Annotated in this window: 50 protein-coding genes, 2 tRNA genes and 2 pseudogenes (2 of these 54 only partly in view); 10 read left to right on the plus strand and 44 right to left on the minus strand. The window is 69.0% G+C overall.

The window, feature by feature from the left end:
• Together I8J32_RS15850 and I8J32_RS15855 are read left to right on the plus strand one after the other, a co-directional pair.
• Positions 1-1298: the 3' portion of a M14 family metallopeptidase gene (locus tag I8J32_RS15850; RefSeq protein WP_200613425.1), read on the plus strand. Its footprint begins 499 nt before the window's first position; only the last 1298 of its 1797 coding nucleotides appear in the window; its start codon lies off the left edge, out of view; its stop codon occupies positions 1296-1298.
• A gap of 131 nt (positions 1299-1429) precedes the next feature.
• Positions 1430-2161 carry an MliC family protein gene (locus I8J32_RS15855; RefSeq protein WP_200613426.1) on the plus strand — a complete coding sequence of 244 codons (732 nt, stop codon included), beginning with the start codon at positions 1430-1432 and terminating at the stop codon, positions 2159-2161.
• An 81-nt stretch (positions 2162-2242) separates the two neighbouring features.
• Here I8J32_RS15855 and I8J32_RS15860 read toward each other — a convergent pair whose 3' ends face one another.
• The gene (locus I8J32_RS15860) at positions 2243-2848 is read right to left on the minus strand and encodes a YdeI/OmpD-associated family protein (RefSeq protein WP_207526676.1); all 606 of its coding nucleotides are present in this window, start codon (positions 2846-2848) and stop codon (positions 2243-2245) included.
• A gap of 73 nt (positions 2849-2921) precedes the next feature.
• On the opposite strand from I8J32_RS15860, the gene I8J32_RS15865 reads away from it, so the two are divergent.
• On the plus strand, positions 2922-3167 hold the full coding sequence (locus I8J32_RS15865; protein WP_200613430.1) for a hypothetical protein: 246 nt from the start codon (positions 2922-2924) through the stop codon (positions 3165-3167).
• 54 nt (positions 3168-3221) lie between these two features.
• On the opposite strand, the gene thpR is transcribed toward I8J32_RS15865, so the two are convergent.
• Complete coding sequence (thpR, locus tag I8J32_RS15870; RefSeq protein ID WP_200613432.1) at positions 3222-3803, minus strand: RNA 2',3'-cyclic phosphodiesterase; 582 nt, start codon at positions 3801-3803, stop codon at positions 3222-3224.
• 82 nt (positions 3804-3885) lie between these two features.
• Between thpR and I8J32_RS15875 the strand changes: the two genes are divergently transcribed.
• Positions 3886-4737: an SDR family oxidoreductase gene (locus tag I8J32_RS15875; protein ID WP_200613435.1), complete on the plus strand. Its 852-nt coding sequence runs from the start codon at positions 3886-3888 to the stop codon at positions 4735-4737.
• Between the two features lie 501 nt (positions 4738-5238).
• On the opposite strand, the gene I8J32_RS15880 is transcribed toward I8J32_RS15875, so the two are convergent.
• The 5 genes from I8J32_RS15880 to I8J32_RS15900 form a co-directional block, all read right to left on the minus strand.
• The gene (locus I8J32_RS15880) at positions 5239-5784 is read right to left on the minus strand and encodes an SRPBCC family protein (protein ID WP_200613438.1); all 546 of its coding nucleotides are present in this window, start codon (positions 5782-5784) and stop codon (positions 5239-5241) included.
• A 108-nt stretch (positions 5785-5892) separates the two neighbouring features.
• Positions 5893-6498 carry an alpha-ketoglutarate-dependent dioxygenase AlkB gene (locus I8J32_RS15885; protein WP_200613442.1) on the minus strand — a complete coding sequence of 202 codons (606 nt, stop codon included), beginning with the start codon at positions 6496-6498 and terminating at the stop codon, positions 5893-5895.
• 334 nt (positions 6499-6832) lie between these two features.
• Positions 6833-8710 (minus strand): ATP-binding cassette domain-containing protein, encoded by a 1878-nt coding sequence (locus I8J32_RS15890; RefSeq protein ID WP_200613445.1) that lies wholly within the window; start codon positions 8708-8710, stop codon positions 6833-6835.
• A 299-nt stretch (positions 8711-9009) separates the two neighbouring features.
• The gene (locus I8J32_RS15895) at positions 9010-10569 is read right to left on the minus strand and encodes a protein adenylyltransferase SelO (RefSeq protein ID WP_200613448.1); all 1560 of its coding nucleotides are present in this window, start codon (positions 10567-10569) and stop codon (positions 9010-9012) included.
• 93 nt (positions 10570-10662) lie between these two features.
• A complete protein-coding gene (locus I8J32_RS15900; RefSeq protein WP_200613451.1) occupies positions 10663-11124 on the minus strand; it encodes a hypothetical protein in 462 nt (153 codons plus the stop codon).
• Positions 11125-11228: 104 nt separating this feature from the next.
• Here I8J32_RS15900 and I8J32_RS18170 point away from each other — a divergent pair, with 104 nt between their 5' ends.
• Positions 11229-13319 carry a DEAD/DEAH box helicase gene (locus tag I8J32_RS18170; protein ID WP_407060975.1) on the plus strand — a complete coding sequence of 697 codons (2091 nt, stop codon included), beginning with the start codon at positions 11229-11231 and terminating at the stop codon, positions 13317-13319.
• 135 nt (positions 13320-13454) lie between these two features.
• On the opposite strand, the gene I8J32_RS15915 is transcribed toward I8J32_RS18170, so the two are convergent.
• Positions 13455-13607, minus strand: a complete 153-nt coding sequence (locus tag I8J32_RS15915; RefSeq protein ID WP_200613454.1) for a hypothetical protein — start codon at positions 13605-13607, stop codon at positions 13455-13457.
• Between the two features lie 68 nt (positions 13608-13675).
• A complete protein-coding gene (locus I8J32_RS15920) occupies positions 13676-14449 on the minus strand; it encodes a dimethylarginine dimethylaminohydrolase family protein (RefSeq protein ID WP_200613456.1) in 774 nt (257 codons plus the stop codon).
• Positions 14450-15196: 747 nt separating this feature from the next.
• On the opposite strand from I8J32_RS15920, the gene I8J32_RS15925 reads away from it, so the two are divergent.
• A complete protein-coding gene (locus I8J32_RS15925; protein ID WP_200613459.1) occupies positions 15197-16438 on the plus strand; it encodes a TIGR03862 family flavoprotein in 1242 nt (413 codons plus the stop codon).
• Between the two features lie 72 nt (positions 16439-16510).
• Here the strand turns inward: I8J32_RS15925 and I8J32_RS15930 are convergent, their stop codons facing one another.
• From I8J32_RS15930 to I8J32_RS15955, 6 genes are all read right to left on the minus strand, one after another.
• Positions 16511-17347: a class I SAM-dependent methyltransferase gene (locus tag I8J32_RS15930; RefSeq protein WP_207526677.1), complete on the minus strand. Its 837-nt coding sequence runs from the start codon at positions 17345-17347 to the stop codon at positions 16511-16513.
• A gap of 382 nt (positions 17348-17729) precedes the next feature.
• Positions 17730-18464: a sulfurtransferase gene (locus I8J32_RS15935; protein WP_200613465.1), complete on the minus strand. Its 735-nt coding sequence runs from the start codon at positions 18462-18464 to the stop codon at positions 17730-17732.
• Positions 18465-19122: 658 nt separating this feature from the next.
• Complete coding sequence (locus I8J32_RS15940; protein WP_207526678.1) at positions 19123-20412, minus strand: RNA polymerase sigma factor; 1290 nt, start codon at positions 20410-20412, stop codon at positions 19123-19125.
• Positions 20413-20568: 156 nt separating this feature from the next.
• On the minus strand, positions 20569-20976 hold the full coding sequence (locus tag I8J32_RS15945) for a VOC family protein (RefSeq protein ID WP_200613470.1): 408 nt from the start codon (positions 20974-20976) through the stop codon (positions 20569-20571).
• A gap of 35 nt (positions 20977-21011) precedes the next feature.
• The gene (locus tag I8J32_RS15950) at positions 21012-21431 is read right to left on the minus strand and encodes a YciI family protein (RefSeq protein ID WP_200613473.1); all 420 of its coding nucleotides are present in this window, start codon (positions 21429-21431) and stop codon (positions 21012-21014) included.
• A gap of 191 nt (positions 21432-21622) precedes the next feature.
• Positions 21623-21991 (minus strand): DUF1428 domain-containing protein, encoded by a 369-nt coding sequence (locus tag I8J32_RS15955; RefSeq protein ID WP_207526679.1) that lies wholly within the window; start codon positions 21989-21991, stop codon positions 21623-21625.
• 375 nt (positions 21992-22366) lie between these two features.
• Here I8J32_RS15955 and I8J32_RS15960 point away from each other — a divergent pair, with 375 nt between their 5' ends.
• On the plus strand, positions 22367-22531 hold the full coding sequence (locus I8J32_RS15960) for a hypothetical protein (RefSeq protein WP_407061039.1): 165 nt from the start codon (positions 22367-22369) through the stop codon (positions 22529-22531).
• A 133-nt stretch (positions 22532-22664) separates the two neighbouring features.
• On the opposite strand, the gene I8J32_RS15965 is transcribed toward I8J32_RS15960, so the two are convergent.
• Positions 22665-23879, minus strand: coding sequence for a GGDEF domain-containing protein (locus tag I8J32_RS15965; RefSeq protein ID WP_200613481.1), 1215 nt, complete (start codon positions 23877-23879; stop codon positions 22665-22667).
• Between the two features lie 150 nt (positions 23880-24029).
• On the opposite strand from I8J32_RS15965, the gene I8J32_RS15970 reads away from it, so the two are divergent.
• Complete coding sequence (locus I8J32_RS15970) at positions 24030-25046, plus strand: sensor domain-containing diguanylate cyclase (RefSeq protein WP_200613484.1); 1017 nt, start codon at positions 24030-24032, stop codon at positions 25044-25046.
• A gap of 119 nt (positions 25047-25165) precedes the next feature.
• Here the strand turns inward: I8J32_RS15970 and I8J32_RS15975 are convergent, their stop codons facing one another.
• Together I8J32_RS15975 and I8J32_RS15980 are read right to left on the minus strand one after the other, a co-directional pair.
• Positions 25166-26467: a DEAD/DEAH box helicase gene (locus I8J32_RS15975; RefSeq protein ID WP_200613487.1), complete on the minus strand. Its 1302-nt coding sequence runs from the start codon at positions 26465-26467 to the stop codon at positions 25166-25168.
• A 546-nt stretch (positions 26468-27013) separates the two neighbouring features.
• Positions 27014-27349, minus strand: a complete 336-nt coding sequence (locus I8J32_RS15980; protein WP_200613491.1) for a zinc ribbon domain-containing protein YjdM — start codon at positions 27347-27349, stop codon at positions 27014-27016.
• Between the two features lie 118 nt (positions 27350-27467).
• Here I8J32_RS15980 and I8J32_RS15985 point away from each other — a divergent pair, with 118 nt between their 5' ends.
• The gene (locus I8J32_RS15985; RefSeq protein ID WP_200613494.1) at positions 27468-28499 is read left to right on the plus strand and encodes a GlxA family transcriptional regulator; all 1032 of its coding nucleotides are present in this window, start codon (positions 27468-27470) and stop codon (positions 28497-28499) included.
• A 36-nt stretch (positions 28500-28535) separates the two neighbouring features.
• On the opposite strand, the gene I8J32_RS15990 is transcribed toward I8J32_RS15985, so the two are convergent.
• The 22 genes and pseudogenes from I8J32_RS15990 to I8J32_RS17730 form a co-directional block, all read right to left on the minus strand.
• Positions 28536-31811 (minus strand): OprD family outer membrane porin, encoded by a 3276-nt coding sequence (locus tag I8J32_RS15990; RefSeq protein ID WP_207526680.1) that lies wholly within the window; start codon positions 31809-31811, stop codon positions 28536-28538.
• A gap of 33 nt (positions 31812-31844) precedes the next feature.
• Entirely contained in the window at positions 31845-34616 is a 2772-nt protein-coding gene (locus tag I8J32_RS15995) for an aminotransferase class I/II-fold pyridoxal phosphate-dependent enzyme (RefSeq protein ID WP_200613502.1), read from the minus strand.
• Positions 34617-35412: 796 nt separating this feature from the next.
• Positions 35413-35486: transfer RNA gene (locus I8J32_RS16000), tRNA-Cys, on the minus strand.
• 133 nt (positions 35487-35619) lie between these two features.
• Positions 35620-35695 (minus strand) — tRNA-Gly (locus tag I8J32_RS16005).
• Positions 35696-35731: 36 nt separating this feature from the next.
• Positions 35732-36325, minus strand: a complete 594-nt coding sequence (gene pgsA / locus I8J32_RS16010; protein ID WP_200613504.1) for a CDP-diacylglycerol--glycerol-3-phosphate 3-phosphatidyltransferase — start codon at positions 36323-36325, stop codon at positions 35732-35734.
• Between the two features lie 14 nt (positions 36326-36339).
• A complete protein-coding gene (gene uvrC / locus I8J32_RS16015) occupies positions 36340-38166 on the minus strand; it encodes an excinuclease ABC subunit UvrC (protein ID WP_207526681.1) in 1827 nt (608 codons plus the stop codon).
• A gap of 180 nt (positions 38167-38346) precedes the next feature.
• On the minus strand, positions 38347-39120 hold the full coding sequence (kdsB, locus tag I8J32_RS16020; protein WP_200613508.1) for a 3-deoxy-manno-octulosonate cytidylyltransferase: 774 nt from the start codon (positions 39118-39120) through the stop codon (positions 38347-38349).
• A 148-nt stretch (positions 39121-39268) separates the two neighbouring features.
• On the minus strand, positions 39269-40276 hold the full coding sequence (lpxK, locus tag I8J32_RS16025; protein WP_200613510.1) for a tetraacyldisaccharide 4'-kinase: 1008 nt from the start codon (positions 40274-40276) through the stop codon (positions 39269-39271).
• The gene (msbA, locus tag I8J32_RS16030) at positions 40273-42018 is read right to left on the minus strand and encodes a lipid A export permease/ATP-binding protein MsbA (RefSeq protein WP_245156360.1); all 1746 of its coding nucleotides are present in this window, start codon (positions 42016-42018) and stop codon (positions 40273-40275) included. Before msbA ends, lpxK begins: the two co-directional genes overlap by 4 nt.
• The gene (locus I8J32_RS16035; RefSeq protein WP_200613513.1) at positions 42015-42452 is read right to left on the minus strand and encodes an ExbD/TolR family protein; all 438 of its coding nucleotides are present in this window, start codon (positions 42450-42452) and stop codon (positions 42015-42017) included. Before I8J32_RS16035 ends, msbA begins: the two co-directional genes overlap by 4 nt.
• A gap of 17 nt (positions 42453-42469) precedes the next feature.
• Positions 42470-43132 carry a MotA/TolQ/ExbB proton channel family protein gene (locus I8J32_RS16040; RefSeq protein WP_200613515.1) on the minus strand — a complete coding sequence of 221 codons (663 nt, stop codon included), beginning with the start codon at positions 43130-43132 and terminating at the stop codon, positions 42470-42472.
• Between the two features lie 100 nt (positions 43133-43232).
• The gene (locus tag I8J32_RS16045; protein WP_407060976.1) at positions 43233-45638 is read right to left on the minus strand and encodes a DNA internalization-related competence protein ComEC/Rec2; all 2406 of its coding nucleotides are present in this window, start codon (positions 45636-45638) and stop codon (positions 43233-43235) included.
• Positions 45639-45644: 6 nt separating this feature from the next.
• A pseudogene (gene lolD / locus I8J32_RS16050) lies at positions 45645-46341 on the minus strand (lipoprotein-releasing ABC transporter ATP-binding protein LolD).
• On the minus strand, positions 46334-47578 hold the full coding sequence (locus I8J32_RS16055) for a lipoprotein-releasing ABC transporter permease subunit (protein WP_200613519.1): 1245 nt from the start codon (positions 47576-47578) through the stop codon (positions 46334-46336). Before I8J32_RS16055 ends, lolD begins: the two are co-directional and overlap by 8 nt.
• A gap of 24 nt (positions 47579-47602) precedes the next feature.
• On the minus strand, positions 47603-47980 hold the full coding sequence (locus I8J32_RS16060) for a hypothetical protein (protein WP_407060977.1): 378 nt from the start codon (positions 47978-47980) through the stop codon (positions 47603-47605).
• Positions 47981-48005: 25 nt separating this feature from the next.
• Positions 48006-48203: an FAD assembly factor SdhE gene (locus I8J32_RS16065; protein ID WP_200614433.1), complete on the minus strand. Its 198-nt coding sequence runs from the start codon at positions 48201-48203 to the stop codon at positions 48006-48008.
• 53 nt (positions 48204-48256) lie between these two features.
• Positions 48257-48676, minus strand: a complete 420-nt coding sequence (locus I8J32_RS16070; protein WP_200613521.1) for an MAPEG family protein — start codon at positions 48674-48676, stop codon at positions 48257-48259.
• 127 nt (positions 48677-48803) lie between these two features.
• Entirely contained in the window at positions 48804-49589 is a 786-nt protein-coding gene (locus tag I8J32_RS16075; RefSeq protein WP_200613523.1) for a succinate dehydrogenase iron-sulfur subunit, read from the minus strand.
• Between the two features lie 15 nt (positions 49590-49604).
• Positions 49605-51359 (minus strand): succinate dehydrogenase flavoprotein subunit, encoded by a 1755-nt coding sequence (sdhA, locus tag I8J32_RS16080; RefSeq protein WP_245156534.1) that lies wholly within the window; start codon positions 51357-51359, stop codon positions 49605-49607.
• Positions 51360-51402: 43 nt separating this feature from the next.
• Complete coding sequence (sdhD, locus tag I8J32_RS16085; RefSeq protein ID WP_200613527.1) at positions 51403-51798, minus strand: succinate dehydrogenase, hydrophobic membrane anchor protein; 396 nt, start codon at positions 51796-51798, stop codon at positions 51403-51405.
• A complete protein-coding gene (gene sdhC / locus I8J32_RS16090) occupies positions 51795-52202 on the minus strand; it encodes a succinate dehydrogenase, cytochrome b556 subunit (protein ID WP_200613529.1) in 408 nt (135 codons plus the stop codon). The genes sdhD and sdhC overlap by 4 nt, the downstream gene beginning before the upstream one ends.
• Before the next feature lie 72 nt (positions 52203-52274).
• A pseudogene (locus I8J32_RS17730) lies at positions 52275-52322 on the minus strand (DUF1674 domain-containing protein); the annotation flags it as partial.
• Between the two features lie 188 nt (positions 52323-52510).
• Here I8J32_RS17730 and ygfZ point away from each other — a divergent pair.
• The gene (ygfZ, locus tag I8J32_RS16100) at positions 52511-53380 is read left to right on the plus strand and encodes a CAF17-like 4Fe-4S cluster assembly/insertion protein YgfZ (protein ID WP_200613532.1); all 870 of its coding nucleotides are present in this window, start codon (positions 52511-52513) and stop codon (positions 53378-53380) included.
• 37 nt (positions 53381-53417) lie between these two features.
• Here the strand turns inward: ygfZ and I8J32_RS16105 are convergent, their stop codons facing one another.
• From I8J32_RS16105 to I8J32_RS16120, 4 genes are all read right to left on the minus strand, one after another.
• Positions 53418-55688, minus strand: coding sequence for a thiamine pyrophosphate-dependent enzyme (locus I8J32_RS16105; protein ID WP_200613535.1), 2271 nt, complete (start codon positions 55686-55688; stop codon positions 53418-53420).
• Between the two features lie 36 nt (positions 55689-55724).
• A complete protein-coding gene (locus I8J32_RS16110) occupies positions 55725-56390 on the minus strand; it encodes a glutathione S-transferase family protein (RefSeq protein ID WP_245156535.1) in 666 nt (221 codons plus the stop codon).
• Entirely contained in the window at positions 56390-56944 is a 555-nt protein-coding gene (locus tag I8J32_RS16115) for a GNAT family N-acetyltransferase (protein ID WP_245156361.1), read from the minus strand. Before I8J32_RS16115 ends, I8J32_RS16110 begins: the two co-directional genes overlap by 1 nt.
• A 164-nt stretch (positions 56945-57108) precedes the next feature.
• A protein-coding gene (locus I8J32_RS16120; RefSeq protein ID WP_200613541.1) for an acyl-CoA dehydrogenase family protein crosses the window boundary here: on the minus strand, positions 57109-57201 show its final stretch. 1071 nt of this gene lie beyond the right edge of the window; the window shows 93 of its 1164 coding nt (coding positions 1072-1164); its start codon lies off the right edge, out of view; it ends in the stop codon at positions 57109-57111.

Raw genomic sequence — 57201 nt, forward strand, 5'->3', positions numbered from 1 at the left:
ACCAGCGCGGGCCGCGGGAAATGGGCTGGCGCACCACCGCGCAGAACTACAACCTCAACCGCGACTACGTGAAAGCCGATACGCCGGAAATGCAGGCGATGCTGCGCCTGGTCGGGCAGTGGGATCCGCTGGCCATGATGGATCTGCACGTGACCGACGGCGCGAAGTTCGAGCACGACGTCTCGATCATGGTCGAACCGCTGGACGGCGGCGATGCGGGCCTGCGCAAGGTCGGCCTGGCCTGGCGCGAGGGCGTGCTCGAGCGCCTGCGCAAGCTGGGATCGCTGCCCCTGCCCTTCTACCCCTCGTTCGTGGAAAACGACAACCCCGCCTCGGGCTTCGAGCACGGCGTCGCGCAGCCGCGCTTCTCGCAGAGCTACTTCGCCATGCGCAACCGGCTGGGCATGCTGGTGGAAACGCACTCGTGGAAGGATTACCCCACCCGCGTGCGCATCACCCGCAACACCGTGCTGGCCGCGCTGGAACTGGTGGCCGGCAACGGCCCGGCGTGGCGCCGCGAAGTGCAGGCGGCCGACGCGCGCGCGGCGGCGTTGGGCGGCCAACCCGTCGCGCTGTCGTGGAAGGCCACGCCCAAGGCCCGCACCATCGCCTTCCGCGGCTACGCCTACACGCGCACGCCATCCGACGTGTCCGGCGCGCTGATGACCCGCTATGACGAAAGCCGCCCGCAGGTCTGGAACATTCCCCTGCGCGACGAGATCGTCGACAACCTGGTGGTGACCGCCCCGCGCGCGGGCTACGTGGTCCCCGCCGCCCACGCGCCATGGGTAGGCGCCAAGCTGCAGCAGCACGGCATCGGTTTCCGCCGCGTGGACTTCGCCACGCCCGTCGTGGCCGCGCAGGAATTCCGCGCGGACAAGGTCGAGTTCGCAGCGCGCTCGTTCGAGGGCCGGCAGACCGCCACGGTCACCGGCGCCTGGAGCGCGCTGCCGCTGGACATCGAGGCCGGGGCCCTGTTCGTCCCGATCGACCAGCCGCTGGCACGGCTGGTGATGACCCTGCTGGAGCCGCAGGCCGAGGATTCCCTCGTCGCCTGGGGGAGCTTCAACACCGCCTTCGAACGCAAGGAGTACATGGAGGACTACGTTGCCGAGGAGGTCGCGCGCGAGCTGCTGAAGGACCCCGCCGTGCGTGCGCGCTTCGAGCAGCGCCTCCGGGACGACGCCGCGTTCGCGAAGGATCCGGCCTTGCGCCTGGAGTTCTTCGCGCGGCTGCATCCGTCCTGGGACCGCGCGTACAACCGCTATCCGGTCCTGCGCGTGGACGAGGCGCCGTGACGCGCGGCCACGCTCCGGCGCATCGACTGGCGACCTGCGCCCCGGCGGACCGCTGGCCGGCGGTGTAGCCTTTGCGCGCGCCCGACCCTGCGTGCCCGACCCCGCGCGCCCCTGACCTGGATCTCCTGCCCGTGAATGCCACCCGCCTGCTGCCCGTCGCCCTGGTGCTGTCCCTGCTGGCCTGCAAACCCGCCGGTCCCGGCGACGCCGCGCAACCGTCCGCCACGCCGGGCGCGCCCACCGCGGGCACGCCGTCTTCCGCGGAGCCGGCGCAGGCGCGCCTGCCGGCACCGCCGATCGAGCATTGGCAGTGCGGCGACCAGCGCATTGCCACGCGCTTCGAGGGCGCGGCGCTGGACGCGATGAGCCTGATGTTCTCCGGGCGGCGGCTGCCCTTGCGCGCGGCCACGGCCACCGAGGGCGCCCGCTTCGCCGACGCGGCCGGCAACGAGTTCTGGAGCCGCCCGGGCAAGGTCACGCTGACCCTGGCCGGAAAACCGGCGACCTCCTGCACCAAGACCGACACCGCCTCGCCCTGGGTCGACGCCACCGTGCGCGGCATGGCCTGGCGGGTGGCCGGCAGCGAGCCGGGCTGGTTCGCCGAGGTGAGCGACAGCGACACCCCTGCGATCAAGGCCACGGTCGACAACGGCAACCGCAGCTACGCCGTCGCGCGCGCCCAGCGCCTCCCCGCCGACGAGATCACCTGGAGCGGCGCGGCCGACAACGGCGCCGCGCTCACCCTGATGATCGAGCGTTCCTCCTGCACCGATCCGATGAGCGGCGAGGAGTTCGAGGCCACCGGCACGCTCACTGTCTCCGGCCAGACCTGGCGCGGCTGCGCGGCCTCGCTGAAGGACTGACCGGGCCGGGACTTCCGCGAAGGCAGGCTGCCGTGGTGACGGCACGCCGCGCGGCTCGGCGCGCTGCAGCTCACCGGGGTTTCAGCTGCCGGGCGCGCGCTCGTACTTCCAGTGGCGTCGCTTGCCCTGCGCCAGCCATTCCACCGACTGGGCCAGCCGGCGCTGCCGCGTCGCCGACTGCCTGGCCTCGATGATCCATTCGACGTAATCGCGCCGGGCACTGGGCGGGAATGCATCGAAATGCATCCGGGCCTGCGCATTGCCGGCCAGCGCCGACGCCAGGTCGGCGGGGACGGTCAACGGGGCCCGTGCGCTCTTGGGGCGGCCGGGCACGCCCGCGTCCACCCGCGCCATCGCCTGCCGCAGCAGGGTGGCGAACTCGCGCTTGCCGGGCAGGTCACGGACGCTCGTGAGCCGTCCGAACTGTCCCATGCCCTCGCGTTTGGCCGCCCCCGCGCCCGTTGCCGGTCCGGCGCGCCACAGGGCGACGCTGGCGTGCTGCCTGAAGGCCGCCGTCGAACACAGGATCTTCCCGCGGTACAGGAAGCTGGGCATGCCCCACTTGAGCGCCTCGCTGCACTCCGGGCAGGCCCAGTGGGCCCGTTCGCGCACGTATTCGAGGATTGGTCGGGCAAATTCCGCCGCTTGTCCGATGTAATCGTCCACACGCGGGTCGCGCGCACCCATGCGGGTTCCCCCAAGGCCGGTTGGCCCTATTCTGCACCCCGGTTGCGTATTCCTTGGGGGGAAGGGCTCAATCATGGTCGACCGCGAACGCCGGCAGGACAAACCTGCCCTCCTGGTGTCGTTGCGCGCACAGCTCAACGACGACCAGCTGATGACACTGCGAGACCTGGAACGCTTCGGCTGGGAACTGAAGTTCGTGCGGCGGCCACCCTTCCAGGACTCGATCCCGGTGGTGTTCGACGGCGACCGCCGGACCTTCGCCGTGCTGCGGCCCGACGGCACGCTCGACGACGAGCATCCGGACCTGGTCATCCGGTAGGAATTCCAGGCAACCCACGCGGCGGGCCCGGCCCGTCGCACGGCGTCGCTCGCCTCACGCCAGCGGCCAGGCCCGCAGCGGCTCGTAAGGCTGCCCACTACCCAGCCGGCTGCGCGCGAGCACGAGTTCCGGCACGCGCCAGGTGATCGGCGGGAACGAGCGGCCGGGCCAAGGCTCGCGCACGTCGCGCAGCACGGTGACGTGGGGCGCATACGAGGGGGCGGCATCGCGCGGCACGCCGTGGGCGTCCAGCGCCTGCCCCAGCGCCCGCCAGAGCGCGGTGAGTTCCTCGGGCACCTGGCTGCATCCCAGCCAGCCGACCCGGCTGCGGGCGAACGCGCCGGTGGTGTCCAGCTGCAGCTCGAAGGCCCGGACTCCGGTCCCGTCCGCCGCCCGCTCAGCCGCCGCGAAGATGGCGGGCATCGGCGCCGGCGCGGCCTCGTCGAACCGCCCCAGGAACTGCACGGTCAGGTGATAGCGGCGCGGGTCGGTCCAGCGTCCGCGCACCGGCGCCGCCGCGCGCAGGCGGGCAACCTGCCCGGCCATCGCATCGCGCACGGGCGCGGGCGGAAACAGGCCGAAGAACAGGTGGCAGGCCGCGGAAGCGGGAGGCAGGTCGCGCGCGCCGGTGGGCATGCCGCGAGTGTAAGGCGCGGCTTCATGCAGTGGCGACGATGCCGGCGCGAGGATTCACGCGCATCCCGCGACCGGAGGCACCATGGCCAAAGCGAAGAAGTCCCCCGTCAAGGGCATCACCACGCCCGGCAAGCAGCAGTCGATGCGGCCGCAGCCCGACACCATCCGCGACGGCTACCGCGGCAGCGGCAAGCTCGAAGGCAAGGTGGCGCTGGTCACCGGCGGCGACAGTGGCATCGGCCGCGCGGTGGCCGTCCATTTCGCCCGCGAGGGCGCCGACGTCGCCGTCCTGTACCTGTGCGAGGACGCCGATGCGGAAACCACGAAGGCGATGGTCGAGGCCGAAGGCCGCCGCTGCCTGCTCATCCGCGGCGACGCCCGCAGGGAAGCGTTGTGCCGGCGCGCCGTGGAGGCCACGGTGAAAAAACTGGGCGCGCTGGACGTACTGGTCAACAACCTCGCCGACCACGTGCAGCGCGAACGCCTGGAGGACATCAGCGCCGACCAGCTGCGCCTGACCTTCGAGAACAACGTCTATCCGTTCTTCCACATCACCCGGCACGCGCTGGAACACCTGCGCGAAGGCGGCGTCATCATCAACACCGGTTCGGTCACGTCCTTCCGCGGCAGCAAGCACCTCATCGACTACGCCTCCACCAAGGGCGCGATCGAAACCTTCACCTATTCGCTGGCCAGCAATCTCGCCGAGCGCGGCATCCGCGTGAACGGCGTGGCGCCAGGGCCGATCTGGACCCCGTTGATCACGTCCAGCAAGTCGAAGAAGGAACAGAAGGAATTCGGCCGCGACACGCCGATGAAGCGGCCCGGCCAACCCAGCGAAGTGGCGCCGGCGTTCGTATACCTGGCGTGCGAGGACAGCAGCTACGTGACGGGGCAGTTCCTGCACGTCAATGGCGGGGGGTTCATGGGTTGAGGCGTGCCCCCTTCCCCGCTGCGATCAGCCCCTTCCCCCGCTTGGCGGGGGAAGGTTGGGATGGGGGCCGACGATCGCCGCGACCTCAACCCACGCCGCACACCCCGCCTCTCAAAATCAAAATGCAACAGAGTGGACAAGCCAGTTCCAATGCTTGACCAGCTTCGCTGTTGAAAAGCGCCTCGCCTGACGGCGGGTTACTTTCTTTGCTCGCACACGCACGAAGTGCGAACGGCGAAGCCGGCCCCGAAGGGGTGAGCGCCAAAGGCGCTCATCAAGAAGGTAACCAAAGAAAGTGCGAGTAGGTTCACTTCTAACCGGCCGCATCGTTGACGCGGGGATTTTCCGACGCGCCATCCATGGCGCTACGGAAAACGTCCGGCATCCATGCCGGCCGCCCTCCGGGTCTACGGTTGGCAAGACGTGCCGGCTTGCGTGAAAGCAAAGACCACGTGTTGGGGGCCGACGATCGCGTCGATTTCGCACCCTGCCCCCAAACCGTCACTCCTTCTCCGCGCGACTCCGCAGCAGCCCCACCAACCCACCCAGCTGCTGCCCCTGCACCTGATCCACCACCGGGGCGAACTTGCCGATGTCGTCCGGCGTGTACCCGCCGGCGCGATACCACAGGGTGATCTTCGTGCCGCCCTCGACCGGCGCGAGGCGGAACTCGAGCGCGCCGTCCAGCCCCATGCCCTGCAGCGGTCCCAGTCCGCCGAGCATGCGCAGCGTCCGGCCGGGATCGACGAAGGCCACGGTCATGTGCTGCGCCTGCTGGGCGCCGTTGCGCTCGCAGAAGCAGCCGCCGGCGCGTGCCTCGATGGACAGGTGGCTCGCGGCGCCCCACCAGGTGTGATCCCGCGGCCACCAGCGGCCGACGTCGTTGACCAGTGCGCGCCAGGCGGTGTCGGCGTCGACCGGCACCACCTGTTCGTTCTCCACGGTGAAGCCGGTCGGCGTGGCGTCTTTCACCACGGCGTGGGCTGCCGACGGCAGCAGAAGGCAGGACACGGCGGCCGCGAAGCCGGCCAGCAGGACGTGGCGCATGGGATTGCCCCGTGAGCAAGGAAGGACCGGTCGGATTAAGGCCCGCCATCGCGACCGCTGGCAAGGGCGGATGCTGGCGAAGTTGCTCTGGCAAGCTGGCGCCACGCCTCAGGGCATCGGCTCGGCATCGGGACGCACGCGGAAGGCCAGGCTGATCCGCGGACCGACCTCCTCGCGGGTCTTCGGGACGCCGTGGTCGTAATGCTTCTGCGAGTCGTAGCTCATCACCAGCAGGCTGCCCGGCTCCAGGTCGATCGGCATCGCCCGCCGGGGCGGCTGCTTGGCGCGGATGATCATCCGCCGCGTCGATCCCACCGACAGCAGCGCGATCGGGTGCGGTGGGACCAGGATGCGCAGCTTGTCGTTGTGCGGGGCGACGCTGTCCTGGCCGTCGCGATAGTGATTCAGCCCGACGGCGTTGAACGGCACGCCGGTGTGCGCGCGCACCACCGCGGCCGCGCGGGCCAGCACTTCGGGCAGCTCCGGGCTCGACAGGCGGTAGGAGGCGACCAGCCGCGGCACCTCGACGATGCGGTCGTACATCGGCCGGCTGTAGGACTGCCAGGCGACGCCGTCGCGAAGGCGTTCGAACCAGGCCTGCGCGGTGGCGCCATCGATCAGCGCGGGGGTGTAGACGATGCCGCCCTGCGCGTCCTGCGCGAGCACGCGCGGGCCGGTATCGAACAGCGAGGGTTGGCGGACGGATGCGGCCATCCTTTGAAGGATGGGGGCGGGATGTCGCAGGGCACGAGACGTGGGCGGTGGGTGGGGTGAATGGTTCAGTGGTGGCCCCCGCGCCGCGATCGGCGGCCCCCATCCCAACCTTCCCCCGCGCAGCGGGGGAAGGGGCTGATACGTCGCGATCGTCTGCCCCCATCCCAACCTTCCCCCGCTGAGCGGGGGAAGGGGCCGATACGTCGCGATCGTCTGCCCCCATCCCAACCGTCCCGGCCAGCAGGCACAGCCTGCTGGCGTTCGATGACGCGCGGACCCGTGGTCCGCAAGCGCGTCCTCTCAACCCCCGCAAGCGGGGGAAGGGGCCAACACCTCAGCCGTCCAGCTCCGCCCAGCGGGCGTAGGCCAGATCAAGCTGCGCCTGGGCTTCGGCCAATGCGGTGTTGTGGGCCGTGATCGCGGCGCTGTCGCGCTGGTAGAAGGCCGGGTCGTTCATCTGCGCGGTCATCGACGCGACCTGCTCTTCCAGCGAATCGATCCGAGCCGGCAGGGTTTCCAGTTCGCGGGCGTCCTTGTAGCTGAGCTTGCGCTTGGCCGGGGCCGGGACCGCCGCGACAGGGGGGGCGGCCGCGGGTGCGGACTTCACCAGTCCGGTCGCGGTGGCGGTACCCGCGGGGCGCTGCCGCAGCCAGTCGCTGTAGCCGCCGACGTATTCGCCCACGGTGCCGTCGCCTTCCATCACCAGCGTGGAGGTCACCACGTTGTCGAGGAAGTCGCGGTCGTGGCTGACCAGCAGCAGCGTGCCGGGATACTCGCCCAGCAGTTCCTCCAGCAGCTCCAGCGTCTCCACGTCCAGGTCGTTGGTGGGTTCGTCCATCACCAGCAGGTTGGAGGGCTGGGCGAACAGGCGCGCCAGCAGCAGGCGGTTGCGCTCGCCGCCGGACAGGCGGGTGATCGGCGCGCGCGCGCGTTCGGGGGTGAACAGGAAATCCTGCAGGTAGCCGATCACGTGCTTGTGCTTGCCGTTGATCTCCACGCTCTCGCGGCCCTCGGCCACGTTCTCGATCGCGTTCCAGTCCTCGCGCAGCGTCGCGCGGTACTGGTCGAAATACGCCACCTGCATCTTGCTGCCCAGTTTCATCGTGCCGGTGGTCGGGGTCAGCTCGCCGAGCAGCAGCTTGAGCAGGGTGGTCTTGCCGCTGCCGTTGGGGCCGATCAGGCCGATGCGGTCGCCGCGCATCACCACGGTGGACAGGTCGCGGATCACGGTGCGCGCGCCGTAGCCGAAGGACACGTCCTTGGCCTCGATCACCTTGCGGCCCGACGACTCGCCCTGCGCCACTTCCATCCGCACGTTGCCGGTGAGCTCGCGGCGCTGCATGCGCTCGCTGCGCATCGCCTTGAGCCGCCGCACGCGGCCCTCGTCGCGCGTGCGCCGGGCCTTGATGCCCTGGCGGATCCACACTTCCTCCTGCGCCAGCAGCTTGTCGAAGCGGGCGCTCTCCTGCGCCTGCGCGTTGAGGCGTTCCTCGCGGCGGCGTTCGTAGTTCGCCCAGTCGCCGGGCCAGCTGGTCACCTGGCCGCGGTCGATCTCGACGATCCGCGTGGCCAGCGCGCGCAGGAAGCGGCGGTCGTGGGTCACGAACACCAGGGCGCCCGCCCAGCCCTTCAGGAAACCTTCCAGCCAGTCGATCGCGGCGATGTCCAGGTGGTTGGTCGGCTCGTCCAGCAGCAGCACGTCGGGAGCCGACACCAGGGCGCGCGCCAGCAGCACGCGGCGCTTGAGCCCGCCGGACAGGCCGGCGAACGGCGCGTCGCCGTCCAGTTCCAGCCGCGTCAGCGTCTCGGTGACGCGCTGGTCCAGCGACCAGCCATGCGCGGCCTCGATCTTCGCCTGCACCGCGGCCATCGCGTCGGTATCCACGTGTTCGGCATGGGCGAGGTGGTGGTACTGGGCCAGCCAGCTGCCCAGTTCGCCCAGGCCGGCGGCGACCACGTCCCACACGTCACCCTCCGCGCCGGGCGGCACCTCCTGTTCCAGGCGCGCGATGCGCACGCCGCCCTCGACGCGGATCTCGCCGTCGTCGGGCCGGATCTCGCCGGCGATGAGCTTGAGCAGGGTGGATTTGCCGGCGCCGTTGCGGCCGATGAGGGCGACGCGCTCGCCGGGTTCCAGGCTGAGGGCGACGTCTTGCAGCAGCAAGGGGCCGCCGACGCCGTAGTCGACGTTTTGCAGGGTGATCAGGGGCATCCGGCCATTGTACCGGCCCCACCCTGCCCGGCGCCGAGTGCATACTCTTGGCCAGCGCGCGGCACACCGGCCGCCGCCTCCACGCAACGAGGGGACCCGCCATGGCCAAGAGTCTGGACAAGAAGAAAGAAACGAAGAAGAAGCCGGAAAAGACGCTGAAGGAAAAGCGCGCGCAGAAGAGCGAAAAGAAGGCCACCCGCTCCTAAGCGGTCCGCTGTAGGCGGTCCCGGGCCCGCGCGGCAGTCATTGTCCGCGGGCGCCGCAGGCCCACCCGGGAGACCCGGCCCGAACGACCCGCGTCAGGAACTGCAGGAAAGCATCGAGCAGCCCGCCTTCTGCCGGGCCCACTCGGGACGTTTGCCGGCGAAGGCCTCCCGGCCCGGCTGCTCGTCGTACGGCCGCCGCATCACTTCCAACAGTTCCGATACGCCCGCCGGGTCGCCCTGTTCGGCCCGGTCGATCGCCTGCTGCGCCAGGTAGTTGCGCATGACATATTTCGGATTGACCGCATCCATGCGCGAGCTGCGCGCCGGCAGGTCCGCCTCCGGATCCTGGCGCACGCGCGCGCCGTAGCGGTCCAGCCAGGATTCCAGCGCGGGAGCCACCGCCGCCTGCCGGTCCGGGTCATAGAACGCGTCGGCGAACGGCGCCGCCGAAGGCGCGGCGGGATCCACCCGCGACAGCGCGCGGAAGAACAGCGTCATGTCGGCCTGGCCGTCCTGCATCAGCGTGTGCAGCGCCTGGATCAGCTCGACATCCTCGTCCCGGCATTCGCGCAGGCCCAGCTTGCCGGCGATATGGCCGCGGTCGGCCCGCGTGTAGGCGTCGGCATAGCGCTGCAGGCCTTCGTTGAGCCGGTCGACGCCGTCGAACAGCGGCGCCAGCGCGGTGGCGAGCCGGGTCAGGTTCCAGAACGCGATCTTCGGCTGCCAGCCGAAGCGATACCGGCGGCCCTGCGCGTCGGTGGTGTTGGGCGTCCAGTCGGGGTCGTAATCGTCGATCCAGCCGTACGGGCCGTAGTCGATGGTCAGCCCGAGGATGGACATGTTGTCGGTGTTCATCACCCCGTGGACGAAGCCGACCCGCATCCAGTGCGCGACCATGACCGCGGTGCGCTCGCAGACTTCGCCGAACCACTGTCCGTACAGGGTCTCGCCCTCGCCGGACAGGTGCGGGAAATCGCGGCCGATGCAGAACTCCGCCCACTGGCGCAGCAGCGCGACGTCGCCGCGCGAGGACGGCAGCTCGAAGTTGCCGAAACGGATGAACGAAGGCGCCACCCGGCACACGATCGCGCCGGGCTCGGCCTTCGGGTGCCCGTCGTAGAACATGTCGCGCACCACGTCGTCGCCGGTGCCCACCAGGCTCAGCGCGCGCGTGGTCGGCACGCCCAAGTGGTGCATGGCCTCGCTGCACAGGAATTCGCGGATCGAGGAGCGCAGCACCGCGCGGCCGTCGGCGGTGCGCGAGTACGGGGTCGGGCCGGCGCCCTTGAGCTGCAGTTCCCAGCGCTCGCCCGCCGCGTTGATCGCCTCGCCCAGGGTGATCGCCCGCCCGTCGCCTAGCTGGCCGGCCCAATGGCCGAACTGGTGGCCGCCGTAGTTCACCGCGAAGGGATCCATGCCGGGCAGCAGGGCATTGCCGCCGAAGACATCCGCGAAGGACCGCGCGGCGATGTCGTGCTCGTCGATGCGCAGCCGCGCGGCCATCTCGCGCGAATGCGCCAGCAGGCGCGGCCGCGCCACGGGCGTGGGTTCCACGCGTGACCAGGCCTGCGCGACCTGACGGACGCGCGGGCCGGATTCGGGGTCACCCGGAAGTTCGCGCAGCAGCGCGTTGTCGAAGCGGAATTCCAGCATGGGGCCATGGTACGCGGCGGGGTGTGGAAGGCCCACCGCGCTGGCCGTGAAGCATCGCGACCTGGTCCGCGCGCGCTGCCGGCGCCATCGGGATCACCACAGGTCGAACGTCAACCCCTCGCGCTCGTTGTCCCAGATCGTGCTCACCACCCACCAGCGGTCCTGCTCGAAGCACAGCTGGATGCTGTTGGCCCCGCGCTTGAGCAGCACGGACGAATCGGGCGCGGGCCGCGCCTCGTACAGGCTCCAGACGTGGGCGACCTGGCCGAAGCGTTCGATGCGATGGCCGATGTCGATCTCATGGAAGTCGTTCGCCGCGAAGAACGGCGTGACGTCCTCGATGTAGCGGTCCTGGGTGAACACCTGCGCGTGCGTGCCACCGTCGGGCTGCACCACCGTGCGCAGGCTCAGCGCCTCGGGCCGGTGGAGGAAGCGGAAGCGCGCCCAGTCGCGCGGCGCGCCGGCCGGCCCGGAGATGCACGCGTAGATGGCGCGGACCAGGCGGGGGATATCGCGGACATCGTCGATCCATTCCTGCGGGATGGCGGTGTTCATGGCACTCCTTGAGGTGATGAAAAGGGCGTCGAGTCTTCGCTCGGCGGGGTGCCGCTACAATACGGACCCAGACCGGCCATCGCCGGCGCCAGCCTGAGGCCGCCATGAGCGACCAAGTCCCCGCGGACGCAACGTCCGTCAAGTTCACCGACCTGTCCCTGCCCGAACCGCTGCTGCGGGCACTGACCGACGTCGGCTACGAGTCCCCCTCCCCGATCCAGGCCGCGACCATCCCGCCCCTGCTGGCCGGGCGCGACGTGCTGGGCCAGGCCCAGACCGGCACCGGCAAGACCGCCGCCTTCGCCCTGCCGATCCTCGCCCGGATCGACCCGGCCCAGGCCAGGCCCCAGGCCCTGGTGCTGGCACCCACGCGCGAACTGGCCATCCAGGTCGCCGAGGCCTTCCAGAAATACGCCACCCACCTGCCCGGCTTCCATGTGCTGCCCATCTACGGCGGCCAGAGCTACACCCCCCAGCTGGCGGCGCTCAAGCGCGGCGTCCAGGTCATCGTCGGCACGCCCGGGCGCGTGATCGACCATCTCAACCGCGGTTCCCTGGACCTGTCGCAGCTGCGCTGCCTGGTGCTGGACGAAGCCGACGAGATGCTGCGCATGGGCTTCATCGACGACGTCGAGGCCGTGCTGAAGAAGATCCCGGAGACCCGCCAGGTGGCGCTGTTCTCGGCCACCATGCCGCCGCAGATCAAGCGCATCGCCACGACCTACCTGCGCGATCCGGTCGAAGTGGCGATCAAGAACACCACCACCACCGCCGCCAACATCCGCCAGCGCTACTGGGCCGTGAGCGGGGTGAACAAGCTCGATGCGCTCACCCGCATCCTGGAAGCCGAGCCGTTCGACGGCATGATCGTGTTCTCGCGCACCAAGCTGGGCACGCAGGAGCTGGCGGACAAGCTGTCCGCCCGCGGCATCTCCGCGGCCGCCATCAACGGCGACCTGGACCAGAAGGCCCGCGAGCGCACCATCGCCCAGCTCAAGGACGGCAAGATCGACGTGCTGGTGGCCACCGACGTGGCCGCCCGCGGCCTGGACGTGGAACGCATCAGCCACGTGCTGAACTACGACATCCCCTACGACACCGAGAGCTACGTCCACCGCATCGGCCGCACCGGCCGCGCGGGCCGCAAGGGCGAGGCGATCCTGTTCGTCGCCCCGCGCGAACGCGGCATGCTGCGGGCCATCGAGCGCGCGACGCGCCAGCCGATCGAGCAGATGTCCCTGCCGACGGTGGAGACGGTCAACGAGCAGCGCGTGTCGAAGTTCCTCGGCCGCATCACCTCCGCGCTGGAAGCCCCCGACCTGGCGATGTTCCGCGACCTGGTCGAGCGCTACGAGCGCGAGAAGAACGTCCCCGCGGTGGAGATCGCCGCCGCCCTCGCCAAGCTGGTCCAGGGCGAGATGCCGCTGCTGCTGCAGGCCATGGCCGAACAGCTGCGGCCGCCGCATCGCGAGAGCGGTGCCTACAGCGGCGCCCGCGAAGGCGGCTTCCGCGAAGAAGGGCCCCGCGGCGGCTCGCGCGACGGCTTCCGCGAGTCCGGCCGCGACGGCGGTTTCCGCGACAAGGGTCCGCGGGACCGTCCGGCGCGCGACGCCGACCGGCCGCGCGGCTTCGACCGCGACGCCGAGCGCCCGCGCCATGCCGACCGCGTGCCGCCGCGCTCGCCCGATACCTTCGCGCCACCACCCCGGCAGGACGCACCCCGCTACGACGCCCCACGGCACGACGCACCCCGCCATGACGCGCCGCCCGCGCAGTTCGCACCCAGCGGGCACAACGCCGGCGAGGGCTTCTTCGCCGACGACGCGCCGCCCGGCCCCAGCCGGCCGCGCGAGGAGCGCGCACCGCGTGGCGCGCCGGAAGCCGGCATGGAGACCTTCCGCATCGAGGTCGGCCACGTGCATGGCGTGAAGCCGGGCAACATCGTCGGCGCGATCGCCAACGAGGCCGAGCTGGAAAGCCGCTACATCGGCCGCATCGACATCCGCGACGACTTCAGCCTGATCGACCTGCCCGAAGGCATGCCGCGCGAAGTCATGGAGCACCTCAAGCGCGTGCGCGTGGCCGGTCAGCCGCTGCGCATCAGCCGTCCGGGCGAGGACGGCGGCCCGCGCCGGGCGCCCGGCATGGGCGGCCCGCGTCCGCCGCATCGCGGCGGGCCGCGCAAGCCGCGCTGAATCCTGCGCGCCCTCCCGCATCGCGGGCGGGCGCCTTCCCGGCGTTTCTACTTCGCCGGCGCGGCCGGGCCGGCCAATGCCGGCACCCGCCGGCCGGCCAGGCCCGTGCGCATCACCGCTGCCGAACCGGTGACCTCACGCCGGCCAGGGCAGCCCCAGGTGCGGCGCCAGCAGCCAGTACAGGCCGAACAGCACCAGCGCCCACATCGCCAGCTTGAGCACGAAGCCGGCGACCTTGAAGGCGAAATACAGGCCGAGAACGATCAGGATGATGCCAAGCCAGCTCATGCGGACTCCGTTGCCCATGCGATGTCCGGGAGCGTAATCCGCGGACGGTGAAGTTGCGCTTGCCGCGCTCAGGCCGCCGCTTCGGCGAACACCAGGCTGCAGCAGGTGGTGGCGCCCTCGGCCTTCTGCAGTTCCGATACGTCCACCGTCACCACGTCGATGCCGGCATCCACCAGCCGCTGGTGCGTGCGCGGGAAGCCCGCGGGCATCACCACGCTGTCGCCGATGCGCAGGATGTTGGCGGCGTGTTCCTCGGACGGATCCACCTCGATGACGGTGAAGCCGGGGAACGAGGCGGCATCGACCCAGGCCGGCTGCAGCAGCAGGGTGTCGTCGCGCACCGCGGTGACGGCCGACTTCAGGTGCAGGCAGCCGCGGATCGGCACGGCGCGCACGGCGTAGCCGGACTGGCCCGCGAGTTTCGCCAGCTGCGCGATGCCGTCGGCGTTGCTGCGGCCGGACTGGCCGACGAACAGGGTGTGCCCGACCCGCAGGACGTCGCCGCCATCCAGCGTGCCGGGCGCCTCGATCGAACGCAGCGGGCGGTAGCGCGCCAGCAGCTCGGCGACGCTGGCGCCCTCGGCGCGGCGCGAGGCGGCGCCCGGCCGGGTCATGATCGCCACGTCGTCCAGCACCACCGCCACGTCCTCGACGAAGACCGCGTCGGGCATGTCCGGCTCGGCCTCCAGCGCCAGCACGCGGCACCCCAGGCTGGCCAGGGCGCGCTGGTAGGCGCGGTGCTGCGTCTGCGCACGTTCGATGTCGATGGGACTGCGCGCCACGTGGGTGAGCTGGCAGTCGGCCAGCGTGGGACTGACGTCGCGGGTGATGGCGATGGGCATGGCGGGGACTTGAATGGAGGGAGCCGGCGGCGGATGCGCGCGCCGGCCGTTCCACGATAGTGCCGGCTGCGGGCGCTGGGAAGCGGCCCAGGGCCTTCCGGAATGTTCCCCGGTCTTCCGGAATCCACTTCGGGTGTTCCGGAATCCATTTCTGGTCTTCCCGAATCCTCTGCGGTCTTCCGGAATCCGTTTCTGGTCTTCCCGAATCCTTTTCCGGTCTTCCGGAATCCACTTTTGGTCTTCCCGAATCCTCTGCGGTCTTCCGGAATCCATTTCTGGTCTTCCGGAATCCATTTTTCGTCTTCCCGAATCCGTTTTTGGTCTTCCCGAATCCTCTGCGGTTTTCCGGAATCCATTTTTCGTCTTCCCGAATCCTTTTTCGGTCTTCCCGAATCCTCTGCAGCCTTCCGGAATCCTCCCCAGCCTTCCGGAATCCTCCACAGCCTTCCGGAATCCTCCACAGCCTTCCGGAATCCTCCACAGCCTTCCGGAATCCTCCACAGCCTTCCGGAATCCTCCCCGGCCTTCCGGAATCCTCCCCAGCCTTCCGGAATCCTCCACAGCCTTCCGGAATCCTCCCCGGCCTTCCGGAATCCTCCCCGGCCTTCCGGAATCCTCCCGGGTCTTCCGGAATCCTCCGCAGCCTTCCGGAAGCCGCCCCGGTCTTCCCCTACCCCCGCACGCCTCCAGCCCGGCCCGCGCGCCCTCCTCGCCCTGCCCGCCCCCGGCTCGCATAATCCCCACCCCATGTCGCCCTCCTCCCCCGCGCTCCACTCAGTCGCCATCGTCGGCGGCGGCCCCGCCGGCCTGATGGCGGCCGAGGTCGCGCGCGCGGCCGGGCTGGAGGTGGACCTGTTCGAGGCCAAGGGGTCGGTGGGCCGCAAGTTCCTGATCGCCGGCAAGGGCGGTTTGAACCTGACCCACGGCGAGGACCGGCCCGGCTTCGATGCGCGCTATGGCGCGCGTGCGCCGGAGGTCGCGGCCTGGCTCGACGACTTCGACGGCGCCGCGCTGCGTGCGTGGGCCGCCGGCTTCGGCATCGACACCTACGTGGGCACCTCGGGCCGCGTGTTCCCGATGGATCGCAAGGCCGCGCCGCTGCTGCGCGGCTGGGTGCGCCGCCTGCGCGACCAGGGCGTGCGCTTCCATGTGCAGCACCGCTGGACGGGCTGGAACGAGGACGGCAGCCTGCGTTTCGAAACGCCTGACGGCGCCCGCGCGGTGCACGTCGCGGCGACCGTGCTCGCGCTCGGGGGTGGCAGCTGGCCCGAACTGGGGTCGGACGGCGCCTGGGTGCCATGGCTGCGCGACGCCGGCATCCAGGTCGCCGCGCTGCAACCGTCCAACTGCGGTTTCGACATCGACTGGACCGCGCACTTCCGCGATCGCCACGCCGGCGCGCCGCTCAAACCGGTCGTCGCCCACTGGCAGGAGCTGGACGGCCAGTGGCAGTCGCTGCAGGGCGAATGCGTGGTCAGCGCGCACGGCATCGAGGGCAGCCTGGTGTACGCGCTGTCGGCGACGCTGCGCGAACTCATCGAGCGCGATGGGCTGGCGCGCCTGGAACTGGACCTGGTGCCCGGCCGCGAGCTCGACCGGCTGCAGGCCGACCTGGCGCAGCCGCGCCGCGGGCGCAGCCTCAGCGAACACCTGCGCCGGCAGGCCGGCGTGACCGGCGCCAAGGCCGCGCTGCTGTACGAAGTGCTCGCCCGTCCGCAGCTGGAGGAGCCCGGCCGGCTGGCGGCGACGCTCAAGCGCCTGCCGCTGGTGCTGCGTCGGCCCCGTCCGATCGAGGAAGCCATCAGCAGCGCCGGCGGCGTGCGGCTGGAAGCGCTGGACGACACGCTGATGAGCCGCACGCGTCCCGGCGTGTTCTGCGCCGGCGAGATGCTCGACTGGGAAGCGCCCACCGGCGGCTACCTGCTGACGGCGTGCTTCGCCAGCGGCCTGCGCGCCGGACGCGGTGCGGTGGCGCTTCTGCGTCGCTGAGCCGCCGCGTGCGCGGCGTGGCAAGGCGTCGGGCGTCGCGACAGGAAGAGAACTTCGGCCCGCGCGGCTTCGCTACGCCGACCGCCGCCCCGACACCACCGGCACATGCCACACCGCGTAGTGCGGCGGCGTTTCGATGGCGTGGATGATGCTGTCGAAATCGCGGCGCACCGCGGCTTCAGGACGCTGTGAGGCCTGCGCCAGCACGCCGGTGTAGCCGTCCCGCCATGCACGCAGGATGCCGCCGAAGGTCGGGCGCGCGACGCGCAGGGTGTCCACGGTCAGGAAGTCCATGGCGATGTCGGTGAAACCGGCCGCTTCCAGCAGGGCCGGTGAATGCCGGCCGACGCGGCCATCGCAGCCGATGGAATCCAGGTACGCAACCGCGTTGCGGTTCCAGAACGCGTCGGGATCGAACGGGCCGTCCTCGCGCGCGATCACCGGCATGTGCAGCATGCCGTAGTCCTCCGAGAGCAGGTGCAGCCAGCCCGCGGGCCGCAGCACGCGGCGGATTTCCTTCAGCACCAGCGGGAAATCCGGCACCGCCTGCGACATGTGGCGGCAGACGACCAGGTCGAAGGACGCGTCGGAATACGCCAGCGCGAAGGCGTCGCCCTGCGCGTACTCGATGCGCTCGGCGTACGCGGTGCTGTCGCGCCGCGCCAGCGCGAGATTGCCCTCGAGGATGTCGACGCCCACCAGCTGCGCCTGCGGATAGCGCTGCGCCAGGCGGCGGGTGATCTCGCCCGTGCCGCAGCCCAGGTCGAGGATGCGCAGCGCGCCGTCGAGACCGTAGCGGTCGAACAGCGGCGCTTCCTGCGGCCAGATCGCCTGCGCCTGGTGGGCCAGGTTGCGGGCCATGGACTCGTCGCCCATCTGCTCGGCCTGCGGATTGCGGTCCTCGTGCATGGGGGACTCCACCGGGGCATCAGGACGATGGTAACGCCGCCCAAATGGCGCCGCCCGCGAACACGGTGCGGCGCCGCCGGGTGGCGGCCGGTCGCGCCGACCGCCCACCTCATAGGGCGGGTCTTGACCCGCCGGCCCTGGCGGCGCCGCGCCAACCCGCAATCCATAGGGCGGGTCTTGACCCGCCGACGGTGGCGGCGTCGCGGGGTGGCGGGTCAAGACCCGCCCTATGAGCACCAGGCCCTCGCGCCGTGGGCGATGCCGCGGGCGCACCGGCGCGATGTCAGCATCGCGGCCGGTCGCGCCGACCCGCGCAATCCATAGGGCGGGTCTTGACCCGCCGACGGCGGCGGCGTCGCGGGGTGGCGGGTCAAGACCCGCCCTATGACTCCGCGAGCGGCCGCAGGGCCGGGTCGAGCGCGATGCGCTCATCGAAGACGAAGCAGTGGCCGTCGTAGCCGAAGCCGCCGACCTGCTCGAAGTAGCCCAGGATTCCACCGTCGAGCTGCAGCACGTTGTCCATGCCCTGCGCGTGCATCCACACCGCGGCCTTCTCGCAGCGGATGCCGCCGGTGCAGAAGCTCACCACCACCGCGTCGGCCAGCGCGCTGCGATGCGGGGTGAGGGCTTCGGGCAGGTCGGTGAAGTTGTCGATCGGCAGCGTGAGCGCACCGGCGAACGTGCCGTGGGCGAACTCCTCGCGGTTGCGCGTGTCCAGCAGCACCAGACGGCGGCCCTCGTCGTCGTGGCCCTGCCCGATCCAGCGCGCCAGTTCGTGCGGCGACACGGCCGGCGCGCGGCCCGGCAAGGGCGAGGCCCCCTCGCGGCGGAAGGCGATGATCTCGCGCTTCACCTTCACCTTGAGCCTTGCGAACGGCAGCGACTGGCTGTGGCTTTCCTTGACCTGCAAATCGGCGAAGCGCGGATCGGCGCGCAGGGTGTCGAGGAACTGCCCGATCGCGCTGGCCGCCCCGGCGAGGAACAGGTTGAGCCCTTCGGGCGCGACCAGGACGGTGCCGCGCAGCTCGCCCGCCTCGGCCAGGCTGCGCAGTTGCGCGGCCAGTGCGGCGGGGTCGTCGACGGGGGTGAAGTGGTAGGCGGCGATATTGAGGATCACCGCGGAATTTTAGCGGGTCGGATCGGACCGGGCTGCGTCGATTCGTAGGCTGGGTTGGCCCCATCAACCCAGCCCGGCGCGGAAAGCGCTGGGTCGATGAAGCCGACCCAGCCTACGCAGCTGGCTGGCGATGAACGCATGGCGCTCGCGGGCGATTCGTAGGCTGGGTTGGCCCCATCAACCCAGCCCGGCGCGGAAAGCGCTGGGTCGATGAAGCCAACCCAGCCTACGCAGCTCGCTGGCGATGAACGCATGGCGCTTGCGGGCGATTCGTAGGCTGGGTTGGCTCCACCAACCCAGCCCGGCGCAGAAAGCGCTGGGTCGATGAAGCCGACCCAGCCTACGCCGCTGGCTGGCTATGAACGCATGGCGCTCGCGGGCGATTCGTAGGCTGGGTTGGCCCCATCAACCCAGCCCGGCGCGGAAAGCGCTGGGTCGATGAAGCCGACCCAGCCTACGCCGCTGGCTGGCGATGAACGCATGGCGCTCGCGGGCGGTTCGTAGGCTGGGTTGGCTCCATCAACCCGGCACGCGCGAGCAGCACTGGGTCGATGGGGTCGACCCGCCTGCGGGTGGCGCGGCCTCTAGGGGCCATCGGATCGCGTTGGCCGACGCCGTGAGCAGACGCGACAGGCGCCAGTGCTCGCGTGTGCGCGCTTCAGCCGCCCGTGGGCGTGCAACGGGCGGCGCGTTCGCGCAGCAGCGTGGCCTCGCGCGCATTGCGCGTGAGCTGTGCGGCGCGTTCGAACTCGCCGCGGGCCTCGTCGAGCCGGCCCAGTTTCTGCAGCAGGTCGCCGCGGACACTGGGTAGCAGGTGGTAGCGCTGCAGTGCCGGTTCACCGGCGAGCGCATCGACCAGGGTCAGGCCGGCCTGCGGTCCGAACAGCATGGCCAGCGCGACCGCCCGGTTGAGCTCGACGATCGGCGAACCGGTGAGCCGGCCCAGTTCGCCGTACAGGCCGACGATCCGCGCCCAGTCGGTCTCCTGTGGCGTGAGTGCGCGCGCATGGCAGGCGGCGATGGCCGCCTGCAGCTCATACGGGCCGGACGCGCCGCCCAGCGCGCGTGCGCGTTCGAGCGCCGCCAGGCCGCGGTTGATCAGCAGGCGGTCCCAGCGGCCGCGGTCCTCGTCCATCAGCAGGATCGGTTCGCCCGTCGGCCCGGTGCGGGCGCCGGCACGCGAGGCCTGGATTTCCATCAGGGCGACCAGGCCGTGGACTTCGGCCTGCGCGGGCATCAGTTCGGCGACGATGCGGCCCAGCCGCAGCGCGTCCTCGCATAGCGCCGGGCGCAGCCAGTGCTCGCCGGCGGTGGCCGAGTAGCCTTCGTTGAAGATCAGGTACAGCACCGCCAGCACCGCTTCCAGGCGCGCGACCAGTTCCTCGCCGCGCGGCACCTCGAAGGGCACCTGCGCCTGCGCGAGCGTGCGCTTGGCGCGCACGATGCGCTGGGCGATGGTCGGCTCCGGGACCAGGAAGGCGCGCGCGATCTCCTCGGTGGTCAGGCCGCCCAGCAGGCGCAGCGTCAGCGCCACGCGCGCCTCCATCGACAGCACCGGATGGCAGGCGGTGAAGACCAGGCGCAGCAGGTCGTCGCCGATCGGATCGTCGAGCGCATCCAGCAGCGCGTCCTCGTCGTGCGCCTGCTGCAGCTCGATCTCGTGACCCAGTTCCTCGTGCTTGCGCTGCTGCAGCTGGCGACGGCGCAACCGGTCGATGGCGCGGTTGCGCGCCGTGGTCATCAGCCACGCGCCGGGGTTGTCGGGGACGCCGGATAGCGGCCACTGCTCCAGCGCGCTCACCAGCGCGTCCTGGGCCAGCTCCTCGGCCAGGCCCACGTCGCGCAGCATGCGTGCGAGCCGGCCGATCACCTTGGCCGACTCCATGCGCCATACCGCGTCGATCGCGCCCTGCACATGCGGATCGGCGGGAGGACGGGGGCTCGTCATGGGCGGCGATGACACCATCGCCGCGCATCCGGCGCAAGCGCCGTCATGCCGGGGGCGGCCCCGCCGACGCAGCGCGGCGGGACCACGGGGCATCCTGGCGGTGTTGAGGCCATCCATCGCGGGGACCCTGCCGGCAGACCTGCAGCCCGGCGCGACTCAGAAGCCCGGCTTGGCGCAGTTGATCATCCACGCCACGCCAAACTGGTCCTTGAGCATGCCGAAGCTGCGCGCCCAGAAGGTTTCGGCCAAGGGCATCTCCACCTTTCCGCCGCCGGCCAAAACGTCGAAGACGCGCTGGGCTTCTTCGGGGCTGTCCACGTTGAGCGAGATCGAGCAGCCCTTGATGCCTTCGTAGGGGAAGGCGGGATGGTTGTCGGAGGCCATCAGCACTTCGTCGCCGACATTCAGGCGGGCGTGCATGATGAGGTCGGGCGGCAGCTCCTCGCAGCCGGGCGAATCGCGGAAGCGCATGAGCATGCCGAGCTCTCCGCGCAGTGCTTCGGCGTAGAAGCGCATGGCCTGTTCGCAGGTGCCGTCGAAGGTGAGGTAGGGATTGATCTTCATGGGTTGGACCTGTGGAGATTGAGGTGGAGGAGCGATCAGCTGCGGGCGGCGATCTGCGCGCGCTGCCGCTCGCCCTGCTCGCGCAGTTCGGGCGTGAGTTCCGCGCCGAAATCCTCGGCTTCGAACACCGGACGGATCTCCACCTCGTCACCGTCCTCGAACGGCGCACGCTTGAGCCACTGGATGGCCTCGTCGAGCGAATGCACCTGCCAGAGCCAGTAGCCGGCCACCAGTTCCTTCGTCTCGCTGAAAGGACCATCCACCACGGTGCGGGTGCTGCCCGAGTAGCGCACCCGGGCGCCCCTGGAGGTGGGGTGCAGGCCGTCGCCGGCCAGCATCACCCCGGCCTTCACCAGCTCTTCGTTGAACTGCCCCATGCGGGCCAGCATGTCCTGCGAGGGCATGACGCCGGCTTCGGACTGGGGGCTTGCCTTGACGAGCACCATCACGCGCATGTCGATTCTCCTGTTCGGGGGGCGCTGCCACCGGCGACGTGCCGGTTTCCAGCAGGGGCCCTTGGGGAGACGACGAACCGGCAGGCGCCGGATCGACATCCGGCCGGAAATATTTTCGCGGCCGGGTTCCGGGCGCTCCGGGCGGCTGGGCCGGAGGCAGCACCGCCCGGCCCGGCCCGACGTACCGGGGGCTATTCGGCCTGCAGCTGGACCGCAGGCTTGAAGCCGCCCCAGAACATGCGCTTGCCGTCGAACGGGGTCTTCTTCGGATGCATCATGTCCGCCAGCCGCGGGTCCTCCATGACTTTCTTGTTGATCCGGTCCCGGTCGCGGCGCGACTTGTAGACGATCCAGGAAAAGAACACGACCTCGTCGGCCTTGAGCTTCACGGCCTCGGGGAACGAGGTCAGCTTGCCCGGCTTCACATCGTCACCGATGCATTCCATGACCTGCAGGGCGCCGTGCTCGAGCCAGATCTTGCCGGCCTTGCGGGCCATCTTCTTGTAGGCGTCCACGTTCTTCACCGGCACCGGCACGACATATCCATCGACGTAACTCATCGCATCACTCCTTCGCGTGGTGGTGGAGCGGACCTGCGCGGTCCAGGGCGCACGTTGTGCCCGTCGTACACCCCCGTCAAGTGCTCGCGTTGTCCGAAACCTGTCCGGGCTATTGCGCGGCTCGAGCATGGGCCGTCTCTACGCGACGTGCACACCGGTGAACGCCACCTGCACCGCGGGTCTGCTTTTCACGCGCAATGGCCGCTGCTCTAACGTCTGCGTGCCTAAAGTCTGGTCGTCCGTATCGCCGCGGGGACGGCGTCGGACCGGAATCGACGCGCCGCGTCGACAAGCAGACAAGGAGCCACGATGGCGAACGACAACCTGAGCCACGATCAGATCCCTCCCCGCCCCTCACGGCGCGGATTTGCGGGCATGGACGCCGAGAAGCGCCGCCTCATCGCCCGCAAGGGCGGACAGGCGGTGAGCCGAAACCGCCAGCACATGTCCGAGATCGGACGGCGTGGAGGCGTTGCCTCAGGCGGCACGAGCCGTCAGGTCGGACCGGAAGAGTCCGTAGACAGCAGCAGCCTGCAATAACCGGCCAACGCGAACGGGATGCGGACGAGGCGCGCGGCGTCTCGTCCGCGGTCGTGTGAGCGGTGCGCAGTTCGCGCAGCAGTGAGCAGTGAGCCGTGGACAGTGGGCAGCGCGCCCGCGGCGTGGGGGACCGTCAGCCCGTGGCCGCCATCTCGTCTTCCTCCGCCGTGGAACTGCGTCCGCGCCCCGCGGCCTTGGCCCGGTAGAGCGCGCGATCGGCGCGGAGCATCGTGGTGGCCAGGTTCCCGTCCGCCGCCCGGATCGCGGCGATGCCGATCGAGACCGACAGCGGTTCGACCTGGCGGACCTGCAAGGCACGGCATCCGGCCATGATCGATTCGGCGAACCGCTGCGCCTCCGCCAGCGGCATTGCCGGCAGCAGCAAGGCGAATTCCTCGCCGCCGATGCGGCCGAACAGGTCTTCTTCCCGACTGGCCGCCTGGATCATCCGTGCGAATCCGACCAGGGCCTGGTCGCCCGCGTCGTGGCCGTGCCGGTCGTTGAGGGCCTTGAAGTGGTCGATGTCGAGGATGAGCACGCAGCCACCGGCTCCGCCCGCCAGCGTTTCCCATGCGGCATCGGCGTGCTGGAGGAAGCTGCGCCGGTTGAGCACCTCGGTGAGGTCGTCGCGGAAGGCCAGGTCGCGCATCGCCTGGCTGAACTCGCGTTCCCGGGCCAGCGCCTCGTACATCCTGCGCCGCGAGAGCTTGAGCTGGCGCGACACCATCACGCCGACGAGAAAAGCGATCGCGTAGCTCAGAGCCACCTGTACCAGCATCGGCGTCGCCATCGGCACCCGCAGTTCCAGCAGGGCGAAGCAGTCGGCCGCCACCATGATCAACCCGGCCTGCATCTGCAGGCCCAGGCGGTTGCGGAAGAAGGCGAACACCAGCAGCAGCTGGATGGGCGAGGTGACCAGGAAACCGAAATGGTCGGCCGGGCGGTGCGAGATCGTATAGAACGAACTGACCACCACCAGCAGCACCCACCCCAGCACCAGCGCGTCGTACTGGCCGGACCGGCGCACACGGACCATCAGGGCCATCGTCGCCGCGCATGCGGCCACGAAGGCGAACCGGAAGAACAGGATCCGCGAAAGGCCTGCCGGTGGCTGGACGAGCACGTCGACCACGGCGAATGACGCTTTCAGCAGCGCATACACGCCGATGGCGATGATCGCGTGGCGCTTGTCGGTTTCAAGGAAGAAGGCGCGGTAGGCGTTTTCCAGCTGCGCCGCGGCGAAGCGGGGATCGAGCGCGCCACGCAGGTGATAGTGCGCCTGGGCCGAATGGACCGGCGTGGCTGGTGTGCGTTTGGCGTCCGTGCCTGATGCATCGGCCTGCGTCATCGCTTCCCCTGCCCCTCGATGCGGTGGACAGTATGCATGCGGATACGAGGCCACCCCAACCGTTGCGCGCCCGGATGCGCCGCCCGGGGGATGGCTGCCGGGTCCGCGAGCCGGGACTATGATGGCCGTGACCGGTTATGGAGACAGGGCATGACCGTCGACGGCCGCCCCAAGGGCGCAGCCAATGACCGCCTGCTGGGCGTCATCCAGACCCAGACCGACGTGGCGCGTCTGGGCCTGGATCTGGGCTCCGTGATGACGCTCGTCGTCGAACGCGCGCAGGCGCTGACGCATGCCAATGGCAGCGTGATCGAACTGGCCGACGGCGACGAAATGGTCTATCGCGCGGCCAGTGGCGTGGCCGAACGCCATCTGGGGATGCGCCTGAATCGTTCAGGAAGCCTGTCGGGGCGCTGCATCCTGGAGGGGCGGTCGCTGGTCTGCGAGGACTCCGAAACCGATCCTCGCGTCGACCGCGAGGCCTGCCGCCGGGTTGGACTGCGCTCGATGATCGTCATGCCGTTGCGGCACCACGACCAGGTGGTTGGCGTGCTGAAGGTGCTCGCGCCGGCACCGCGCGCGTTCGACGAGACCGACGTCCAGGTGCTGGAGCTGATGTCGGGCCTGGTCGCCGCGGCGATGTTCCATGCCACGCGCCTCGAGTCGCACGAACTCCTGCATCGCGCCACCCACGACCCGCTGACCGGGCTGCCCAACCGCGCGCTGTTCTTCGACCGGCTGCGCCACTGCATGGCGCTGGCGCAACGCCAGCGGCAACGGCTGGCGGTGCTCAGCGTCGACATGGACGGACTCAAGCCGATCAACGACTGCCATGGCCATCGCTGCGGCGATGCCGCGCTGTGCGAACTGGCGCGGCGATTGCGGGAAGCGACGCGGACGGACGACCTGGTCGCGCGCCTGGGTGGTGACGAATTCGCCGTGCTGCTGGTCCGGATCCCGGACCGCGAGGCCCTGACCACGCATGTGGCTCGCGTCGGCGAGCGCGTGTGTGGACCCTTCGAGTTCCGACAGGCCACGATCGCGGTGGAGGCCAGCGTCGGCATGGCGCTGTATCCGGATGACAGCGATGCGCTCGATACCCTGCTCGACATGGCCGATGCGGGGATGTACGCACGCAAACGCGAACGCCGGCCGGCGGTGAGCTGACACCGGGCGCAGGCGCGCCCGGTGCCGGGGTGGATCAACTGCTCTGGATCACACCGATCTGGATCAACCGCTCCGGATCAAACGCTCCGGATCAACCGCTCCGATTCAACCGCTCTCGATCAGGCGCGCTGGTCGCGGCGGGCGCCGGGCTTGGCGCTCTGGCCACCCCGGTGCTGCTTGGGACCGGCGTGGGCATGGCGGGGCGCCGGCTTGCCATGCGGACGATGGCCGCGGCTGGGCTGGCCGCCACGCGGCGGCATCTTCGCCGTTTCGATCTGCAGCGGACGGCTGGGCTCGAAACCGGCGACGACGTCCAGCTTCACTTCGGCCTTCAGCAGGCGCTGGATCTGGCGCAGCAGCGCGGCTTCGTCCGGCGACACCAGCGACAGGGCTTCACCCTGCGCGCCGTTGCGGCCGGTGCGGCCGATGCGGTGCACGTAATCCTCGGCAACCATCGGCAGGTCGTAGTTGATGACCAGCGGGAGGTTGGTGATGTCCAGGCCGCGCGCGGCGACGTCGGTCGCGACCAGCACCCGCGCCTTGCCCGCCTTGAACTGCGAGAGTGCCTTCTGGCGCTGCGCCTGGCTCTTGTTGCCGTGGATCGCCACGGCCTGCAGGCCGGAGGCTTCCAGCTGTTCGGCCAGGCGGTTGCAGCCATGCTTGGTCTTGCCGAAGACCAGCACCTGTTCGGTGTGGCGCGAAGCCAGGATCTGGGTCAGCAGCTCGCGCTTGCGCGAGGCATCCACCGGATGGGCGCGGTGCACGATGGTGTCGGCGATGGCGTTCTGCGAGGCGATCTGCACCTGGCGCGGGTCGCGCATGAACTCCAGGGCCAGCGACTTGATCTGCGCCTCGAACGTGGCCGAGAACAGCAGCGTCTGGCGCTGCGCCGGCAGCTTGCCCAGCACGCGCTTGATGGCCGGCAGGAAGCCCATGTCGAGCATGCGGTCGGCTTCATCGAGCACGAGGATCTCGACGCCATCCAGCTTGACGGTGCCGCGCTCGAGGTGGTCGATCAGGCGGCCGGGGCACGCGACGAGGACGTCGACGCCGCGGCGGAACTGGTCGATCTGCGGCTGCATGCCGGCGCCGCCGTAGATGGCGGTGATGCTCAGGCGCAGGTGGCGCGAGAAGCCGCGCAGGCTGTCGCAGACCTGCATGGCCAGCTCACGCGTCGGCGCCAGGATCAGCGCGCGCGGCTTGCGCGGGCCGTTGGGCGGCGTGGCCTTGGACAGGCGGTTGAGCAGCGGCAGGCCGAACGCGGCGGTCTTGCCGGTACCGGTCTGGGCGCCGCCGAGCACGTCGTGCCCGGCCATGGCCAGCGGAATGGCTTCGGCCTGGATCGGCGTGGGGGTGTTGTAGTTGCTTTCGGCAAGCGCGCGCAGCAACGCGGGCGCAAGCCCGAGCGATTCAAAGGACATTTGTAGCTCCGTGAGGATACGCAGTCGACGGACGACTGCGAACTCGAAGCTTTCCTTGGAACCGCGCTGCGAGTGTTCTGATTGGACGGCCCCGGAAGCTCCGGAACCGTGTCTGCGCGACGAAAGTCGTACGGGATATGGGCCGCGGGACCAGCGGCACGTGGGCCGGGATCGGAGCGGCGGGCTTACCTAGGAAAACGGATCAGCCGTGCGCGGAACCGGCGAACTGTACGCGAAGCGGCCACCCGATGCCATCCCCGGATGGCGCGCGTCGTTCAGATACGGACGAGCCAGGTCGCGCTGCGCGACGGTTGGGTTCCGGACGAAGCGTGGCGCTGCAGCCTCATGCCGGTCGCGCCACCTTCGCCTCGGGGCCTTCCTGCGGTCACTCCTGCCCGCGGAAGGCTCGAATCGATATCGGCGCAGGGCTTGGGGACTTGAGGGATTCCCCATTCAGGCCGGCGACGCCGCCAAGCACCTGAATTCGTCGCCGCGACCGGAGCCCAAGGCGACTCGGACCGCGTCGGACACCCATGACCTGGGCCCTCAGGCCTTGCGCAGGAAGCAGGTCTTCAGGACCAGCCCCTTGATCTTGTCCGAATGGCCTTCGATGTGTTCGGCATCGTCCTCGACCAGCCGGATGTTTCGGATCACCGTGCCCTGTTTGAGCACGATGGAGGAGCCTTTGACTTTCAGGTCCTTGATCACCACCACGGTGTCGCCTGCGGCGAGCACGTTGCCGTTGCTGTCGCGCACGGTTTGGCCGTAGGCCGCCACGGCCTGGACGGGCCACTCGTGGCCGCAATCACCGCAGACGAACTGATCGCCATCCTGCCAGGTGTTTTCGAGGGTGCATTGCGGACACGCGGGTGCGGTGGACATGGGACGACTCGACGGCGGGGGCACCCATTGTGCCGCAGCGTGCCGCGTGGCCGCGCGCCGGGAACAAAGCCGTTTCCGCAAGAAACCGGGCAATTCCGCCACGCGATCCACTCCGCCCGTGCGCACAGGCCCTGCCCCGCTCGTGATCGCCATCCTGGCCTGCCCCGAGGCAGGCGCATCCGCGCTGTACGGCATGTTCGACCTGCTGGCGAGCGCCGGGCAGGACGGCGAGCCCTCCGTCAAAGGCACGCCGGCTGCGGGCCCGCTGCGTCCGCGCATCCTCTCCCGCGATGGTGAACCGACCACGATGGCCCATGGCGTGCGGCTCACGCCGGACGGCAGCTTCGCCGACTTCCCGGACCCGGATCTGGTCTGCATCCCGGAACTGGTCGTACCGCAGGACCTGGGCCGGCTGGGCGGGTTGCTTGGAGACGAAGTGGACTGGCTGCGGCGCGGATACGCGCAGGGCGCCACCCTCGCCGCGGCCGGCTCCGGGGCCGTGCTGCTGGCCGAGGCCGGCCTGCTCGATGGCCAGCCTGCCACGACGCACTGGACCTGCTGCGAGCGGATGCAGAAGCGTTACCCGCGCGTGCGGCTGCAGTCGCAAAAGGCGCTGGTGGTCGCCGGCGAAGGACAGCGGCTGGTGATGTCGGGCGGCGGGGCGACATGGATGGACATGGCGTTGTTGCTGATCGCGCGGTTGCTCGACGTCGATGCGGCCATGCGGGTTGCGCGACTGAACCTTATCGATTGGCGCGGCGTGGGCCGGCAGCCCTTCGCCAGCTCGGGCCACGCGCGCCAGCAGGACGATGCGCTGATCGGCCAGGTGCAGGCCTGGATCGCGCAACACTACGACGTGCCCCGTCCGGTCGCGGCGATGGCGGCGCACAGCGGGCTGCCCGAGCGTTCGTTCGAGCGACGCTTCCACAAGGCCACCGGCATGACGCCGCTGGAATACGTGCACACGCTGCGCCTCGAGCAAGCCAGGCAGCAACTGGAAACGTCCGCCTGGCCGATCGAGGCCATCGCAGGCGGTTGCGGCTACGGGGATGCGGGCTATTTCAGCCGGCTGTTCGCCAGGCGCATGGGGCTGACGCCGTCCCAGTACCGGCGCCGCTTCGGCGCGCTGCAGCAGGTGCCGGCGCCCTGACCGCAGCCAGCCGACGTGCCGGACCGGCGACCTGCGCTATTGCGCCAGGTCGTAGTAGACCATCACGCGGAAGTCGCTGAGGTCGCTTGCATCCGCCGGGTTGTCCTGGTCGACGCGCGCATAGCGCAGCCGGACCATCAAGCCCTTGAGCGCGCCTTCCGTCGGCGCCCACTGGACGTTGAAGTCGGTCTCGTCGCGCTCGAATGCCGTCGGCGAGTCGGGATCGCTGCCGGTGACGTGCAGCGCGTACATGCTCAGCCCGTCCATCCACTTGGGCGTGTAGCCCAGTCGCACCAGCCAGGCATCCTCGCCGTCGCGGTTGAAATCCTCGACCTGGACGCTGGTGTACCCGGGATAGCCGCTCCAGGGGCCACGCATGTCCGCATCGCCGTTGGCGCTGGTGTAGGCCACGGTGAGCAGCGTGCTGGCCCATGCCAGCTCGGACTTCAGGCCCCACTGGTGCGCCGAGAAGTCGGTGCCGGTGAGCAGCTCGTCGCCGACGCTCTGCTGGTCGGTGAACTGCAGCCCGAAGCGAAGCTTCATGGTGTCGGTCAACGAGAAGCCGTACTTGGCCTCGGTATAGAAGATGTTGATGATGTCGTCGCTGTAATAGTTGATGGCGCCGATCGACAGCTCGCCCAGCTTGTAGTTCACGCCGGCCGCGAACACGCCGTGGTCGACGTCGTCGGGTGCACCGGCGTCGTCCGACATCGAGACGAACTCGTCGGAATTGCGTTCCTTGATCTTGTCGACATAGGCCGCGCCCCAACGCCACTGGCTCTGGTCGGTGCCGTTGCCATGCTGGCCCTGCACGAGCGCCAGCAGGAAGGTGTTGGGCGTCATCCGCGAGTCGTTGCGGTTGATGAAAGGCGTGTCGATGCCGCGCGCGCCCACGGTCGCCTTGATCTGGTCATTGAACTTGAACTCGCCGTAGAGCTCGCCCAGCACCGTGTAGCCTTCCTGGCCGGGCGCCAGCAGCAGGGTGCCGTCCTTGTCATCGGGACCGTCCAGCTTCTGCGAGGTGTACACGGTGGCGCCGATGGAAAAGATGTCGCGGAAATAGCCGGTCTTGAAGCCCAGCGATCCGCCGATGGCCCAGGCCTCGCTCTCGGAATCGTCGTATTTCTCGCGATCCAGGTAGTAGGTGCGCAGCTGCGCCTTCAACTCGGTGTCCGCCCATGCCTGCCGGCGGGTCTCGCGCACCCACTCGGCGTGCGAACGTGGTCCGAAGCTTTCGTCCAGCGGCGTCTGCCCCTGCTCGGTCGAACTGAGCGCGGCATCGACCGGCGCGGCGGCTTCCTCATCCTCTTCCTTCACCGGTGGCGGCGTTTGGGAGGACGGGGTCGCCTGCGCCACCTGAGTAGCCGGTTGCGGGGCCTGCGCCTTCGGGACCAGCCACGCATCCAATGCGGCCGGGGCCGCCGTCGCGGCTGGCCACGTCGAAGAAGCCGGCGCCGCCGGCGGCGCGGGCTGTTGGGCCCGCGCCGGCATCGAGGCCAGGTACGCCATGCACGCAAGCGCCAGTGAAAGCCGGACGCCGGGGCGGCGCCGCGAATCATCAACCCTGCTGACTGCGTCCATGTGACCTCCTGGCGCCCTGGTTGCGGGGCTTACTGGGAAAGCAACATCGCGAAGTAGCCAAATACGGTGTACAGCACACCCGAGACCGCGTAACCGACCGGGAAACCCACCCACGGCACGCTGCTGCCGATCTCCTTGGAGGCCTCGCGCGCCGGGCCGGAGTGCGAGCGCGAGCCCGCGACGCCGCCCATGAGAACCGCGGGATTGATCTTGAAGATGTGGTAGCCGATGGCCCAGGGTCACGAACGGCGGAATCGTGCTGGCGACAAAGCCGGCCACGAAGATCTTGACCGCGATGGCGCCGGTCAGCTGCTCCAGCAGCGTGGCACCGGCGTTGATGCCGACGATCGCGATGAAGGTCACCAGGCCCAGATCCTCGAGAATGTTGCGGGCCGCGTTCGGCGTGCTGCCGAAGAAGCGCAGGCGCGACACGATCGACGACACCAGGATGCCCGACAACAGCAGGCCGCCTGCATTGCCCAGGCCCACCGAGAAGTCCCCCACCGGCACGGTGATCTTGCCGATCAGCAAGCCGATCACCATGCCCGCCGACAGCGTGAGCAGGTCGGTCGATGTGCTTGGGCGCGCGATCTTGCCCAGCACCTCGCCCGCCTTGTCCACGGCGCTCTTGAGGCCGGTGACGTACAGGACATCGAAGCGCTTGAGCGCCACCTCGGTACCCAGGGGCAGCACCTCGCCCGAGCGCTCGATGCGGCTCAGCCCGATCTGCCCGCCCACATCGGTTGCACCCAGCGACTTGAGCGGCTTCTCATCGAAGTCCTTGTTGGTGAGCAGGATCTCGGCCTGGTCCAGCGGGATGCTCAGCACCTTGGCGTTGGGCACTTCCTCGCCCAGCAGCCCCAGGTTGGCGGTGAGGTCTTCCAGGCGACCGCCGAGGGCGACGAGATCGCCTTGCCGAAGGACCACGTCCGGCGCGGCCCCCAGCACTTCATCGCCGCGCATCACGTTGACGATGCGGTATTGCGGGTAGGTCTGACGGAACTGGGAAATGCTCTTTCCGGCCGACGCCGGGTTGTCGAGCCGATAGGCCCGCAGGCCGCCGGCGCGATAGCCGCTGAGCGCTGCGTCGTCGACGTTCTGGACGCCGTGCTCGAGCTCGTACTCCTTGGCCGCCTTGCGCGCATCCACGCCCCACCAGCGGGGCAGGTACTTGCAGATCAGGATGATGCCGACCGTGCCCCAGATGTAGGTCACGCCGTAACCCAGCGCGATCATGCCCGAGACCTGCTCGGCAGTGCCGCCGGCAGGAATCTTGTAGGCGCCCTGCTCCACCGCCATCTCGGCCGTGCCGATCGCCGCGGACATCGTCTGCGAACCGGCCAAGATGCCGCCGGCCGAGCCTGGCGGCAGCGCGAAGACCTTGGTCATGATCACGACCAGGGCCAGACCCAGCACCGAGCAGATGACCGCAAGGATGGTGAAGGTGATGCCGTCCTTCTTCAGGCTGTTGAAGAACGCCGGTCCGACACGCAGCCCGACGCCATACATGAAGAGGTAATAGAAGAGCGACTTGGCAAAGTTGTCGAGCTGCAGCTTGACGCCGTAGGTCGACGCCCAAGTCGCCAGCGCCGCGCCGACGACGACCGCCGCGGCCACCATGCCCAGGCCATAGCCCTTGATCGAGAACTTGCCGACCCAGACCGCCATGCCTACCGTGAAGAACAGCAGGATGTAGGGGTTTTCCTGCAGGAACGTGAAGAACGCTTGCATGGCAGCCTCCGCATGTTGACGGTGCGTGGTCTTTCAGTGAGTGGACGAGGCCTTGCTGGTGGTCAAGGTCGAAGGCTTGAGCAGCTTGAGACCCTGCGCGGCCTGGTAGCCGTGGATCTCCTTGACGTCGAGCTTGCGCATGTAGGTGATCGTGTCGGCGGTGATCACCTGCCCCGGCACCATGATCGGGAAGCCGGGCGGATACGGGATCACGAAATTGGCCGACACCATGTCCGGACCGTCGGCCAGGCGCTTGTCGATGTCATTGCTGGCGAGCTTGATGAACTCGCAGTTGGCCTCGTCGTAGGCCATGAAGAACGCCGGCCGCATGTGGCCTTCGTTGCTGCCCGACCGGGGATCCTCGCGGAAGGCGTCGTTGAAGCGGCTGAAGTTCGGCAGGTCCGGCACGTCGACCATCAGCGACTTCACCCGCGCGTCGAAGACCGCCTGGGCCGCCGAGTCATGCTGGGACAGGCGGGAATCAATCTCGGACGACAGGTCGGCCAGCGCCTTGATCAGCAGCGCGGCATCGCTGTGCGTGTTGTTGATGTTGGTCTGAACCAGCACGCTGTTGCGCGAGGTCTTGTTGATCTGGATGTCGAAGCGCTCGGCCAGCATGCCCTTGAGCTGCGTGCCGTCGAAGCCCGCGGCCCCGCAGATCAGCGTCAGGCGGGTGGGGTCGAGTGCGAATTCGTCACGGTCCCAGGCATCGATGATCTGGTCCCAGGTCGCATTGGGTTCGCCGTAGTCCTTGATGCCCGACTCGCGGAACTCGGCCGGGATCATTTCTTCCGGCGTCGCGACGCGGAAGTACTTCGAGATCAGCGGATGGGTGTTGATCGCCTGGCGGATGCGGATGGCCAGGTCGGTCATCTGCATCGTCATGGCGTAGCCTTCCAGCTCCATCTGCCGGCGCGCCAGGTCGAGCGATGCGATCAGCTGCAGGTTCGGAGAAGTCGAGGTGTGCGCCAGGAACGCCTCCTGGAACGTGCCCTCGACATGGTGGAAGTCCTCGTCCCAGATCAGCATCATCGAACCCTGGCGGAACGCCGACATCGACTTGTGGGTCGAGTTGGTCTGGTAGACGCGGATGCGGACCTTGTCGGGGTCGGGCATCAGGCGCTTGTCGAGCAGAGAGGCATCCTTGGGGTCGAGTTCACCGCCGGCATTGGCCTCCTTCCACTTCGCGTATTCATCGCGATAGGCCTTGCTGCGATAACGGGCGGTCAGCGCGGCCGCCGCGCCCATCGCGGTGCGACGGCGGTGCAGCGGATTGAAGCGCGCGAAGCCGAACCACGCCTCGTCCCACAGGAACACCAGGTCGGGCTTGATGCCCAGGCATTCCTCCATCACCCGCCGCGGGTTGTACATGTGGCCATCGAAGGTGCAGTTGGTCATGTCGATGACCTTGACCCGGTCGAGCTTGCCTTCGGCCTTGCACTGGAGCAGTGCGTGCTTGATCGTGCGCAGCGGCACGGCGCCGTACATCGAGTACTGCGTGAGCGGGAACGCCTCCACGTAGTAGGGTTGCGCGCCGCTCAGCACGAAGCCGTAGTGGTGCGACTTGTGGCAGTTGCGGTCGACGACCACGATGTCGCCGGGCTTGCAGATCGCCTGGACCACGATCTTGTTCGAGGTCGAGGTGCCATTGGTGCCGAAATAGGCCCGCTTGGCGCCGAATGCGCGCGCGGTGGCCTCCTGCGCGCGCTTGATGTTGCCGGTGGGCTCCAGCAGGCTGTCCAGCCCGCCGGTCGTCGCCGACGACTCGGCGAACAGGATGTTCGAGCCGTAGAACTGGCCCATGTCCCGGATCCAGTTCGAGGAGAACACCGACTTGCCACGCGCGATGGGCAACGCGTGGAAGGTACCGATCGGACGCAGCGCGTACTTCTTGAGGTTGTCGAAGTACGGCGTCTCGTAACGGTCGCGTATGCCTTCCAGCAGCGCCAGGTGCAGCTCCATCGGTTCCTCGACGTGATGGAACAGCCGGCGGATGGGGGCGGCTTCCTCACTGCCTGCCAGCTTCTCCGGCGAACGGTCGGACAGCAGGTAGAGGTCGAGTTCGGGCCGGGCCAGCTTGATGGCGTGCGCCAGCTTGGTCGCGAGCCTTCCGGGCTCGATGTCGTCGCGGTCCACGTCGAAGTAGCGCGCCAGGAAGGCCTTCATGTCGGGGATGGCATGGGCCGAGTCGTAGCCGAAACCATCCACGATCACGACCGCCTGCAGCGAGCTGTTGAGCATGGCCGCAAGCGCCGCGTCCTCGAACGAGCCCACGTGCACCGGCGCGTACAGGAACTGGTCATCGCTGCGCCGCATGCGGCGCATGTCGTCGGAGGAGCGCTGCCAGCTCGCAGGATCGGTCGGCGTCACCACCAGCACTTCGAAGTACGGTCGCGCCTGCGCGCCACCATCGGCATCCGGCGGCAGCGCGTCGAGCAGGCTGACCTCGCTCTCGGCGCCTGCCTGCCAGGCCGATTCGTGCTGCCGGTAGTCACCCGAGAGCATCGCGCCGGAAACCTTCTGCACCAGACGGGCGAACGCCGCCGCATCGCCGCCGGCGTGCGCCGCGCGGATGGCTTCCAGCAGGCGGGCGCCGGGATAGGCCCAGCAGTATTCGAACCGGTTGATGGATTGCATCAGCCGCCCGCACTGGTCGCGGAGCTTCGTGGCTCGGGCGCCCTGCCCGCCCGCCCCGGCCCAGGCACGCGCCAGGGCATTGAGATGGCGCCACTGGTCCGCGCGGGCGGAGGCGGCAGCGAAGACACTGGTCAGTTCCATGCCCTTGGATTCGGCTACGTCGTTCATGGAGCGCTCCTGGAGTACCGTTCGGCGGGCGGTGTGAGGGGATCGCCGACGCGATGCCACGCGGACCACGCAAAGGGTCTCCACGCGCGGCATTGGCGTGACCTCGACGCTAGCCCCCTTCACGCGCAGCCCACAATTGGCCCTTGGCCCTATGCGCACAGCCCGTGGCGCTGAAATCCGCGTGCGCGCGTCACCGGCGATCGACGGCGCGTTCGATGGCTGCGCAGAAATATCCAGATGCCGATGGGCGGCCGCGGGGGGAGCAGGGCATGGGGACGCCAGGGCTGCGCCAGGCTGGCACCGTTCGTGCGATGCCTCGCCCCATGGCCGGGCTAGCGCGTGATTCTTCGGAGGGCGTGGCGCCGCACGAGTCGTCCATTGCCAGGCCGAGGAGTCCTGGGGCGCCCAAGGCTGGTGGAATCACCAGCACGAGCTGTGGCGACCGCGCAGATGCGGCAGCCACCAGGTCCGGCGGACCTGGAGGAGTGGTGATGCGTTGCGGGGACGGCGACGGGACGCGCGGCGACGGCACACGCTGGTTGCATCGACACATCCGGCCCATCTGGGGATCGCCGGCGGCTCTCGACGCTGGACATGGGCAGCACGCAGGCGGGCACGCCCGCCCACTGGCCGGCACGCGGGACGCAGTCGTTCGTCACCTGAGCGGGAAACAGGACACCCGGCGCCACTGCCAGGTCGCATCCGGTCCGATTCCCTGTGCAGCCGGATCGCCGAACTGGCACAAACCGGGATGGATAACGGACAAAAAAAACCCCGCCGGAGCGGGGTTTCAATCTGGAGGCCGAGGTCGGAATTGAACCGGCGTACGCGGATTTGCAGTCCGCTGCATAACCACTCTGCCACCCGGCCGGATGACGTTTTCGATTCTGACAGCGCGCGAACCATTTCGCAAAGCAGCTCGATCGCAAAGAATCCTGATCGCAGACAAGCTCGCGGCTGATGAAAAAAACGAAGCCCCGCGAGCGGGGCTTCGTCTGAAACTTGGAGCGGGAAACGAGACTCGAACTCGCGACCCCGACCTTGGCAAGGTCGTGCTCTACCAACTGAGCTATTCCCGCAGAGGAACCGACATTTTAGGCATGAATTTTTTGGTGTCAACTGTTTCGTGAATCTTCCCTCAGGGTCGGCCAGGCCGCATGCAGGTAGGCCAGACCGGACCACAGGGTCAGCAGCGCGGCGGCCGCGAGAAGCCATTCGCCGATGGTGAACACGGGGATCCGGATGACCCCGCCCGACCACCGCAGCAGCAACGGCTCGAAGTACAGCAGGAAGGCCAGCGCCACCATCTGCACGATGGTCTTGATCTTGCCGATGCTGGCCACTTTCACCCGGGCCCGCTGGCCCAGTTCAGCCATCCACTCGCGCAAAGCCGACACGGCGATCTCGCGGCCGATGATCACCGCCGCCCACAGCGCCATCCAGGGCGTCGGGTGCTTCTGGACGATCAGCAGCAGCGCCACGGCCACCATCAGCTTGTCGGCGACGGGGTCCAGGAAGGCGCCGAACGCCGAGGACTGGTCGTAGCGGCGGGCGATCCAGCCATCGAGCCAGTCGGTGACCGACGCCAGGACGAAGACGAACGCGGCCGCGAAGTTGGTCCAGTTGTTGGGAAGGTAGAACACCAGCACCAGCACGGGGATCAGCAGGATCCGCAGCAGGGTGAGCAGGGTCGGGACGGTCAACTTCATTCGCGCAGGTTCTCTTACGTTTGCAGCCCGTGCAGGGTCGCATAGATGCGTGCGGCCAGCGCCTCGTTGACGCCGTCCACCCGCGCGATCTCCTCCACCCCCGCCGCCTTGAGCCCGCCCAGGCCACCGAAATGGCGCAGCAGCGCGGCACGGCGCCGCGGGCCGATACCCGGGATGTCCTCCAGCCTACTGGTGCTGCGCGCCTTCTGGCGACGGCCCCGGTGGCCGGTAATGGCAAAACGGTGCGCTTCGTCACGAACCTGCTGGACCAGCTGCAGGGCCGGCGACTGGGGGCCCGGATGCAGGGTCCGGCCGTCGGGAAGGAGCAATTCTTCCTCGCCGGGCCTGCGCTCCGGCCCCTTGGCGACGCCGACCAGGGCCACGCCATCCACTCCCAGGTCGGCCAGGGCGGCGCGTGCCTTGGCAACCTGCCCCGCCCCGCCGTCGATGAGCAGCACGTCCGGCAGGACGGTCTGCTCCTCCACGGCGCGCCGGAACCGGCGTTCGATCGCCTGGTGCATGGCCGCGTAGTCGTCCCCGGGCACGATGCCGGTGATGTTGTAGCGCCGGTACTGACCGCGCACCGGCCCTTCGCTGTCGAACACGACGCAGGAGGCCACGGTGGCCTCCCCCATCGTGTGGCTGATGTCGAAGCATTCGATGCGCGCCGGCAGCGCCGGCAGCCCGAGCAGGTCACGCAGGCCTTGTGCGCGGGCCAGCTGCGCGGCGTGGCTGGTACGTTCGCTGGCCAGGGACAGTTCGGCGTTGCGGCGGGCCAGGTCGAGATAGCCGGCTCGTTCGCCGCGCACGCTGGTGCGGATCTGCACCTTGCGTTCGCCGGTGGCCGAGAGGGCCTGTTCGATGAGTTCGCGATCGGGGATGTCGCGGTCGATCACAATCTCGCGCGGCGCGGCCTGTTCGGCGTAGTACTGGGATACGAAGGCCGCCAGGACCTCGGCTGCGTCGGTGCTGCCGCCGGTCCTGGGAAAGAAGGCGCGCGTGCCCAGGTTGCGGCCGTCGCGGAAGGCCAGCAGCAGTACGCAGGCCGCCGCGTCCTGCATGGCGATGGCCAGCACGTCCAGATCGGCGGCGCGTCCGTCGACGTACTGGCGTGCCTGCAGGCTGCGGATGGACTGCATGAGGTCGCGCAGGCGCGCGGCTTCCTCGAAGTCCAGCCGCCCGCTGGCCGCTTCCATGGCGGCGCCGAGTTCCTGGCTGAGTTCATCGCTGCGACCGTCGAGGAACAGGCCGGCCCGCCGCACGCTTTCGGCGTATTCGTCGGCGAAGACCAGATTCACGCAGGGGGCGCTGCAACGACCGATCTGGTGCTGCAGGCAGGGCCGCGAACGGTTGCGGAAGACGCTGTCCTCGCAGCTGCGCAGGCGGAACAGCTTGTGCATCAGGTTGAGCGTCTCGCGCACGGCGCCGACGCTCGCGTACGGGCCGAAGTAGCGGCCAGGCACCGCGCGCGGGCCCCGGTGCATCGCGATCCGCGGCCAGTCCTCGTTGGTCAGCAGCACGTAGGGGTAACTCTTGTCGTCGCGCAGCAGCACGTTGTAGCGCGGCTTGAGCGACTTGATGAGCTGGTTCTCGAGCAGCAGCGCCTCGGTCTCGGTGCGCGTGACCGTCACCTCCATGCGCGCGACCTGCGCCAGCATGGTCATGATCCGCGGCGACTTCGGCGTGGCGTTGAAGTAGCTGGCCACGCGGTTCTTCAGCGCGCCGGCCTTGCCGACGTACAGCACGCCCTCGTCGGCCGCGATCATCCGGTACACGCCGGGCGCGGTGTTCAGGCCCTTGACGAAGGCCTTGCCGTCGAAGGCGGGCGGTTTTGCGGTCATCGGGGCGCGGATCGGACGCGTAAAAAGGACTGGGAGAACTGGGGCCGATTATGCGTCAGGGCAAGGCGGCGACCGGTGCGGAGGCGGGATCGCCAGCACGGGGCACTCGCGGCGACGCAGGCCGGGACACTTGTTCAGGCGCCTTGTTCAGTCCCCACGCGACGGCCTGCGCGCCGGGCTTCAGCCTTGGGCCGCCATGCGCGCCTGCGCCCGCGCAAGGTCCTCGGGCGTATCCACGCCAGGCGGGAACGGCTCCGGCGTGGCGGCGACGGCAATGCGATATCCGGCCTCCAGGACGCGCAGCTGTTCCAGGGATTCGACCTGCTCGAGCCGTCCCGGCGGCATCGCGGCGAACTGCTGCAGGAAACCCGCGCGATAGGCATAGATGCCGATATGCCGCCACCAGTGGCCGCCGGTGGGCAACCGGGTGCGATCGTCCGCGAACGCGTCGCGCGGCCAGGGCAACGGTGCCCGGCTGAAATAAAGCGCGTCCCCGTTGTGGCCCTGTACCAGCTTCACGGCATTGGGATCGAACAGGGTCGCGGCGTCGTCGATGGGTGCGGCCAGCGTGGCCATGTCGGCGCCGCTGCGCACGAGCAGGTCGGCCACGGCGCGAATCCCCTGGGCCGGGGCGAAAGGCTCGTCGCCCTGCAGGTTGACCACGACGGTGTGGGCGTCCCAGCCGGCGATGCGCGCGCACTCGGCGAGGCGGTCCGTGCCGGAGGCGTGCGAGGCCGAGGTCATCGCAATCCGTACGCCACTGCCCTCCAGTGCGTCCGCGATGCGCGAGTCGTCCGCCGCCACCCAGACTTCGGTGGCGCCTGCCGCCAGCGCGCGACGCGCCACGTGCAACACGAGCGGTTCGCCGGCGAGCAGCTGCATCGGTTTGCCCGGCAGCCGAGTGGCGGCGTAGCGGGCGGGAATGGCGACGACAAAGGACGTGTGATCGCTCATGCGGAGGCGCTCATGCGGTGGCGGTCATGCCGCAGTCGTGGATGGCGTCGTGGAGAAAGCGGTCCAGCGATGGAGCGGAATCGGCGACAACTGGGGTTGGCGCCTGTCCGCACGCGACGCGCCGGCACGGCTGAGAACCCGCGGGCGATCACCCTCGCTGGACCCGGCTGAGCAGTGCAACCCAGAACGCCTCGGGCAATTCGGCGCGCACCGGCACGCTGTAGAAATCATCGTTCGCCAGCGCGCCGCACTTCACCGCGTCCTTCTCCGTCATCAGCACCGGCAGGCGGCTGCCGAACTCGAAGTCGGCCGCCTCGTAGCGATGGTGGTCGTCGAAGGCATGCGGCACGACCGCGATGCCGAGGCCGCGCAGCATCGAGAAGAAGCGCTCCGGGTCGCCGATGCCGGCAACCGCGTGCACGCGCTGCCCGGAGAACGAAGCCAGCGGGCGCGCCCGCCCGGAAGTCAGGGGCAGCGCCAGGTCGCCGTGCAGGCGCATCGGCCATTCGCCGAAACCGGCGCCCACATGCCCCGGCGCCGGCACGCCGCCCAGGTTCACCACGCGGAAATGGCATTGCTGTGCCCGCTCCACCGGCTCGCGCAATGGTCCGGCGGGCAGGAGTTCGGCATTGCCATAGCGGCGCCGGCCGTCGATGACTTCGATCTCGACGTCGCGGGCAAGTGCGTAATGCTGCAGGCCGTCGTCGCAGACGATGATGTCGCAGCCGGCCTCCTTGAGCGCCAGCGCCGCGTCCGCACGGCGACGGTCGACGCGCAGCTTCACGCCGGTGCGGCTTGCGATCAGCGCCGGTTCGTCGCCCACGTGCTCGGGCGCGCTGTCGCGCTCGACCCACAAGGGGACGCGTGGATTGTCGCGGCCGTAGCCGCGGCTGGCGACACCGGGATTCCAGCCTTCGGTGCGCAGGCGTTCGACCAGGGCGATGGTGAGCGGCGTCTTGCCGGTTCCTCCCACGCTGATGTTGCCTACCACGATCACCGGGATGCCGGGATGCCGCGCGCGCTTCCAGCCGCGGGCGAACGCGCGCCGGCGCAGGCCGGTCAGCGCGGCGTACAGGGCCGCCAGCATGCGCATGCCGATCGGGCTGCGGGCTTCGCCGTACCAGTACCCCGGCCATTGCTTGCGCGACAAGCTCATTCCTCCCGGAACTGCATGCGGTGCAGGTGTGCGTAAAGGCCACCGGCTGCGAGCAGTTCATGGTGGGTGCCGCGTTCGACGATGCGCCCGTGGTCGAGCACCAGCACCTGGTCGGCGTGCTCGATGGTCGACAGCCGGTGGGCGATCACCAGCGTGGTCCGGTTGGGCATGAGGTGGTTCAACGCGTCCTGCACGAGCCGCTCGGACTCGGTGTCGAGCGCCGCGGTGGCCTCGTCCAGGATCAGCACCGGCGCGTCCTTCAGCATGGCCCGGGCAATGGCCACGCGCTGGCGCTGGCCACCGGACAGCCGGCCACCCTTGGTGCCCAGGCTGGTGTCGAGGCCTTCGGGCAGGCGTTCGACGAACTCCATGGCGTTGGCGGCGCGCACGGCACGCTCCAGCGCTTCGGGCGAGGCATCCTGCATCTCGCCATAGGCCACGTTGGCGGCCACCGAACCGTCGAACAGCATCACCTGCTGTCCGACCAGCGCCAGCTGCCTGCGCAGGTCGGTCAGGCGGTATTCCTGCAGTGGATGCCCATCGAGCCGGATCTCACCGGACTCGGGGTCGTAGAAGCGCGGGATCAGCTTGATGAGCGACGACTTCCCGCTGCCGGAGCGCCCGACGATGGCGGTCACGGTGCCCGGGCGCGCGGTGAAACTGATGCCGGCGATGGCCGGCTCGGTCTGGCCGGGATAGCGCGCGGTGACGTCGCGGAACTCGATCACGCCCTGTGCGCGCGTGAGTTCGCGCGTCCCGATGTCGGCCTCGTCGGGTGCGTCGAGCACCTCGAACAGGCGGTCGGCCGAAGCCACGCCCCGCTGCAGCATGCCCTGCACGTTGGTGAGCTGCTTCAGGGCCGGGATGATGGCCATCATCGACATCATCAGGGCCACGAAGCCGCCAGCGGAGAGACGGTCCGCCATCGCCTCGCGCCCAGCCAGGAACAGCAGCAGGGCCAAGGCCACCGAGCCCATCAACTGCACGACCGCCGACGAGATGCTGCGCGTGGATTCGACCTTCATGCTCAGGCCCAGATGGGTATCGGCCTGGCTTTCGTAGCGCGCCAGTTCCACGCCCTGGGCGCCGTACACCTTCACTTCCTGCTGGTTGGAAAGGGCCTGGTCGGCGGCCTGCATCAGCTTGCCGCTGCTTTCCTGGATGCGGTGGCTGATGCGCCGGTAACGCTTGCCCACCTTGTCCATCATCCAGGCCAGGGGCGGCGCCATCAGCAGGATCGCCACGGTCACCTGCCAGCTGGTCAGCAGCATCACGATCAGCGCGGCGATGACCTGGAAGGACTGCTGCAGCATGACCTTCATCGCGTCGATGGCGGCCTGCGCCACCTGGTCGCTGTCCGACCCCAGGCGCACCAGCATGCCCGGCACCGGTTCGACGTCGAACCGCGATCCCGGCAGGCGCAGGTACTTGCCCAGCACCTGCACACGCAGGTCGCGGGCGATGCTGCGGCCCGAGCGGCCCATGTTCATGTCGGTCAGGTAGCCCGCGATGCCGCGCACCACGAACAGGCCGATGATGGCCAGTGGCAACAACGCGCTGCGGCTGGCGTCCTTGTCGATGAAGGTGGTGTTGATCACCGGCTCCATCAGCTTGGTGAAGGCGCCGCCCGCGGCGGCCTCCACCAGCATGCCGACGAAGGCGATCGCCAGCAGCGGGCGGTAGGGCCGCGCAAACCCGATCAGTCGCCGGTAGACGAGCCACGGCGCGACGCGGTCGGTCACTGCGTTTTTCCCTGCGGCCGGACTTCCGGGGCGGTGGCGATCATGACCTGGCGGAAGCCCAGCTGGCCGAGCGCGTCGTAGGCCGTCACCACCGCCTGGTGCTGGGTGCGGGCGTCGGCGCGCAGCAGGACCTTGCGGTTGCGGTCGCTGCCAGCGACTTCGGCCAGCGTGGCCTTCAGCGACTCGATGTCGTCGCGCAGGACTTCACGGTCATCGACGAAGTAGCGGCCATCGGCATTGATGAGCACGCTGAGCGCGCGGGAGGAGTCCTTGGCGTCTTCGCCCGTCGCGCGCGGCAGCTCGAGCTTGAGCACCGAACGCGCGTCGAAGGTGGCGGTGACGACGAAGAAGATGATCAGCACCAGGATGACGTCGATCAGCGGGATCATGTTGATCTCCGGTTCGTCGTCCTTGCGGTGGTCGCGGATTCTCATGGAAGGCCGGCCGCCGCTCAGCCGCCGCTGACCGGGGGCGTGATGCCGTGCGCGCCGGCCGAGACTTTCGCCGAGGCAGGACGCAGGTCGATGGTGTCCAGCAGCTGCATGGCCTCATGCTCCATGTCGACGATGTACTCGGCGATGCGGCCCCGGAACCAGCGATGGGCGATCAGGGCGGGAATGGCGACGATCATGCCAGCCGCGGTGCAGACCAGGGCCTTGCCGATACCGCCGGCCAGCTGGTTCACGTCGCCGATGCCGTGGTCGAGGATGCCCAGGAACATCTGGATCATGCCGACGACGGTGCCGAACAGGCCCAGCAGCGGCCCGGCGGCAGAAATGGTGCCCAGCGTGTTCAGGTAACGCTCCATCCGGTGCACCAGGTGCCGGCCGACGTCCTCGATCCGCTCACGGATCTGGTCGCGCGGACGCAGCCGGACGTCCAGAGCCGCCGCCAGCAAGGCGCCCAGGGGGGACGTAGCGCGCAGGGACTCGATGTGGGCCGGGTCGAGCTTGCCGCCCGAGGCCCACGCCCGCACTTCCTTTCCAAGGCCCGGAGGCAGCACGGACCGCCGGCGCAGGGTCCAGGCGCGTTCGACCACGATCGTCAGCGCCAGCACCGACAGCAACAGCAGCGGAATCATCGGCCAACCGCCGGCCTTGACCAGTTCCAGCACTCGCTAACTCCCGGCCCGCGGCCGCGTGAAGGACAGTACGACCGATAGCATACGTAGCGGGCCGCATGGTGGCGACATATCCGGGCGCGGCGGGGTCGATTCAAGGCGAACGGCTGGCATCCCAGAGACGGGGCTGTGCGCCGCGTCGCGTTTCCAGCACCGTCCCGCGCGCCCGCAGGCCGATCCGCAGCGCGCCACCGTCGGCCGTGCTGGTCACCTGCGCACCGGCGATCCGCCAGCGCCGAACCACTTCGGGCCGGGGATGACCAAAGCGGTTGCCATGGCCGCTGGACACCAGGGCGTAGTGGGCGCCAGTGGCCGCGATGAAGCCGGGATCCGAGGAACCGTTGCTGCCGTGATGGGCGACCACCACGACGCGCGCGCGCAGCTGAGAGGCGCCGGCGCGCAGGAGGCGCTGCTCGATCACCTCGCCGATGTCGCCGGTCAGCAACGCCGCGCCATGTGCCGTCTCGATCCGCAATACGCAGCTGGACTCGTTGGCCAGATAGGGAAAATGCGCTGGAGGGTGCAGGAAGGACAGGCGCACGCCGTCCCAGTCCCAGGTCTGACCACCCTGGCACCGAAGGCTTCCAGGCGGCAGCGGACTGTCTTCCGGTGCCCAGGTGGCGGTGATGGGCATCTCCTGCGCCACCGTTCCGTAGCCCCCGGCGTGGTCGTTGTCGGCATGGCTGACGATCGCGCGGTCGATGCGTCGCACGCCCAGCGCGTGCAGGGCCGGCACCACGGCGCGTTCGCCGGCATCGAAACCGTCGCGGACCGACGGGCCCATGTCGTACAGCAGCGCATGGTGCGAAGTGCGAACCAGGACCGAGAGCCCCTGCCCCACGTCGATGACGACCAGTTCGGCCTCGCCCCGGCGCGGGAGGTCGCGATCGGGCCAGAGCAGGGGCAGCCACAGCAGCAGCGCCAGCGCCTTGCCGGGGACACCGCGCGGCAGCAACAGCCAGAAGGCGCCCAGCAGGGCCAGGGGCAAGGCCAGTCCATGGGCTTCAGGCAGCCACCAAAGCGACAGGCCACTGCGCGCCAGGTATTCGAACAGGGGCCAACTCAGGTCGAAACACATGCCGGCAAGCCGCCATGACGCGGCGCCGGCGTCGGCGCTGGCCGCATCGACCAGGAGTCCAAGCAGACTCAAAGGCACGACAACCAGACTCCACCAGGGAACCGCGAGCAGGTTGGCCATTGGCCCGGCAAGGGAGGCCTGGCCGAACAAGGCCACTCCCAGGGGAAGCAGGCCCAGGGTGGCTACGCCCTGGGCCGACAGGAAGTCGTGCAGAACGCGTCCGGAAGCTCGCGGCAGGCACCACAGGAGCCACGCCACGCCGGCGAAGCTCAGCCAGAAACCTGCGCCCAATACCGTCAAGGGATCAACCAGCAGCACCGCGATCAGGGCCAGCGCCAGCGCAGCCTGTGCGGGCAACGCGCGGCGCCAGGCGCGGGCACCGGCGACCACCGCGATCATGAGCACGGTGCGAAGCGTCGGCAGGGCGAAACCGGCGACCGCGGCGTACGCGCCGGCTCCCGCCACCGCTGCCAGGGCAACCGCTATCGGCGCCGGACATCGTCGCGCCAATGGCGCCCAGACCCACCAGACCAGGCGGACGAGCAGTGCAGCGAATCCGGCGACCAGTCCGACATGAAAGCCGGAGATCGCGATCAGATGCGTGAGGCCGTTGGCGCGCAGGACGATCCAGTCGGCGTCAGACAACGCACGCGTGTCGCCAAGGGCCAGCGCCCGCACGAAGCGGGAAGACGGCGCGGGCACGGCGCGGGCGATGCGCTCGGATCGCGCTTCGCGCCACGCCGCCAGGCCGCGGGCAGGCGCAATCCGCTCGGCAAGACGCGGCGCACGGACGTACCCCGTGGCGGCGACGCGTGCCGCCAGCGCGTACATTTCGCTATCGGGACTGCCTGGATTGCGCAGCCCCCGCGGCGGACGCAGACGCACCCACATCGACCAGCGTTCGCCACCCCGCAGGGTCACCCGTACGGGGTCAGGCCTTCCGGGCGCACCCTCGTCGTACCAGGCCAGGCGCAGCGTGCGGCCACGCAGCGCGGGCTCCCCGCCGCTGGCGTCCACTCGAAAATGAAATCGCGTCCGCCGGGGTTCGTGCGTCGGCAGGTCGACGATGTGCCCGGTGACGTGGACTTCCGCCTTTTCCCGTCGCACGGGCAACTGCTGCGACAGGGCCCACGCGGCATGCAGACTGGCCAGGGCGAAGCCCACCGTCACACTTCCGGCGAGGCGACCGATTGCCCGCGGGGAAACGTCGGGGCGGATCAGCCTCCGGCGATTCCAGCGTGCGCCGCTCCAGAGCCAGAGCCCGGTCAGCAGCAGGGGCGCAGTGAGCCACGTCGGGGTCAGGCGCGGCGACAGCAGAGCGAGCATGACTCCGCCCAGCAGCGCCGCGGCCACGCCCAGTCCGAGCGGCGCCGGCAGCGGTGCAGGAGGGGATGTCGGTGGCGTCCTTGCCACGGTATGCATGAGTGCCTAGACCTCCTGTCGCGGCAATTCCCTGAGCCGGCCTTCGTGGAGTTCCAGCACACGGTCCATGCGTCGGGCCAGTGAGCGGGCGTGGGTCACCAGCACGAGGCTGGTGCCCTGGTCGCGGTTGAGCGCGAGCATCAGTTCGAACACCGTGGCGGCGGTCTTCTCGTCGAGATTACCGGTGGGCTCGTCACCCAGCACGCAGGCGGGCTGGTTGACCAAGGGCCCGGGCGACGGCGGCGCGCTGACGCTCGCCACCGGACAGTTCACCCGGCTTGTGTTCCAGGCGATGCCCCAGGTTCACCGACTCGAGCAGGGCCTTTGCCCGGCGCGTGGCTTCCGGCACGGCGGTGCCGTTGAGCAGCACGGGCAGCATCACGTTTTCCAGCGCCGTGAACTCGGGGAGGAGGTGATGGAACTGGTAAACGAAGCCCAGCGCCTTGTTGCGAAGCGCGCCACGGGCAGCGTCGGACAGCGCGCTCATCTTCTGCCCGGCGACATAGACCTCGCCCTGCGTGGGCGTATCGAGCCCGCCCAGCAGGTGGAGCAGCGTGCTCTTGCCCGCCCCCGACGCGCCGAGGATGGCAACGGTCTCGCCCCGCTCCACGGCCAGCGAAAGGTTGTCGAACACCGGCGTGTGCATCTTGCCTTCGTCGTAGGTCTTGCCCAGACCCTCGGCGTGGATGACGGCCTCACTCATAGCGCAACGCCTCTGCCGGAGCGGTGTGGGCGGCGCGCAGCGCCGGGTAGATGGTGGCGAGGAAGGCCATGATGAGGGCGACGGCCGCGATCACCACGACGTCGCTGGGCTGAAGTTCGGTGGGCAGCCCGGTGATGTAGTAGACCTCGGGCGGCAACAGGATGATGCCGAAGACGTGCTCGAGGAACTGCAGGATGTGCTCCAGGTTGAGGGTCAGCACGATGCCCGACACCACCCCCAGCACGGTTCCGATGAAGCCGATCATCAGACCCTGCACCATGAACACCTGCATCACACCCCGGGGCGTGAGGCCGAGCGTGCGCAGGATCGCGATGTCGGCCTGCTTGTCCGTGACCAGCATCACCTGGGAGTTCACCAGCGTGAAGGCGCCCATCAGGATGATCAGCGACAGCAGGATCGCCATGATGGTCTTTTCCATGCGCAGCGCGCGGTACATGTTCGCGTTCTCGCTGGCCCAGTCGCTGACGCGGTAGGCGCCTCCCAGCTTGACCGCCAGCTCCCGCGCGACGTCGAAGGCGATGTCCATGTCATGCAGCTTCAGCCGCACGCCGGTGGCACCCTCGCCCATGCGCAACACCTTCTGCAGGTCGCGCATGTTGACGATGGCCATGCCCTTGTCGAATTCGTTGTAACCCGCCTCGAAGACGCCACTGACCGTAAAGCGCTTGAGCTGCGAGACGGCACCCACCGGCGTGCTGCGGAAATTGGCCGTCGTCACCACCACGCTGTCGCCGACCCCTACCCCGAGCCACAGCGCCAGCTCGCGGCCCAGCACGATGTTGAAACTGCCGGGCGTGAGGTCAGTGAGCCTGCCCTCCACCATCTTGTCGGCGAGGACCGATACCCGGCCCTCTTCCGCCGGCAGCACGCCGCGCACCATCGCAGGCTGGTTGCGGCTGCCCGTCAGCAGGGCCTCCTTCTCGACGTAGGGCGCCGCGCCGGCGACGCGCGGGTCGGCCGTCGCGATGGCGACCGCATGAGGCCAGTTCTCCAGCGGCTCGCCGTAACCGCTGACGGTGGCATGCGCCGCCATCTGCAGCATGCGGTCGCGGATCTCGCGCTGGAAACCGCTCATCACCGCCAGGGTGGTGATCAGCGCCGCCACGCCCAGGGCGATCCCTAGAATCGATGCGAAGGAAATGAAGGAGATGAAACCATTGCGTCGTTTGGCCCGGAGGTAACGCAGGCCAATGGCGACAGGTAGGGGTTTGAACATGCGTGGGGCCGGGGAGCGAGAAGGTTATGGTGCCACCGATCGCGGCACCCGCGCCGGCCCCCGGGCGGCAAGGGCCAGCCGGAGTTCACGACGCACGGGACGGCGCAGGGTGTCGGGCCAGCCGTGCAGGCGGTGTCGTCGTCCGTCCGGGCCCCGCCAGACCAGCACCGCCAGGGGACCCCGCCAGTAGACCTGCAACCCGTCCATGTCGACTCCGTCGATCGTGGCGGGCGCCGCCGAATGCGGCACCACCAGCCGGCGCAGGGGCCGCTTCCACTGGGTGGCGGACAAATGCGCGGCGTGGATGAGCGCCAGCGCGGCCAGCGGGACTGCCAGGTAGGTCGGCATCTCGGACATCAGGACGCAGACCGCCGCCAGCATGCCCAACACCAGCAGCGTCACGCACAGGATGCGTGACGCACCCAGCTCAAGGCGGCAGGGTGCGGATGTGGTCGACCAGTGCCTGGAGTTGCGCATCGTCGGAACGCTCATGGCCCATGAACCAGTGCCAGAGCTTATCGTCCTGGGATTCCAGCAACCGTAGGAAAACGTCCCGCTGGGCAGGGGAAGACTGCCGCCAATCACGATCCAGGTAACGGCCGAACAACTGGTCGAGCTCGCGCATCCCGCGCCGGCACCGCCAGCGCAGGCGGCTCAGTTCGACTTCGTCCGCATCGCTCACTTCAGCAGACCCCAGGCAATGACGCCCCACATCGTCCACAGGGCGGCCCCGCCGGCAATGTACGCCTTGAAACGGTGCATGACCTTGTTGTAGGTGCACTGGATCCAGCTGTGCAGCACGCGCATCAGCACGAATGCCCACGCCAGCCCAACCGTCACCGGCGTCACCAGATCGGCCTGCGCAGCCACCACGACGGCGAGGTAGAACAGCACGGGCAGTTCGAACAGGTTGCGGAAGTTATCCGCCGCGCGGCTGTCGGTCAGCTTCGACGCCGCCTGCGCGGACGTCGCCACGGCCTGGGGGTGGATGCGCTCGCGCTTCATCTGGCCGACGCGGGTAAAGAACATCCGCCACCAGACCACGAAAGTCAGGCCGGCCATCACCAGTACGGGGTAGAAGATCTGCTGATCGGACATCGGGCGTGGATCCCTGGACGAAGCCGCGCTTCAAAGGCCATGGAGCCCGGCCTTCCGGGTGCGCTGCGCCGACCCGGATCACGTGTCGCACGCCAGCGGCTGCCAGACGCAGCGCGTCCGGCCTGGATCAGACGCGGCGGGCCAGCATCAGCTTCTTGATCTCAGCGATCGCCAGCGCGGGGTTCAGGCCCTTCGGACAGGTCCGCGCGCAGTTCATGATCGTGTGGCAGCGATACAGCTTGAAGGGGTCTTCCAGGTCGTCCAGTCGCGCCCCGGTGTCTTCGTCGCGCGAGTCGACGATCCAGCGGTAGGCCTGCAGCAACACGGCCGGGCCGAGGTAACGCTCGCCGTTCCACCAGTAGCTCGGGCAACTGGTCGAGCAGCAGGCGCACAGGATGCATTCGTACAGGCCGTCGAGCTTCTTCCGATCGGCCGGGGACTGCAGGCGCTCGCGGTCCGACGGGGTCGGGCTCTGCGTGCGCAGCCAGGGACGAATCGACGCGTACTGCGCGTAGAAGTGCGTCATGTCCGGCACGAGGTCCTTGACCACCGGCATGTGCGGCAGCGGGTAGATCGGTACTTCCCCCTTGTCCGAGCAGTCCGCGATCGCCTTCGTGCAGGCCAGGGTGTTGGTGCCGTCGATGTTCATCGCGCACGAACCGCAGATCCCTTCGCGGCAGGAGCGGCGGAAGGTCAGCGTCGGATCGATCTCGTTCTTGATCTTGATCAGCGCGTCCAGGACCATCGGACCGCAGGTCGCCATGTCCACCTCATAGGTGTCCACGCGGGGATTCATGCCGTCGTCGGGGTTCCAGCGGTAGACCTTGAAGGTGCGCGGCTGCGAAGCGCCAGGCGCGGCCCAATGGCGGCCCTTCTGGATCTGCGAGTTCTTGGGAAGTTGGAATTCGGCCACGGTGCTCGCTCCGGATCAGTAAACGCGCTTCTTGGGCGGCACCACGGCGACGTCGTCGGTCAGCGTGTACATGTGCACCGGGCGATAGTCGATGCGGGCGTTGCCCGCCTCGTCCAGCCAGCACAACGTGTGCTTCTGCCAGTTCGCGTCGTCGCGGTCGGGGTAGTCCTCGCGGGCGTGTGCGCCGCGCGACTCGGTACGGTTGGCGGCCGACACGATCGTCACCAGCGCCTGGTCCAGGAGGTTGGACAGTTCGAAGGTCTCGATCAGGTCGGTGTTCCAGATCAGCGAACGATCACTGACCCGAACGTCGCCGAACGAGGCGTGGATCTCACGCATCTTCGCCACACCTTCAGCCAGTGTCTCGCCGGTGCGGAACACGGCGGCATCGGCCTGCATGGTGCGCTGCATCTTGTCGCGGATGATCGCCGTGGGCGTCCCGCCGCTGGCGTTGCGCAGGCGGTCCAGGCGCGCGAGTGCGGGATCGCAGGCGTCCGTTGACAGCTTGGCGTGCTCGCCACCGGACCGGACCGTTTCGGCGGCGCGGTTGGCCACCGCGCGACCGAACACCACCAGGTCAAGCAGCGAATTCGAGCCCAGGCGGTTGGCGCCGTGCACCGATACGCAGGCCGCCTCGCCGATGGCGTACAGGCCCGGCACGACCGCATCGGGATCGCCACCGCGCAGCTGCACGACTTCGCCGTGATAGTTGGTCGGGATGCCGCCCATGTTGTAGTGCACGGTCGGGATCACCGGGATCGGCTGCTTCTCCACGTCCACGCCGGCGAAGATCCGTGCCGATTCGGCGATGCCCGGCAGCTTTTCGTGGATCACTTCCGGTCCGAGGTGGGTCAGATCCAGCAGGATGTGGTCCTTGTGTTCGCCCACGCCGCGGCCTTCGCGGATCTCGATGGTCATCGAGCGGCTGACCATGTCACGTGGGGCGAGGTCCTTCACGCTGGGCGCGTAGCGCTCCATGAAGCGCTCGCCATTGCTGTTGCGCAGGATGCCGCCTTCGCCGCGGACGCCTTCGGTGATCAGGCAACCCGCGCCGTAGATGCCGGTCGGGTGGAACTGCACGAACTCCATGTCCTGCATGCCCAGGCCGGCGCGCAGCGCCATGCCGCCGCCATCGCCGGTGCAGGTGTGCGCCGACGTCGCGCTGAAGTAGGCGCGGCCGTAGCCGCCGGTGGCCAGCACCGTGCCCTGCGCGCGGAACAGATGGAGCGTGCCTTCGGCCATGTCCAGGGCGAGCACGCCGCGGCAGGCGCCGTGCTGGTCCATGATCAGGTCGAGCGCGAAGTATTCGACGAAGAACTGCGCGTCATGCGCCAGCGACTGCTGGTAAAGCGTATGCAGGATCGCATGGCCGGTGCGGTCGGCGGCGGCGCAGGTGCGCTGGGCCGGCGGGCCCTCGCCGAAGCGGGTGGTCATGCCACCGAAGGGGCGCTGGTAGATCTTGCCGTCATCCGTGCGCGAGAACGGCACGCCGTAGTGCTCGAGCTCGATGATGGCGGGGATCGCTTCCTTGCACATGTACTCGATCGCGTCCTGGTCGCCCAGCCAGTCCGACCCTTTCACGGTGTCGAAGAAGTGGTAGCGCCAGTCGTCCTCGCCCATGTTGGCCAGGGCGGCAGCGACACCACCCTGCGCGGCGACGGTGTGCGAGCGGGTCGGGAAAACCTTGGTGATGCAGGCGGTCTTGAGCCCCTTCTGCGCGAGGCCGAAGGTGGCGCGCAGGCCGGCGCCACCGGCGCCGACGACGACCATGTCGAACTTGTGTTCCTGGATCTGGTAGGCAGCAGCCACGTTCTTACGCTCCCAGCGCAATGCGGACGACGGCGAGCACGCTGGCCAGTGCCGCAATGACGTTCACGAAAATGTTGAGCAGGTGCAGCACGGTGGCGGACCACGGAGTGTGCACGTAGTCCTCGATGATCACCTGCATGCCCAGCTTCGAATGCCAGAACGTCGACACCAGGAATGCGATCAGCAGCACGGCGTTGAGCGGACGGGCGACGGTGTTGCGCACGGCGAGGTAGTCGTCGCCGATCAGCGACACCACCAGAGCGACGGCGTAGATCGACAGGAAGATCAGCGCGATCGCCGTGATGCGCTGGAGGACGAAGTGGTGCGTGCCGTCCTTGGCCGATCCCAGCCCGCGGGCGACCTTCAGCGGGGCACGCAGGCGCTTGTTGTTCGTGCTCATGCGGCACCCCACTGGAGGATCGCGGCCAGCCAGATCAGCGCGGTCAGCAGCAGGCTGCCCACGACCGAGACCCAGCTGCTGCGGATGAAACTCTCGATCGCGTAGCCGAAGCCGGCGTCCTGGACCAGATGGCGGATGCCGTTGATCAGGTGGAACGCCAGCGCCCAGGACCACCCGAACAGGACGAGGAAACCCAGCGGCGAGCGGGCGAGGCCGCTGAAGCGCGCCCATTCCTGCGGGCCGGCGGCCAGCGACAGGAACGCGCACACCAGCAGCAGGCTGCCCAGCGCCAGGACCACGCCCGTGGCCCGGTGGAGAATCGAGGTCACCATCTGCACCTGCCAGCGATACACCTGCAGGTGGGGCGACAAGGGTCGTTCGCGGACGCGGGGTTGATCGGCCATGGGGGTGCCGGGTCTCTTGAGCTGGGCGGCGAGGCCGCGTGGCGGTGGTTGTTGCAGCTTGGGATCGGGCAGCTAGAAATCGATGCAACGGCCGTTCTTTTCCCAGTCGCCGTAGCGGGTGGGCTCGGGGCCCTCGCGTCCGCCCCACTCCTTAGGGGGCGTTGGCGGGTGTGTACCCTAGGACGTCTGGGGTGCCGGGGTGACGGGCCCGGAACCTGCGTCGGCCTGCGCACCGGTGAGGTCTTCGGGCGGGGCGTCCTGGGGCGATTGGCCTATCATCACAGCGAGAAAGCTTAAGTCCCGACCCCATGCATGACAACCCGCAGGCGTCTCCGGGCGCCGCCTTCGCCCTGCCCGACCACCGCGCGGTGAGCCTTTCCGGGCGTGATGCCGCGGCTTTCGCGCAGGCGCAGTTCATGAACGACCTCACCGCGCTGGCACCCGGACAGTGGCAGTGGAGCGGCTGGTTGACGCCCAAGGGACGCGTAATTGCGCTGTTCGCGCTGCTGCGGGTGGAAGCCGAACACGTCCTGCTGGTGCTCCCCGACGCCGATCCGGTCACCTTTGCCGCCGCCCTGCAGCGGTTCGTGTTCCGCAGCAAGGTGACCATCGCGGTGCGCGAGGACCTGCGTGCGGAAGGAGCCTTCACAACGCCCGCCATGGCCCGAGGTGCGCAAATGGGCGGCTCGCCCGGCGCTGGCCTGGAGCTGGACGCGGGAGCCGATGGGGGCGCGCGGACGCTGCGCCTCGTCAGCACGTCCACTGCCGGGCACGATCCGGCCGAAGTGGCCGCGTGGGCGGCGTTCGACCTCGAGCACGGCCTGCCCCGCCTGCCGTCTTCGCAGAGCGACCACTGGACGCCCCAGCAGCTCTCGCTCGAAAGGCTCGCCGCTTTCAGTGTGAAGAAGGGCTGCTACCCGGGCCAAGAAATCGTGGCCCGCACGCATTTCCTGGGCAAGGTGAAGCGCGGCCTGATGCTGCTCGAATCCGATGTATCCCTGGCGGCAGGTTCGGACGTGCACGGTCCCGACGGCATGCTCGGCCATCTGGTGGCCGCCGCGCCGGGACCGTCGCACCTGGCGCTGGCCGTCGTGCCATTGGAACATCCGCACGAGGCGCTGACGGTCGACGGCGCGCCCGTGCGCGAACGGCCGTTGCGCGCCGGGCTGGCGCGCTGAGGGTGTCGCGCGCACCGCCGCGGGGCGGTGCGCCAGGTCAGGCCAGGCGCCCGGCCGCCGCGACGATGTCCTCTTCGCCCGGAATGACGAGGAAAGCGGCACCGGCGAGCGGCGTGTAGGTGTCCACGCCCACGACGCGCTGGAACGGCCGCGATCCGAAACCGCCCTCGGCGATCGCCGTGATCACGCCCTCGCCCACGCCGGCGCTGTGGCGGCCTTCGTCGACGATGATGATCCGCTTGGCGCTGCGGGCCTGCTCGACGATGTAGGCCGCGTTGAGCGGCACCAGCCATCGCAGGTCCACCACGCGCACCTTCCATCCATGCTGCGCCTCGATGTTGCGGGCGGCGCGCAGGCTCATGGGCACGCCATTGCCGTAGCTGAAGATCACCAGGTCGTCGTGGCCTTCGAAGTACACACGACCTTCGCCCAGCGTCATTGCTTCGGACGGGGCGGGATAGGTCGTCAGCCAGCCGCCGTCGCCGGGCTCGTACAGGTCCTTGGTCATGTACAGCGCGATCGGCTCGAGGAACACGCTCACGCGCCCGTCCACCTTCGACAGCGCGGTGAGCGTGCGCAGCATGGTGGCCGCGTCATCACCGCGCGACGGACAACCCACCACCAGGCCGGGGATGTCGCGCAGTGCGGTGATCGAGTTGTCGTTGTGGAAATGCCCGCCGAAGCCACGCTGGTAGCCCAGGCCGGCGATGCGCACGACCATCGGGTTGGCGAACTGGTTGTTGCTGAAGAACTGCAGCGAAGCCGCTTCGCCGCGGATCTGGTCGCAGGCGTTGTGGAAATAAGCCAGGTACTGGATCTCGGGAATGGGCAGCATGCCCATGTTGGCGAAGCCCTGGGCCATGCCCAGGATCATCGTCTCGTCCAGCAGCGTGTTGAACACCCGGCGCGGCCCGAAGGCCTTCTGCAGGCCCTTGGTGACCGTGTACACGCCGCCCTTCTGGGCCACGTCCTCGCCGAAAAGCAGCGTGTCGGGGTACTTGGCGAACGTGTCGTGCAGCGCGTTGTTGATCTGGATCGCCATGTGGCGCGCCGGCTGCTTCTCCGGCAGCTTGGCTTCACCACCGAACACTTCCTCGCGGCGCGCCGAATAGTCGGCGCGCTGCGCCTCGGCCTGCACCTTCTGCGGCGAATAGGGCGCCAGCGGAGCGATGACTTCGTCCAGGCGGTCGAGCTTCGGTCGGCGGTCGGCTTCATCGGCGGCGGCGAAGCACTTCTTCCGCGTCGCTTCGTACAGCGCCAGCACTTCATCCTTCGACATCAGGCCCGATTCCAGGGCGATCGCGGCCGAACGCAGCAGCGGGTCCCCCGCCTCGACGTTGCACAATTCCTCGACCGAACGCCACTCGATCTCGAAGTCGGTGCCGGCGTGGCCCATGATCCGGTTGGTCTTCAGGTGCAGGAAGGTCGGGCGGCGCGTGCGGCGGCAGTGCTCGACCGCCCGCTGCACATCGCCATAGCCGCTGGCCAAGTCCAGGCCGTCGGCGAAGAAATAATCCAGACCGTCCATCTGCCGGAACCGGTTGGCGATCCACCCGCTCGGCGTCTTCACCGAAATGCCGATGCCGTTGTCCTCGCACACGAACAGCACCGGCGCGGGCAACTTCTGGTAAGCCGTCCACGCGGCGGCATTGAAGGCCGTTTGCGCAGTGGCATGGTTGGCCGAGGCATCGCCGAACGAACAGATCGCGATGCTGTCGTCCGGGATCGGCAGCGCATGACCCAGGCGGCGGCCGGCCTCGATGGCCACGGCCGTGCCGAGCGCCTTGGGCAGGTGCGAGGCGATGGTCGAGGTCTGCGGCAGCACCCACAACGGCTTGCTGCCCCACACCTTGTGGCGGCCGCCTGAGGCCGGGTCGTCCTTGCTGGCCGCGAAGGACAGCGCCGAATCCATCACCGGGTCCATGCCCGGCAGCTTGCGGAAGCGCTCGGCCATGAAACCGCCGGAGCGGTAGTGGAGGAAGGCCGGGTCGGTATGCCGCGTCAGGCGGGCGACCATCGCGTTGCCTTCGTGGCCGCTGGAACCGATCGTGTAGAAGACCTTGTTCTGCACGCGCAGCACGCGCGCCATGAGGTCCAGGTGGCGGCTGACGAGCTGCGACTCGAACAGCTCGCGGAAGCCCTGTGCGTCCAGTGCGCTGCCGTCGAGAATGGCCTCATGGGCCGCCGGACGGGCATCGGCGCGTCCCTCCCACGCCTTCACGAACTCGCTGAAGTTGACGTCGCAGATCTCGGCCCGGTTGAGGCCTTTCATGCGCGCGGGGATCGGGTTGGGAATGGCGGCGAACATGGTCGGTGCGGTGCTCCGCTTCTCGCGGCGAGAAGCTCAGGATGTGGGAAGGCGGGACTGCGCGATGAGCGCAGCCGCGGCCGTGTCGGGTTCGGGCATGGGCACGAAGCCGGGCGTGCGGACCACGCGGGCCAGCCAGTCACGGATGGCGGGATAGGCCTCCAGGCTGACGCCACCCTGGTCGGCGACATGCGTGTAGGCGAACAGCGCGATGTCTGCGATGCCGTACACGTCGCCGGTGAACCAGGGGCGCGTGCTCAGGTGGCGCTCCATCACGGCCAGTGCCTGGTGGCTGCGCTCGCGCAGGCGGGGAAGGTCTTGCCGACGGGGCGAGTCGATCGGCGTCCAGCCGCAGATGAAGCGCGCGACGGCGATATAGGGCTCGTGGCTGTACTGCTCGAAGAACATCCACGCCAGCGCCTGGGCGCGCTGCCACGGGTCGGCGGGCAGGAACTCGGTAGCGCCCGCGGGGGCGGTGTCGGCAAGCCAGTGCAGGATCGCGTTGGACTCGGCCAGCGTGCGGCCGTCCTCGAGTTCGATCAGCGGCACCTTGCCGTTGGGGTTCCTGGCCAGGTATTCGGGGGTGCGGGTCGAGCCATCGTCGCTGCGGACCTCGACCCACTCGTACCGATGGCCCAGTTGTTCCAGCAGCAGCCGCACCTTGTGGCAGTTGCCCGAGGGCGAGAAGCCATAGACCGTGATCACGCCGTCACCCCGCGGCGATTGGCGATCCATTCTTCTCGCGTCTGGCCCCAGATGTCGACTGCGTGGGTGTCCAGCGGCGGCGGCAGCGTACCGGGACCGCGATTGCGCGAACCCAGGCGGCGCGCAACGGACTGCGAAGCGATGTTGGCCGGAGAAATGGAATGGATGACCTCGTGCCAGCCCAGCACGTCGAACGCCCAGTCCATGGATGCGGCGCAGGCTTCGGTGGCGTAACCCTTGCCCCAGGCATCGTGGTGGAACGAGTAGCCGATCTCGGTGCCCGGCCAGCCGTCCGGCTGCCAGGGCCCTGCCTGCCCGACCCACAGGCCGGTGGACTTCTCCAGCACCGCGAACATCCCGAAGCCCTGCAGCATCCAGGCGCCGGGCATCTGCAGGAACTTGCGCCAGGCCTCGTGGCGGTGCATCGGACCACCGATGTGCTGCGCCGCCGTGGGATGCATGAACAGTTCCGCGTAACGCGGAAAGTCCTCGAGCCTGGGCAGGCGCAGGATCAGGCGGGGCGTTTCCAGCTGGATTTCGGTGATCAACAAGGGCTGCTCCTGATCGGGGAAACCTGGCGAGGGTGGGACGAGTCCCCACGCCCCGCAACCATCCGGGTGTAACGCATCGTTGCCCGGGTGTGGCGCCGACGGGCTACCCACACCGCCCACCTTCAACGCGGCGGCGGCACCCCAGGGCGCCGCCGCCGGGCGCATCAGAACGCGCTGATGCCGGTCAGCTCACGCCCGATGACCAGCTGGTGCACGGTTTCCGTGCCTTCGTAGGTGATGACCGATTCGAGGTTGAG

It is taken from the genome of Lysobacter solisilvae, from assembly GCF_016613535.2.
In the GTDB taxonomy this organism is placed as follows: domain Bacteria; phylum Pseudomonadota; class Gammaproteobacteria; order Xanthomonadales; family Xanthomonadaceae; genus Agrilutibacter; species Agrilutibacter solisilvae.

Coding starts and splice junctions, on each gene's coding strand:
- lpxK (WP_200613510.1), bottom strand. CDS start 40,276: ATGAGCTTGTCGCGCAAGCAATGGCCGGGGTACTGGTACGGCGAAGCC.
- I8J32_RS15885 (WP_200613442.1), bottom strand. CDS start 6,498: ATGGCCGCATCCGTCCGCCAACCCTCGCTGTTCGATACCGGCCCGCGC.
- I8J32_RS16070 (WP_200613521.1), bottom strand. CDS start 48,676: ATGTCCGATCAGCAGATCTTCTACCCCGTACTGGTGATGGCCGGCCTG.
- I8J32_RS16045 (WP_407060976.1), bottom strand. CDS start 45,638: ATGCATACCGTGGCAAGGACGCCACCGACATCCCCTCCTGCACCGCTG.
- I8J32_RS15925 (WP_200613459.1), top strand. CDS start 15,197: ATGTCGCCCTCCTCCCCCGCGCTCCACTCAGTCGCCATCGTCGGCGGC.
- I8J32_RS15965 (WP_200613481.1), bottom strand. CDS start 23,879: ATGACGCAGGCCGATGCATCAGGCACGGACGCCAAACGCACACCAGCC.
- I8J32_RS15860 (WP_207526676.1), bottom strand. CDS start 2,848: ATGGGTGCGCGCGACCCGCGTGTGGACGATTACATCGGACAAGCGGCG.
- I8J32_RS15990 (WP_207526680.1), bottom strand. CDS start 31,811: ATGCAAGCGTTCTTCACGTTCCTGCAGGAAAACCCCTACATCCTGCTG.
- I8J32_RS16055 (WP_200613519.1), bottom strand. CDS start 47,578: ATGTTCAAACCCCTACCTGTCGCCATTGGCCTGCGTTACCTCCGGGCC.
- I8J32_RS15915 (WP_200613454.1), bottom strand. CDS start 13,607: ATGAGCTGGCTTGGCATCATCCTGATCGTTCTCGGCCTGTATTTCGCC.
- I8J32_RS15945 (WP_200613470.1), bottom strand. CDS start 20,976: ATGAAGATCAATCCCTACCTCACCTTCGACGGCACCTGCGAACAGGCC.
- sdhC (WP_200613529.1), bottom strand. CDS start 52,202: ATGGCCGATCAACCCCGCGTCCGCGAACGACCCTTGTCGCCCCACCTG.
- sdhA (WP_245156534.1), bottom strand. CDS start 51,359: ATGGTCGTCGTCGGCGCCGGTGGCGCCGGCCTGCGCGCCACCTTCGGC.
- I8J32_RS15995 (WP_200613502.1), bottom strand. CDS start 34,616: ATGAACGACGTAGCCGAATCCAAGGGCATGGAACTGACCAGTGTCTTC.
- I8J32_RS15890 (WP_200613445.1), bottom strand. CDS start 8,710: ATGCCCCTGATCACCCTGCAAAACGTCGACTACGGCGTCGGCGGCCCC.
- I8J32_RS15975 (WP_200613487.1), bottom strand. CDS start 26,467: ATGTCCTTTGAATCGCTCGGGCTTGCGCCCGCGTTGCTGCGCGCGCTT.
- I8J32_RS15895 (WP_200613448.1), bottom strand. CDS start 10,569: ATGCTGGAATTCCGCTTCGACAACGCGCTGCTGCGCGAACTTCCGGGT.
- I8J32_RS15865 (WP_200613430.1), top strand. CDS start 2,922: ATGGTCGACCGCGAACGCCGGCAGGACAAACCTGCCCTCCTGGTGTCG.
- I8J32_RS15900 (WP_200613451.1), bottom strand. CDS start 11,124: ATGAACACCGCCATCCCGCAGGAATGGATCGACGATGTCCGCGATATC.
- I8J32_RS18170 (WP_407060975.1), top strand. CDS start 11,229: ATGAGCGACCAAGTCCCCGCGGACGCAACGTCCGTCAAGTTCACCGAC.
- I8J32_RS15920 (WP_200613456.1), bottom strand. CDS start 14,449: ATGCCCATCGCCATCACCCGCGACGTCAGTCCCACGCTGGCCGACTGC.
- pgsA (WP_200613504.1), bottom strand. CDS start 36,325: ATGAAGTTGACCGTCCCGACCCTGCTCACCCTGCTGCGGATCCTGCTG.
- I8J32_RS15930 (WP_207526677.1), bottom strand. CDS start 17,347: ATGCACGAGGACCGCAATCCGCAGGCCGAGCAGATGGGCGACGAGTCC.
- uvrC (WP_207526681.1), bottom strand. CDS start 38,166: ATGACCGCAAAACCGCCCGCCTTCGACGGCAAGGCCTTCGTCAAGGGC.
- sdhD (WP_200613527.1), bottom strand. CDS start 51,798: ATGAGCACGAACAACAAGCGCCTGCGTGCCCCGCTGAAGGTCGCCCGC.
- I8J32_RS15955 (WP_207526679.1), bottom strand. CDS start 21,991: ATGAGTTACGTCGATGGATATGTCGTGCCGGTGCCGGTGAAGAACGTG.
- I8J32_RS16105 (WP_200613535.1), bottom strand. CDS start 55,688: ATGTTCGCCGCCATTCCCAACCCGATCCCCGCGCGCATGAAAGGCCTC.
- ygfZ (WP_200613532.1), top strand. CDS start 52,511: ATGCATGACAACCCGCAGGCGTCTCCGGGCGCCGCCTTCGCCCTGCCC.
- I8J32_RS16065 (WP_200614433.1), bottom strand. CDS start 48,203: ATGCGCGAGCTCGACCAGTTGTTCGGCCGTTACCTGGATCGTGATTGG.
- I8J32_RS15950 (WP_200613473.1), bottom strand. CDS start 21,431: ATGCGCGTGATGGTGCTCGTCAAGGCAAGCCCCCAGTCCGAAGCCGGC.
- kdsB (WP_200613508.1), bottom strand. CDS start 39,120: ATGAGCGATCACACGTCCTTTGTCGTCGCCATTCCCGCCCGCTACGCC.
- I8J32_RS15875 (WP_200613435.1), top strand. CDS start 3,886: ATGGCCAAAGCGAAGAAGTCCCCCGTCAAGGGCATCACCACGCCCGGC.
- I8J32_RS15970 (WP_200613484.1), top strand. CDS start 24,030: ATGACCGTCGACGGCCGCCCCAAGGGCGCAGCCAATGACCGCCTGCTG.
- I8J32_RS15960 (WP_407061039.1), top strand. CDS start 22,367: ATGGACGCCGAGAAGCGCCGCCTCATCGCCCGCAAGGGCGGACAGGCG.
- I8J32_RS16035 (WP_200613513.1), bottom strand. CDS start 42,452: ATGAGAATCCGCGACCACCGCAAGGACGACGAACCGGAGATCAACATG.
- I8J32_RS15980 (WP_200613491.1), bottom strand. CDS start 27,349: ATGTCCACCGCACCCGCGTGTCCGCAATGCACCCTCGAAAACACCTGG.
- thpR (WP_200613432.1), bottom strand. CDS start 3,803: ATGCCCACCGGCGCGCGCGACCTGCCTCCCGCTTCCGCGGCCTGCCAC.
- I8J32_RS15880 (WP_200613438.1), bottom strand. CDS start 5,784: ATGCGCCACGTCCTGCTGGCCGGCTTCGCGGCCGCCGTGTCCTGCCTT.
- I8J32_RS15940 (WP_207526678.1), bottom strand. CDS start 20,412: ATGACGAGCCCCCGTCCTCCCGCCGATCCGCATGTGCAGGGCGCGATC.